The organism is Streptomyces sp. NPDC043867, from assembly GCF_056435845.1.
On record NZ_JBWKDS010000046.1, the window covers coordinates 1 to 57671 of the forward strand.

Here is a 57671-nt window from a genome sequence, read left to right on the forward strand (position 1 = left end):
CGACCAGTGGGGGGGGGAGGAACAGAGGTGGCGATTGGTGGGCACGCGGAGGAACAAATGGAGTGGTCGAACAAAGGGGGGGGGGCGTTGTTTCACGGGAAACAGCCCCCCGATCCGTGTCTGCCCGCGCCCCGGTGTCCGGTCGGCGGGGCGGGTCCTTCGTGACCGTCAGAGCTGCGTGACGTCCAGGTCGCCCGCCGCGTACTTCCTGCGGAGCACCTTCTTGTCGAACTTGCCGACGCTCGTCTTGGGCACCGACTCGATGATCGTCCAGCGCTCAGGCAGCTGCCACTTGGCGATCTTGCCCTCGTCGGCGAGGAAGGCGCGCAGGCTGGAGAAGTCGGCGGTGGCGCCCTCCTTCAGCACGACGGTGGCGAGCGGGCGTTCGCCCCACTTCTCGTCCGGTACGGCGACCACGGCGGCCTCGGTGACGTCCGGGTGGGACATGAGTGCGTTCTCCAGGTCGACCGAGGAGATCCACTCGCCGCCCGACTTGATGACGTCCTTGGCCCGGTCCGTGAGGGTCAGGAAGCCGTCGGAGCTGATCGTGCCGACGTCACCGGTCTTGAGCCAGCCGTCCTCGCTGAACTTGTCGGCGGGACGCAGCGCCTCGGCGCCCTGGCCGCCGTAGTACGCGCCAGCGATCCACGGACCGCGCACCTCCAGCTCGCCCGCGGACTCCCCGTCCCAGGGGAGCCGCTCGCCGCCGGGTCCGGTCAGCCGCGCCTCGACACCGGCCGGGAAACGGCCCTGCGTGAGGCGGTAGGCGAACTCCTCCTCGGTGCCCACTACATGGGCCGGCGGTCGCGCCACCGTGCCGAGCGGGGAGGTCTCCGTCATGCCCCAGGCGTGACAGACCCGCATCCCCAGCTCGTCGAACGCCTGCATGAGCGAGGGCGGGCAGGCCGAGCCGCCGATGGTGACCTGGGTGAGGGAGCTGACGTCCCGGGGCTTGGCGTGCAGTTCGGCGAGGAGTCCCTGCCAGATGGTGGGGACGGCCGCCGCGTGGGTCGGCCGCTCGCTCTCGATCATCTCGGCGAGGGGGGCCGGCTGGAGGAAGCGGTCCGGCATCAGCATGTTGACGCCCGTCATGAACGTGGCGTGCGGCAGGCCCCAGGCGTTGACGTGGAACTGCGGGACCACCACGAGGGAGGTGTCCTCGTCGGTGAGCCCCATGGACTGGGCCATGCAGACCTGCATCGAGTGCAGGTAGATCGAGCGGTGCGAGTAGACGACGCCCTTCGGGTCTCCGGTGGTCCCGGAGGTGTAACACATGGCAGCGGCCGTGCGCTCGTCCAGCTCGGGCCAGTCGAAGGCGGTCGGCTTGCCCGCGATCAGGTCCTCGTACTCGTGCACCTGGGCCGCCGCACCCGACAGCAGCGCGCGGTCGCCGGGGCCCGAGACCACGATGTGCTCGACCGTGGGCAGCTGGGGCAGGAGCGGGGCGAGCAGCGGCAGCAGCGAGCCGTTGACGAGGATCACGCGGTCGGCGGCGTGGTTGACGATGAAGACCAGCTGCTCCGCGGGAAGGCGGAGGTTGAGCGTGTGCAGCACCGCGCCCATGGACGGGATCGCGAAGTACGCCTCGACGTGCTCCGCGTTGTTCCACATCAGGGTCGCCACGCGCTCGTCGCCGGTCACCCCCAGGTCCTCGCGGAGGGCGTGCGCGAGCTGTGCGGTCCGGTCGCCGATCTCCGCGTAGGAGCGGCGCTGCGGGGCGCCCTCACCGGTCCAGGTGGTCACCTGCGACGTTCCGTGGACGCGTGCCCCATGGGTCACGATCCTCGAGATCAGCAGCGGTACGTCCTGCATCGTGCTCAGCACGGCGTCCTCCCGGGGCGGCATTGCCTACGCGGTGGTAATAAGGCTGGCCCGATTCTGCGCACATACCGCTCGGTATGTCACTAGTTCCGGGTGATCGATCAGGCCTCAGTTCTCCGCGGCCCGTCTCCGGCACCCCCCGGCGGCCAGGACATCGGCCGGGGACGGGGGGCTGCCCCGGCCCGAACCCCTACCGCACCGGGCTCAGCTCGGGGTCCTCCCGCAGCTTGCCCAGCGCACGCGACACGGCCGACTTGACCGTGCCGACGGAGACGCCGAGCACCTCCGCCGTCTGCACCTCGCTCAGGTCCTCGTAGTACCGCAGGACGACCATCGCCCGCTGCCGGGCGGGCAGCTTCGTGATCGCCCGCCACATCGCGTCGTGCAGCGCCTGCTGCTCGGCGGGGTCCCCGGCGGGCAGGCCCGCCGGCTCCGGCAGCTCGTCGCACGCGAACTCGTCCACCTTGCGCTTGCGCCACTGCGACGTCCGCGTGTTCAGCAGCGCACGGCGGACGTAGCCGTCGAGCGCCCGGTGGTCCTCGATCCGCTCCCAGGCCACATACGTCTTGGTCAGCGCCGTCTGCAGCAGGTCCTCGGCGTCGCACGGGTTCGCGGTGAGCGACCGGGCGGTGCGCAGCAGCACCGGCTGACGGGCCTTCACGTACGACGAGAACGACGGGTAGGGAAGGGTCTGCCTCGCCGACGTGACGGCTTTCGAAGCGCTGGTGCAGACGGGTGTGGTCATGGCTCCACGCTAGGAGCGACCCCCGGTTCGGCGGATCGGCCGCAGGTCCCGAAGGCATGTCCGCCTCAGGTTGTAGAGGTGGGGACAGCTCCACCTCCTGGAGGTGGACGAGCGGCGCACGTCCCCTGAGGGTTCACCCCTGAGGTGCCTCCCTCGGCAGCACCGCGAGCAGCCCGGGAGGCCCCGCCGCGAGGACGGGGCCCTCGGGGCGCGGTGTCAGCCGATGCGGGCGACCGGCGCGTCCATCGCGTTGCGGTCGATGAGCAGGGTGCGGCCCCCGTGACGTTCCTGCACGTTCCCCGCGTACTGGTGGATCCGTCCCTTCGGCCAGGCGCCCCGGGCCAGCACCGGCTCCTTGGCCAGTTGCGGCTTCACCCGCCAGCGCGCGAACCACATCACCGACGGAAGGTCCTTCACCCCGGCCCGGCGCGCCGTCTCCATGTGCTGCACGCCCGTCGCGGCACTGCTGTAGAACCCCGGCAGATAGCCCCGCTTGCGCACTTCACGGTTCCAGCCGCGCACGAAGCGCAGCGTGGACTTGGCGCACTTCTTGTTCAGGTGGTTGTACGCCTCCACGTCCAGGTAGAGCGGGCTGCCCTGCCGGATGCCGAGCGCGTCCGCCCGGCGCACCGCGTCGGCGCCCTCGGTCTTCCCCTGCTCCCAGGGGCGGCTCCCGACGGTCACGTGCCGCTTGGAGCTGCCGAACACGCACGGCGACTGCGATCCCACGTACAGCGGGAGCACCTTCCAGCCCTGCTTCTTCACCGCCTTCAGCCAGCCGCGCGTGAGCAGCGGCTGGTTCGGGCAGGCACGGCCGCGGCCGCCGAAGTAGACACCCACCCCGCGGTAGCGGGAGGTCCGCCAGCGGCGCATCGTGTCCGTCGACTGGGTGTGGCAGGTGTCGAAGGCCCACCCCTTGAACCGGGGGGCCGCGGCCGACCGCTGCGGTTGCGTCCCGCCCTGCCGCCGCTCCGGCTCACGCCGGTCCTCTTGCTCCTGACGCGGCTCCGGCACCGGCTCCCGCGCCGGTTCCTGGCCTCGGCTCTCGCCCTCGCCCCGGCCCTCGCGGCCGTCCTGGTCTGCCCAGCCGGCCTGGTCCTGCCAGTCGTCCCGGTCCCGCCACTCGTCGCGGTCCTGCCGGCCCGCCTGGTCCTCCCTTGAGCCCTTGTCCTGCCCTGAGCCCTTGTCCTGCCCTGAGCCCGGGTCCTCGTCGCGGCCCGGCTCCCGTCCCTCGCCCGGCCCGAAGCCGTCGTCCCGGGAGGTGGTCTCCTCAGCTCCCGGCGCGACGGCCGGGAGCTCCGCGTCGGCAGGAACCGGAACGTCGGCCGGGACCGACTCCCCGGGTCCGGAGCCGGAGGGGTGCGTTCCGGGGCCGGGCGACGACGAGTGGACGTCGGCCTGCTCCGCCCCCGGGCCGGAGAGGCTGGAGCCCTGGCGGGATGGTTCCGGTCCGGGACCGGCCGGCTCCGCGGCGAAGGCGGGGGCTCCGGCCAGCAGGAGCAGCGCCAGGCTCAGGGCGACGGCGGCCCTCGGACCGCGCTGATGACCGCTGTGACTCGGATGACGTCCGTGACGATGCATACGGTGAGTGAACCGACCCACCCCCGCCCACAGGCGTCAACCACACGCCCCGTTCATCCGTCCGACCGCAGAATCAACCCCGATGTGGGAACTCCGGTGCCCGCGGTGACGAGGACGCGGCCGGCGCCGGGCACCTGGTTCACCGCCGTGCCCCGCAGCTGGCGTACCGCCTCCGCGATGCCGTTCATCCCGTGCAGGTACGCCTCGCCGAGCTGTCCGCCGTGGGTGTTGAGCGGCAGCCGCTCCTCGGCCACCAGGTCCGCGGCCTCCCCCGGTCCGCAGAAACCGAACTCCTCCAACTGCATGAGCACGAACGGCGTGAAGTGGTCGTACAGGATCCCGACGTCGATGTCGGCCGGTCTCATCCCGGAGGTCCGCCACAGCTGGCGCGCCACCACTCCCATCTCCGGCAGCCCCGTCAGATCGTCCCGGTAGAAGCTGGTCATCTGCTCCTGCGCACGCCCCGCGCCCTGCGCCGCCGCGGTGATCACCGCCGGGCGGCGCGGCAGATCGCGGGCCCTCTCCACGGACGTCACCACCAGTGCCTGGCCGCCGTCCGTCTCCTGGCAGCAGTCCAGCAGCCGCAACGGCTCCACGATCCAGCGGGACGCGGCGTGCTCGGCGAGGGTGACCGGCCGGCCGTGGAAGTACGCCGCCGGGTTCGTCGCCGCGTACCGCCGGCCGAGCACGGCCACCCGGCCGAACACCTCCGGGGACAGCCCGTGGGCGTGCAGGTACCGCTGGGCCGCCATCGCCACCCAGGAGGCGGGCGTGAGCAGCCCGAACGGCAGCGTCCAGCCGAGCGCCACGCCTTCCGCGGAGGGCTCCCGGTGCTGCACCCCGGAACCGAACCGGCGTCCCGACCGTTCGTTGAACGCCCGGTAGCAGACGACCACTTCGGCCACCCCGGCCGCCACCGCGAGCGCGGCCTGCTGGACGGTCGCGCAGGCCGCGCCGCCCCCGTAGTGGACGCGGGAGAAGAAGGACAGCTCACCCATCCCGGCCGCCTGGGCGACGGTGATCTCCGGACTGGTGTCCATGCTGAAGGTGACGAGACCGTCCACGTCGGCCGGTGTCAGTCCCGCGTCGTCCAGCGCCGCCCGCACGGCCTCCACGGCCAGCCGCAGCTCGCTGCGCCCCGAGTCCTTCGAGAACTCGGTGGCCCCGATCCCGACGATCGCCGCCCGGCCGCCGAGCCGGTCCCTGGTCCGTACGCTCATGGCGCACCGCCCGCCGTCCGGCCGGCGCCCGCGCCGGGAGCGGGGTCCGGGACCGTCACCGTGACCGTGCCGGTCACGTGGCTGCCGAGACTGTTGGCGCCGACGACCCGCACGGTGACCGCGTCGCCGTCCACGGCCTCGATCGTGCCGGTCAGCACCATCGTGTCCCCGGGGTGGTTGGGCGCGCCGAGCCGGATGGCGACCTTGCGGAGCACCGCGCCAGGACCGAAGTGGTCGGTGACGTACCTGCCGACCAGCCCGTTGGTGGTCAGGATGTTCATGAAGACGTCCGGCGAACCCTTCGCCCGGGCCGCCTCGGCGTCGTGGTGCACGTCCTGGTAGTCACGGGAGGCGATGGCCCCGGCGACGATCAGCGTGCGGGTGACCGCGATCTCCAGCGGCGGCACCTGCTCACCGGCCCTCATGCCTGCCCCTCCCCACGCGCGATCAGCTCCCCCGGTTCCAGCGCTTCGGGGTGGACGTCGGCGCCGAAGACCGCCGCTTCGGGGTGGGCGTCGGCGCCGAAGACCGCTCCGGGGTGGGCTTCGGCGCCGGGGGCCGCCGCTCCGGGGTGGACGTCGGCGCCGAAGACCGCCGCTCCGGGGTGGACGTCGGCGCCGAAGACCGGCAGCACCAGCTCCTCGTCGTACCGCTCGAACCGCAGCCGTACGGGCATCCCGATCCGCACCTTGTCGTACGGCACCCCCACGACGTTGCTGACCATGCGCACCCCCTCGGCGAGTTCGATCAGGGCGACCGCGTACGGGGGGTCGAAGGCGGGGAAGGGCGGGTGGTGCATGACGACGTACGAATAGACGGTCCCGGCGCCGCTCGCCTCCACCGGGTCCCACTCCGGGGAGCCGCACGCGTTGCATCCCGGCAGCCAGGGGAAACGCGGGGTCCCGCAGCCCGCACACCGCTGGATGAGCAGCCGGCGGCGTCCGACGCCCTCCCAGAAGCCGGCGTTGTCCCGGTTGATCACCGGTCGAGGCCGCCGCGCGTCGGGCCTTCGCGGCGCGGGCGCGTACTTGAGGATGCGGAAGCGGTGCGTCCCCGCGAGCTCGCCGCACGTCCGGACGTCCATGCGCGTCGTGACGAAGTGGCCCGCGCCCAGTCTGGTGTTCTTGCGCTCCGAGACGGACTCGATCACGGCGTCGAAGGTGATCTCGTCCCCCGGCCGCAGCGGGCGCAGATACTCCTGCTCGCAGTCGGTGGCGACGACCGACGTGCACCCGGCGTCGTCGAGCAGTCCCAGCAGTTCGTCGTACGCTCCGGCGCGTCCCGCGTGTCCGGACAGGCCGCCCATCGTCCACACCTGGAGCATCGTCGGCGGCGCCACGGCCTCCGGCCCCGCGTAGGCCGGGTGCTCGTCGCCCGTCGCCTCGCACCAGTGCCGGATCATCGGCCCGTTCACGGGGTCCTTGCCCACGCCCCCGACGGCGGCCGCCCGCCCCTCGTACGCCTTGAGGCGCGCCGTGAACGCGTCACTCACCGCCGCCCCCCGCGCGTCCCGAGCCGCGTCGTCGCCACGGTCTCCCACTGCACCTCGCTCACCCCGCCCCCGCACACCCCAGGCGCACCGGCCCGGTACGCCTCGGCGCCGATGCGGCGGGGCGGCGCCTCCTGCCCATAGGTGTCTTCGGCGGTCGGCGGGCTCTCGGGCATCAGGTCGCGGACGTACGTACGGGGGTCGGCGCGCAGGCGTCGCCGGCGCTCCGTGGGGGCGAGGTGCACGGCGGCGGCCCTCCAGGATCTCCTACGGACGAAGGTTTCTGACTGTCCGTCAGGTCACTCGGACTGTCAAGGCCGCCCGCGTTCCCGGCCCGCCCCTTCCCGGCCCTCCCGACTCCGCACCCCCGGAACGCGTCTGCGCGGCGGCACCGCAGCGCCGCCGCGCAGACGTCACGACCTCCCCGCATCGGCCCTCCACTCACCACCAGAGGCTGGTGAAATTGACGGCGACGGTCTCCTTCGACTGATCGACGGCCGTGAAACACAGGCCCGCGCCACCTCCGGCCGAAGCCCTCTTCCCTTTTTCGAACGTCTGTACGAACATGGATCCATGGCCACCATCGACCGGCAGGTCACCACCCTGGCCCTGGCGCACGCCCTGTCCGCAGCCGAGCGCGGGCTGGCGGTCATTCCGCTGTCCCGGACCAAGCTCCCGGCCCTGCGCTCCCCCCACCGTGCCGCCCCCGACTCCGCGATGCCCGGCTGCCACGGCGAGTGCGGCCGTCTCGGACACGGGGTGTACGACGCCTCCACCGACCCCCGCCGCATCCGCGAACTCTTCGCCGCCGCCCCCTGGGCCAGCGGTTACGGCATCGCCTGCGGACTGCCTCCCCACCACCTCATCGGCGTGGACCTCGACACCAAATCCGGTACGGACTCCACGGCGGCCCTGCGCGAACTGGCCCTGCGCCACCTGTTCACGATCCCCGAGACGGTGGTCGTCCTGACCCCCAGCGGCGGCCGCCACCTCTGGCTGCGCGGCCCGGCCGAGGCGGTCGTCCCCAACTCGGCCGGCCGGCTCGCCCCCGGTATCGACATCAGAGGGGCCGGCGGCTACCTCGTCGGCCCCGGCTCACGTACCGAACACGGCGTGTACGGCACGGCCCCGGGCACCGCCCACCTGGCGCCCGCGCCCTGCCCGCCCGCCCTGCTGCGTCTGCTCACACCCCCGCCCCGCACCCGCCGGGCCGCACCGGGAGCGGCGGCCGGGGCCGCGGAGCAGCACGGCCAGGGTCTCGTCCAGTTCGTCCTGACCGCCCACGCGGGCCAGCGCAACACCCGCCTCTTCTGGGCCGCCTGCCGCGCCTACGAGAACGGATTCGGCACCGACCTCGCGGACGCCCTCACCGACGCGGCGGTCCGCACGGGCCTCACGTACCGCGAGGCCCGGTCGACGATCGCCTCGGCGGCGCGCATGACGGGTCGCCGGGGGGCGTAGGGCCGCCCGGATCCGGGCGGCTCCCGCTGCTGCCGAGGTGGCACCCGTGCCCTTCGCCGCGCCCGTTCGGCCGTGAACTGACGGGCAATCACGGTTACCGACGGACAGCGCGCATGCGAACGGCCCCCGACCGGTTCTCCAGGTCAGGGGCCGTTCACCTGCGGTGGGTGTGGGATTTGAACCCACGGTGACATCGCTGCCACGACGGTTTTCAAGAGCGTCAAGCGTGCGGTAGGAACGCCCTGGTCAAGAGCTGTTCAGGCCCTCACGAGAGGCTGCCTGGCCCACGCATGGCCCACGGCACTGGCATTCACTCCCCTCCGCAGCCACTACCGCAAGATGACAACGCGTTGGGGTTTCAGACTGCCGGTCGCCCACCGGGTGACTCCGCGCGGGGTGAAGACGCCAGCGAGTCAGCGATCGTCGGAGGACGGAGATCGATCTGCTGCCCCTGGCCAAACCAGTAGCCGATGATGGCTCCTGCGATCCCAGTGACTGGGGTGACATAGAGGCTGAAGTCCTTAGCAGCCACACCAGCAAGCATGGCGACCCAAGGTGAGGCGATGATGGCAAATACCACTGCGACCAGCGCCCAACCGCGAACACTTTCTGCGCGCCTAATGAGCCCAGAATGCTGGAAAGAAAGATCTGCTCGGTGCTTCCGATCAGCCAGTTCCACCTCCCAGTGCCTATCAATCTCTCTGAGTCGAACTTCTGCATCAAACTCTTCGGGAGTCTCTGGACGCTTCCCGAGATGAAACGACGACTGACTATTTTCCGCCGCGAGCTGCCGTTTCTCCTCCAGCAGGGAAGCTACCTGACGACTCAGGTCCCCGACCTCGTCGTCTTTATGCGCGAACAGCCGGAGATAGCCGTCTAACTTTTTGACCGCGAGACGATACTCCGTGATCCAGTCCTGCTCGGATTCTGGCATCCTCCCCATTAGCCACTCGTAAGTGGCTCCATCTGCACTGAATCCTTCTGAATTCACCTCAGGCATGCACTCCCCCTTTAAATCAAGCACTACAACCGCTAACGATCAAGCTTCCGCCCGATATTTCACCTGGAGCTTTCAGTCAAATATGCGCTTGCGGTCATCTCTTGCGAGGATTCATCTGATCAGGTGTCGCCACGCAGCGGAACCCTGTGTCGTCGTCGTGCATCGTGTCGTCGGCGTCATTGGGGACCGCCGGCACACCTCTGAACAAGGGACTCGTGAAGGCACTGCCACGGAGTTCGTACCGCCCTGGCGTGGTCGGCGTCGCGAGCCATTCCCACACGTTGCCCACCATGTCGTATACCCCGTAGGGCGAAACGCCGCTGTGATACCGGGAGACAGACGTCGTGCGCTCCACGCCGGTCTCCCGGACATTGCACTTTGCGGCAGTCTTCTGATCGCCCCACGGGAAGGTGCGGCCAGATGTGCCACGTGCCGCTTTCTCCCACTGCTCGGCTGTCGGCAGCGACTTCCCCGCCCACGTCGCGTACGCGCTCGCGTCTCGCCAAGTCACGTGCACCACGGGGTGGTCGTACAGCTCACGCGGACATCGGCCGCTCTCCCAGTGCTCAGGTACCGGGTGCCGAGTAGCCGCGCAAAACCGCGCATAGTCCGCGTTGGTCGTCGGGAAGGTATCGATGTGGAATTCATCCACCCACACCGGTTCGTCATCCTCTCCCGATAGGAAGATTCCTTCCGGGACATGCGCCATGAGTTTCCCGTCTCCGGGGTGCTTCACATATTCGCCGCTGCTCGTCTGGTCTTCGTCAGGTTCGATGACCGCTTGGGTGGGGATGTCATCCGCCGCGAGAATGCCGACAAAGCGCCCTTGAGCATCCTGGTCCGCCTTGGCAAGCAGGGTGTCCAAGGCCGCTTGATTCACCATGCGTAAAGTGGCTTTCTCACCGTCTCCTTCCCACCGGGAAACGATGCGATCGGACACCCCGAGCTTTTCGGAGAACTCCATCAGGCTCATGCGTACGGCCTCACGCAGGGCCTTGACTTCACGTCCAGTCCATTTCGTAACGAGTGGCATGGGCTACCTCTGTCGTGAGTCGCCGCCCCGGAAAGGGCGACGGCACGCGTCTACAGGCTGTCGCCGGGAATCCCGGCGTAGCCGTCACGCAGTGCGTCTAGCACGGGGTGGTCCTGCGGGAACTGCACGTCGTCGAGTGCGCTCACAGAGCGCACCCCGATCGTCGTGTTCGTGGCGAATGCGGCAGCCATATTCGGGACGTCGGCAAGCCGCACCGGGGCAGTGACTTGCTTGGGAGCGTCAAGGCTCTGAAGCAATAGCATTGTCGTACCGGGCAGGACAGGGGCGTCTGGCCAAATAACTGTCCCGTCCTGATCAACGAAACCGAGATTCCACGTGCCGCCCTCGGAGACACGACCATCCGGTTCGACGAATACCGCATCGTCGAATCCGGCGAGCTGCGCGTCACGCCGAATCCTGAGCTGCGAGTGAAGGCCGATGTGCTTCACCTCCGCACTGTCGCGGGTGAAGGCGAAGGACTTGGCGGTGAGTGGCGGCGGGGACAGGGCACCCGCCGGCCTCAAGTTCACCAGAACGTGAGGGTCCTTGGCGTCGCTGGGGCGTCCCATGTTGATCGCGGGATCAAAGATCGTGACGCGCAGACCAGCGACACCGGTGATGCCCATGGCTGCCTTACGGATGTAGCTCAGCGTCTGCTCGCGGTCCAACTCGACACCGAAGACGATGCGGCAGTCGCGCACCAATCGATCCAGGTGAAGCGACAGGCCCCGGATGGTGCCGTCCTCCATGCGCATGGACGTGAAGTGCCCATAGTTGGTGAGGGCGAGGCTCTGCAGTTCATCGAGGGTGACGGGTTTCCCGTTCAGTTCAGCCATGCGGCCAGTCTGGCAGCCCCTGACGACCCGCCAACACCCCGTTAAGGAGCCAAAGTTCGGATTAGTTCGGTGCAGGGGCGGCGGGAGTACGTACTCACGGAGGGCCCGCCGGGACACGCTAAGAGCATGACGACGAACGCACCGCGACGGACGCTAGGCGCCGGGCTCCCCCTTGGTGGAGCTCACGGCCGCCTCAAGCTGCTTGACACGCTCGGCAAGGCCGGCGAGTTCGGTCGAGACGCGCGCGACCTCGGCTTGCAGCTCGGTCATGCGCTGCGCGGCCTCGCGGGGCCCCTGCTCGCCGGGGGCGGGGTCGCGGACGTAGGTGCCGCTCCCCGCGACACCTTCAACCAACCCCTCTTCCTGGAGTTGCGTGTAAGCGTTCTGCACGGTCATCAGGGCTACACCAAGCTTCTTGGCGTAGGCCCGCGCGCCAGGCAGGCGGTCCCCGGGACCGAACGTCCCGGCAGCGATCTCTTCTCTGATCCTGGCTGCGATTTCGCGGGCGTTGGGCTTCCTCTTCGGCTGTGAGTCCACCCCGAAAGCGTACTTGACCTAGGTCGTTTGCACTCAGGGCGCGAGAGCGCTTGACACCCAAAAGTGACCTAGGTAGCTTTCTCATCAACGGCAAGCGACCTAGGTCGTTTAGCTCAAGGTCATTTGACCTGCACGAATGCACAGGGCGGGGACGCTGCAATCCCGCTAAAGGCCAGGTGGAACAGGGCTACGGCCCGTACTGGCGAGGTGGCCCGGTGACCGCGAGCAACGGCCGGAGAGTGGGGACGCGATCCCCCTTGCAGTGCTTCACCCCTGTTGACCTCGCCGAAAGGACTCCTGATGTACCGACGAAAACCCTGAGCGCCGCCCGTTACGGACCGGTCGGCGGCGCCTGGACAGCATGCACGGTCCACCACGGCTCGCAGCACGTCACGCTGCGGCTGGCTGCCTCTCCCGCCCGTCCGTTCCGCGCTATGCGTGAGGACGTACGGACGGGAGCGCGGGGAGCCGGAACCGACTCCAACGGCGTGCGGCTCCCGGGGTGCATCCCGGGAGCCGCGTTCGGGCCGTTCCTCTCTGGAAGGAACCACGACCCATGAACCACATCGTCACACTTCAGGACGCTGTTACCGCGTTCGCTCCGTGGATGGAACCGACGAATGCGGAGCTGGACGCGATCGAGCAGGAGATGCCCGTCATCCTGGCGGACGTCGACCTGTTGGACGCGCACATCGTCACCCTTGACCGCGCCCCGTCCGAGCTGGACGAGCGGCGTATCCGCCGGGCCCGGCGCCGGGCGCTCGCCGCCCGCGTCGCGCTGGTCAACCGCGCGGCCGGTACGAGCCTGCGCGGGGGTGCCGCGTGAGCAAGCTGACCGCGCAGATGTCGGGTGACGGCGGACAGTGGCGCCTGTACGTCGTCCTGTACGGCGAGAGCGAGTGGCCCACCGTCCGGTTCGAGTCCGGTCCGGTGCCCACCGGGGCGGACCGCCGGGACGCCCTGGCCTACCTCGGCTACGAGGTTGCGACCGGTGCCGAGTGGGCGTGGATCGAGGACAGCCAGAAGCCTTTCGACGACAGCACCCCGGTCGTCCTGATCGCGGCCGTGGACGTGCGCGAGCTGGAAGGGGCCACCGAGTGAAGGCGAAGACGGTTCTTCCGGCTGTCGCGATGACGGCCGTGTCGATGGTGCTGACCCTCGCGGTGGTGATGATGTGGCTGGGCTCGGCGGTGCCGTGGCCGGTCGCTCTGGTCGTCGGGCTCGGTATCGACGGCGGATGGCTGGCCACCCTCGCCTACGAACGCCGCCTCGCTGCGCAGGGCGATCACAACCGCGCCGTGACGGCGGTGGGCTGGTCCTTCGGCCTGCTCGCTGCCGGCGTCCTGGTCGCCCACGCGCTGACCGCTGAGCACTCCGCCGGCGCGTGGCTGGCCGTGGCGTGGCTGCCCATCGCGGCCAAGGCCCTGTGGCTCGTGCACAGCCTGTGGGAGCGCACCGCCCTCACCCCGCTCGCGCTGGACGCCATTCGGGGCATTCAGCAAGAGGCGCGCGACGAAGCGGCCGTGGCCCGTGCCCGGCTGCGGGCCGAAGCGGCCACAGAGGAGACCCGGCTGACGGCCGTGACGGAAGCCGGGGCACGCGTCGCACGCGTCCAGGCACAGACCGCGCAGACCCTCGCGGGGGCGTGGTCGACGCTGGAGACCGCACGCAAGGGCGAGGAGACCGGCAGGGCGCTGACCAGCGTGACGAGCACCGTCACGCCCGGCGTCACACCCCGCTGGGAACTCCCCGTATGGGGTCCGACCGAGCAGGTTCCGGCGCTGGAGACGGGGGCGCCCGCGCTGTCGGATGACGCGCTGGACACGCTCGTTCACGACATCCGGCACAGCCAGACGCCGCCCCTGTCGTACCGCGACATGGCCGCCCGATTCCGGGCCGCCGGCCACTCCGCCTCTGAGGTTCGGTTGCGGGCCGCGTGGAAGCGCGTCGCCTGATGGCCACGCTGCCGGTCTACCGGTGGCGCATGGCCCCGGACGGCTACGCCACCCGTCGCCAACTCCGTGCCCGTGGCCTGCGGCCCGGCGGTCAGGAGGTGGCCGCGCAGCTCGAACGGCCGCGCCGCCGCTGGGGCCCGCTGGTCGCCTACCTCTACCGCATCGACCTCGCCAAGCCGGTCCGGCCGATGACGCCGGGCCGGTGGGCGGCGCTCGCCAAGGCCAACGCCGCCCGCCGCACCTGCCCCGACTGCGGTCGTGACGTCGGCTACGTCATCCCCCCGACGCTCGGCATGTGCGTGCCGTGCGCCTACCCCGAGCAGTACGCCGCCTGAAATCCCGGCGGGGCCCGTCCGCCCACCTCCTACAGCGACGGACCGGGTCCCGCCTTCCCTCTGCGAGAGAAGGAAGTCTCAGTGAAGCATCCCGACGACGACCACGAACTGTTCAACCGCCTGGAAGCCGAAATGGCAGCCGACCACGGCGCCGATGTGGTCGACCTGGCCAAGGCCCGCGCCGCCCGCGAACCGGCCCCCACCACCGTCCCGGAGCCTGAGCCGGCGGACCCGGACACGCCGGTCGTGGTCGACCAGCCCGCCCCCGCGGCTACCGGTCCCGGCTACCTCGGTCGGCTCGCCGGCGCCCGCCGCCGCGCGGTCCTGCCGGTCTGGCTGAAGTCCGTGGCTGAGCTGCGCACCGCGTCCGCGTGGGTGGCCCGCCACTACGCCCACGCCGCCGGGTATCACGCGCTGCGTGCCCCGATCTACGCCGCCCGCCTCGCCCTTCAGGCACCGGCCGGCGCCGCGAAGTTCGTCGGGGGCACGATGCGTTGGGTGGCCGACCGCGAGGGCGAACCGGTCCGCCTCGCCGCCGTGCGGCGTGAGGACGCTGCCGAGTACCTGAAGCTGTCGCGGCAGCGTGACGGACGGGTTCGGCTGCGGACCCTGGTCGCCGTGCTGGGGATGTTCGTCGGCCTCGGTCTGGCGCTCGCGCTGTATGTGCTGGCTCCCGACTGGCTGCAAGCCGTGTCCGTGGGCGCGGTCGTCCTCGCTCTGGGGGCCGCCGGCCGTAAGGCGGACGCCCCGGTCGTGCACCGGGCGGTGGAACTGCCCAAGGCGACCAAGCTGACCAGTGACATCGTGCTGCGGGCGCTGGGTGCGCTAGGGATTCCCGCGATCAATCAGGCGCAGGGCAAGGGACGGGACGGGTTCGAGTTCACCGCCCCGATCACCCGCGACGGGCCCGGCTGGCGTGCGGAGGGGAACCTGCCCTACGGCGTCACGGTCACGGACATCATCGAGCGTCGCGAGCGGCTCGCCTCCGGTCTGCGCCGCCCGCTCGGGTGTGTGTGGCCCGAGGCGGTGCCGGATGAGCACACCGGGCATCTGGTGCTGTGGGTCGGGGATCAGGACATGTCCCGGGCGTCTCAGCCGGCGTGGCCGCTGCTGAAGTCCGGGCAGGTGGATCTGTTCAAGCCGGTCGCCTACGGCACCGACCAGCGCGGCCGGTGGACCGAAGTGACGCTCATGTACATCGCGGGCGTCATCGGCGCGATCCCGCGCATGGGTAAGACCTTCCTGCTGCGTCTGCTGCTGCTGATCGCGGCTCTCGATCCGCGTGCTGAGCTGCACACTTACGACATGAAGGGAACCGGCGACCTTGACCCGGTGGGCAACGCGGTCGGCTACCGGCACGCCGCCGGCGACGACGACGAACCCGTGCAGTACGCGCTGGACGACTTCCGGGCCCTGCGCGAGGAACTGCGCCGCCGCACGAAGGTGATCCGCTCCCTGCCCCGGGACATCTGCCCCGAGTCCAAGGTGACGTCCGCGCTCGCGGACAAGCGGTCGTTGGGGCTGCACCCGATCGTGGTCGGGGTGGATGAGTGTCAGGTCCTCTTCGAGCACCCCGAGCACGGCAAGGAGTTCGAGGAGATCATCACCGACCTGGTCAAGCGCGGTCCCGCCACCGGCATCGTGGTGCTGCTGGCCACGCAGCGCCCGGACGCCAAGTCGCTGCCCACCGGCATCAGCGCGAACGCCTCCGCGCGGTGGTGCCTGAAGGTGATGGGCCAGTTGGAGAACGACATGGTGCTGGGCACGTCCGCCTACAAGCGCGGGGTACGGGCGACCATGTTCGCCTGGGGAGACAAGGGCATCCACTACTTCGTGGGTGAAGGCTCCGACGCCCGTATCGTCCGCTCCGTCTACGTCGACGCCAGCGGCGCCGAAACCATCGCCGCCCGCGCCCGCCGCGTCCGCGAGAAGGCCGGGCTGCTCGCCGGCCACGCCCTCGGAGAGGCACCCGAGCCGACCACCGCCGCCTACGACCTGCTCGCGGACATCCTCGCCGTGGTCCCCGCCAAGGAGGCCAAGGCGTGGTCGGAAACCATCGTGACCCGGCTCGCGGACCTGCGCCCCGAGGTCTACGACGGGTGGGACCCCGACGCGCTCGCCGCCGCCCTCAAGCCGCACGGCGTGTCCACCATCCAGGTCGGGCGCCGGGTGAACGGCAAGGTCGTCAACCGGCGCGGTGTCGACCGCTCCCACATCACCGCCGCAATTGCGGAGCGTGACGGAAAGCGGGACGCGGGCTGACGCTCCGGGGCCGCTAACGATAGCGGCACCCCCCGCTAACGTTAGCGGCCCCGCTAGCACCCCAAAACGCCTCTGATCAGGCCGCTAGCGGATAGCGGCCCACCTGCGCAAACCCTAAAAGCCCGCCAGGAAGGGCCCGACGTGACCCCCGCCCTGCTCGCTATCGCCTGCCTACTCATTGTCACTCTCGGTTACGCCGGGGTGTGTGTGGCGTCGCCGTTCGGTGACTGCCGTCGCTGCCGTGGCATGGGCCACGCGCTCAAGACGGACCGCAAGGGACGCATGAAGCGCGGCAAGGACTGCCGCCGCTGCCACGCCACCGGAAAGCGCATCCGTACCGGCCGCTGGCTCTACAACCGCTGGGCGCGCATCTACCGCGCCGGCACCGACACCCCGGAAGGGTCCCGATGATCCTCGACATCTCCGCCGTGCTGCTGTTCGGCGCCGCCTCCGTCTTCGCGGTCAAGACCAAGTCCGCCGGCGGCGGCGCCGCGCTCGTGCTGTTCCTGTTCGGGTTCTTCGCCGCCGGCACCGGCGCCTACGAGCCCATCCACAACCTCGTACAGGCATCCGCCGACGCCCTGTCCGCCCTCGGCAACTGAAGGAGACCCGACCGTGAACGAACCCACCACCCACCGGACCGCGCCCCTCGTGGTCCACCACCCCACCCCGATCAGCCCCGCCGCCATGCACGCGGCGCCGGTCGTCCCCGTCCAGCCGGGCCACATCCCGGCCGTGGCGAGCGTCGTCCTGCCGGATGGCCGTGTCGTCACCGGCTACGCCGTGGCACCGGCTCAGCCGGAACCGGTCGCCGCCAAGCCGGCCGTGTCCCGCACTGCGGTGAACGTCGCCCTCGGGGGCGTCGGGTTCCTTGCGGTGTGCGGCGGGCTGCTGCTGCTCACCTCGTTCATCGCCGCCCTGACCGCGTTCATCGGACAGCTCATCATCCTCGCCGCCGTGATCTTCGGCGGATGGATCGCTATCCAGGTGTTCAGCGCGAGCGGCCACCAGGGCGGGACCACGGTCAACATCCGTAAGGCCGTGATCAAGCGCAACCACTTCCACAGCTAGCTACGCCAAGGGCGGCCCCCGTCTCGGCAAAGTCCGGGGCCGCCCTTGTCCAACCGTCCTCAACAGACCTGTTGGAGGTCTCCCAGCATGACGCAACCGACCCCTATCCGGCGAGCACCGGACACCTTCCGGCCGATCCGGGTCCTGGACGCCTACTCGTGCATCGGCGGCGCCACCAAAGGCATCAAGCGCGCCATCCTCGGCGTGCATGTGACCGGCGTGGACATCCAGGCACAGCCGGACTACTGCGGCGACGCCTTCCACCAGGGCGACGCGATCGAGTTCATCCGCGCGCACGGCCACGAATTCGACTTCATCCACGCCTCCCCGCCCTGCCAGGGCGAGGGCGCCCCCACCAAGGGCACCAACCGCGCCCGGAACGCGGCCATCGGCCGGACCTATCCCCGGCTGATCGCGCCGACTCGGGCCGCGCTGGAGGCGACGGAGCGGCCGTACGTGATGGAGAACGTGGCCGGCTCCGAGGTCCGCAAAGACCTGCGCCTGTGCGGCGAGATGTTCGGCCTGGACGTGATCATGCACCGCTACTTTGAGTTGGGCGGCTGGTCGGCCCCGCAGCCCACGCACCCCCGCCACCGGGGCTACGTGCGCGGCTGGCGCCACGGCGTCTACCGCGAGGGTCCCTACGTCGCCGCGTACGGCCAGGGCGGCGGTAAGGCCACCGTGCAGGAGATCCGCGACGCCAAGGGCATCGACTGGTCGACCGATCATCTCCGTCTGCGGGAGGCGCTCCCGCCCGCCTACACCGAGTGGATCGCACGCGCCTGGCTCGCCGCCCTCGCCCCCGCGCTGGGGGTGGCGGCATGAGCGAGACGCTGTACCCGCAGCACCTCGCGCTGAGTCTGGCAGCGTCCGGCGTGCCGGTGCTGCCCCTGCGCCGGGGAAAGGTGCCGTTCGGCAACTGCCCCGCGTGCGCGGACAACGCGTGCGGCGGCCGGCCGAACATGAAGACCCCGGGGCCCTGCGACTGCCCCGGCGTCTGCCACGCGTGGGCCGCCGCCACCACCGACCCAGCGGTCATCGTCTCGCCCCCGTGGCGGGCGGCGTGGAGGCAGGCGGTGTGCGTCGGCTACCACCCCGGCGGCGCCGGGCTGACCGTGGTCGACCTGGACAACGCCAAAGCCATCGCATGGGCCCGCGGTTCCTTGCCCGCCACGCGCACGGTGCCGACGACGCGCGGTGAGCACTGGATCTACCGGGGCGCCATGACCTCACGCAACGCGGTGCGCCCCGGTGTCGACATCAAGTCGTCCATGTCCTACGCCCGCTACCTCGAACCCGGCACCGGCCACATGGCCGACCTGCCGGACGCCGTACGCGCCCTCGCGGTGAAGAGGCCCCCTGCGGTCCGGCCGGCGCCGCACGCCGGCGCCGTGCCCTCAGGGTCCGGGGAGTGCCCTCACCGCACGCCCGCCTACCTGGAACGCGGCATTGCGATGGCCGTGCAGCGCATCACCACCGCCCGAAGTGCGGTGCACGCGACCGTGTACCGGACGTTCCTCGCGGTGCTGTCCACGCACGGCCGGTGTGCCTGCCTCACCGACACCCACGTCACCCGGCTGTTCGCCGCCGCGCAGACCAAGGGCGAGTCCCTGCGGCACTGCACGGACGCGTGGACCAACGCCCGCACCACGTTGGGACTGTGACCCATGTCCGACGACGACAAGACCCCCGCCCGCGACGTCATCGCGGACTACGCGCAAGAGCACTTCCGGTACTTCCGCACCGCTGACGGGACCGTGTACGCGCAGAAGAACGGCCACCCCGTGGCCCGCCCGATCCGCTCCCAGGGCACCTCGGGCAGCCACCGGCAGGAACTCATGGTCGGTCTCTTCCGCGACGGATACGGCGTCTTCAACGGCACCGCCTTAAAGGAGGCACTCGACTTGATCGAGGCACTCGCGCTGAGCCAGGACGTACAGCCCGTGCACATCCGCGTCGCGCCGGGGTTCGACGGGGCGACGTGGCTGGACCTGGGCCGCGACGACGGACAGTCGGTCCGTATCCACCCAACCGGATGGGACATCCGCACCCCCGACCCGGCAGAAGTGTGCTGGCGCCGCACGCAGCTCACGGGCGAGTTGCCCATGCCGGTCAAGGACACCGACGGCAAGGGCATCGATCTCCTGCTCAGGCTGTGCAACTTCGCCAACGCTGAGACCGAATGCCTGGCCATCGCGTGGCTGATCGGCTGTCTCGGTCCGTCCGTGCCCGTCCCCGCCCCGTTCCTCACCGGCCCCCAGGGGGCGGGCAAGTCGACAGGCGGGCGGATGCTCGTGCGGATCATCGAGGGCATGACCGGGGACCTGCGCCGGGCCCCGAAGGACGAAGAGAACCTGATCGCGGCCGTGGCCGCCGGATGGGTCACCGCCCTGGACAACCTCTCCCACCTCGCCCCCGACCTGTCCGACGCGATGTGCTGCATCGTCACCGGAGCCGAGACCGTCAAACGCGCCCTGTACACAGACGGGGACGTCGTCCGGGCCCGCTACCGCCGCCCCCTGCTGCTGACCGGCATCGACGTGGGCGTGATCCGACCCGACCTCGCCGAACGGCTCCTTCCGCTGCGCCTGGAACGCCCCACGGTCCGGCGCACCGAAGCGGAACTGTGGGCGGAGTACGAACAAGCCCTGCCCATCATCCTCGGGTCCCTGCTCGACCTCACGGTCAAGGTCCGTGCGGCAGAAGCGGACATCCCGACCGACCTTCGGATGGCCGACTTCGCGCACCTGTGCGCGCAGCTCGACACGGCCACCGGGTTCGGGGCACTCGCCGCCTACCGGGCCAGCCTGGACGACCTCAACGACGACGTCATCGAAGGCGACCTGCTGGCACAGACCGTCCTGAAGCACGCCGCCGGCATCGCTCCGGGGGCGGAAGAGCGGATGACGTCTGCTGAGTGGCTGCACGCCCTCACGGGCCTCTACAGCGGCGAGGACAGCCGCCCCCTTCCAAAAGGCTGGCCAACCACCGGCAAGGTGCTCTCAGACCGCCTCAAGCGCCTTCAGCCCACCCTCGCCGCCCGAGGCGTCCTCATCGACTGGGGACGCACCAAGGCGGCCCGGTACATCGAAATGGCCCGGCCCCCGGCCCCGCCGCCCGCACACGAACAGGAACCGGCGTTCTGACCGCCGGCACCCTCCCGGTCGCCACAAGCAAGAGGAGCACCCCGGCGCGGCGTGCTCCTCTTGCTTTTCGGCGGCGGCGCCGCCCTGAGATAGTCGCGCCGCGAAGCGGCTCCTTCTTCACGCCCTGAGCCGCGCACTACAACAGACACCACGCCCTCTCTTGTCCGAAGTAAAGAGACGCTGCGTCACCTGCGTCACCCACGGATGGCAAACGCCCCGTGACCTGCCAAGAGACCGGTGACGCAGACGGGCGGCGGGTGCGTCATCCCGCGTCACCCGCGTCACCCGGTGACGGAAGCCTGCGTCACCGGTGACGCACCCCGAAACTCCCTGCGTCACTCAAACCAGCAGGTCAGCGCCCTGAATGACGCAGATGACGCGGTGACGCAGAAATCCCCACCTCGGACAGACGCAGGCAACCACGCCATCACCGGGGAGTTCGTCCCCTCCCCGCCGAACCTGAGAAGGAGTCTTCGCCTTGGCTGCCCCCAAGATGCTCAAGCTCCCCGAAGTCCTCGAAGAGATCGAGATGAGCCGCGCCGCCTTCTACCGCATGCGCGCCCGTGGCAAGGCACCCAAGCTCATCAAGCTGCCCAACGGACAACTCCGCTGCCGCCGAAGTGACCTTGACGCGTGGTGGGAGCGCTGCGAGCAGCACGCCGCTTGAACCTGACCGTTTCACCGGGGCCCGCGCTAAGCGCGGGCCCCTTGTTCTGCTTGGAGACACATGCTGACGTACGACGTCGACATTTGGTCCATTCGCAAGCGCGCCGGGCGCCCCAAGCCGTGGGAACTGCGTTGGCGAGTGGGCGAGCGGCCACACTCTCGCAGTTTCAAGCTCAAGCCCCAAGCTGACGGGCGGCGAGCGGAATTGATGGCTGCGCTGCGCGACCGCCAGCAATTCGACGAAGAAACGGGGCTGCCCGCAAGCGAATTGGCGTCGCGAACCTCCCCTTCCTGGTACGAGCACGTCACCGGTTACGTCCTTATGAAGTGGCCGCGAGCCGCTGCCAAGCACCGCGCGAGTATCGCGGAGTCGCTCGCCGTTGTAACCCCGGCACTCGTGATCAACAAGAGGGGAGCACCGCACCCTACGGTTCTGCGCGCCGCCCTGTACCAGTGGGCTTTTCGGGCGGTCCGCTCCCCTGATGGGACATGGGTGCAGCGCCACACGGTGGAGAAGCCACCGGAGAGCATCCACGCGGCATTGGAATGGATTGCGGCGCACTCCATCAAGGTCAAAGACTTGGAGGACCCTGCGCTACTGCGGCCAGCTCTGGAAGCTTTGTCGCTCCGTCTGGACGGAGGCAAAGCCGCTGAGAACACGGCCAGGCGCAAGCGCATGGTGCTGAGCAACGTGCTTCGCTACACGGTTGAGGAAAAGGGACTACTCACCGCGAACCCTCTTCCACGTGTGGATTGGACACCCCCTGAGAACGATGACGAGATCGATTTTCGTTACGTGCCGGACCCTGCTCTTGCTCGGTCCCTGCTCGGGGCTGTTCGAGACTCCGGGGCGCGTGGTGAGCACCTGCACGCGTTTTTCGGGTGCCTCTACTACGCAGCCATGCGGCCCGGTGAAATCGTCGCGCTCAAGGAATCGGACTGCACCTTGCCCCCCAACTCACCCGAGACCGTGAACGAGTGGGGAGAGTTGCTGCTGGGGGAGAGTCGCCCGGAAGTGGGCGGCGGATGGACAGATGACGGAACGTCGTACGAGACGCGCGGGCTCAAGCGACGAAAGCGCGGTGCGACGCGGCCCGTGCCCATCCCGCCCGTCCTCGTGCATCTGCTCCGGGAGCACATCAGGCGCTACGGCACGGCCGATGACGGCCGGCTGTTCCGGGCTGCCAGGGGCGGGCGCGTCCCGTCAACGGAGTACTGCGACATCTGGGAGAGAGCGCGGAAGGCGGTGCTGTCCTCTCGGGAGGTCGAATCAGACCTTGCGGCCGTGCCGTACTCCCTCCGTCACGCAGGCGTGTCCCTGTGGATCAAGTCGGGGGTGGACCCGGCGGAGGTCGCCGCTCGCGCCGGCCACAGCATCGCTGTGCTGTATCGCTTCTACGCGAAGATCCTCAAGGGCGGTCAGCAGCACTCCAACGACCTGATCTCTCGTGCCTTGGAGGAGGGGGACGCCCCCTGATCCTGGCCCACAGATGGCCCATACGCACTGGTCAGCACTGGGATACGGGCGAGAAAGGGTGAGACAGGCTGCACGCAGAAGGGGTGCCCCGTGACTCGGGGCACCCCTTCTGACCAGCACGTACGCTGACCTGCGCGGTGGGTGTGGGATTTGAACCCACGGTGACATCGCTGCCACGACGGTTTTCAAGACCGTTCCCTTAGGCCGCTCGGGCAACCCACCCCGCGCGGGCGGCGATCACCGGCCGCGCGGGGACAAGACTAACCGGTCGGGCGGCGCCCCCGCGGCTCGGATCAGCTGTCGCCCTGGCGTTCGCCGAGGGTGACGTCCGCCGTGCGGGTCTTGCCGTCGCGGGTGTACGTGAGCTTGACGGTGTCACCCGGCTTGTGGGTCCAGATCTCGCCGATGAGGGTGGGGCCGCTGTCGATCACCAGGTCGTCGAGCTTGGTGATGACGTCGCCGGGCTTGAGGCCCGCCTTGTCCGCGGGACCGCCCGCCTCGACCGCCTCGGAGTTGCTCGCGCCCTTCTCGGAGATCTTCGCGCCGCCCGTGCCCTCCTCCAGGGTGACCGACGCGCCGATCTTGGCGTACACCGGCTTGCCGGTCCTGATCAGCTGCTGGGCGACGAACTTGGCCTGGTTGACCGGGATCGCGAAGCCCAGGCCGATCGAGCCGGACTGGCTGGTGCCGCCGAGGCCGCCGCCGCCCGTGGACTGGATCGCCGAGTTGATGCCGATGACCGCGCCCTTGGCGTCCAGGAGCGGGCCGCCGGAGTTGCCGGGGTTGATGGAGGCGTCGGTCTGCAGGGCGCTCATGTAGGAGGCCTTGCTGCCGGAGCTGCCGTCGCTGGAGGCCACCGGGCGGTTCTTGGCGCTGATGATGCCCGTGGTCACCGTGTTCGACAGGCCGAAGGGCGCGCCGATCGCGATCGTCGAGTCGCCGACGGCCACCTTGTCGGAGTTGCCGAGGGCCAGCGGCTTCAGGTCCGAGGGCGCGTTCTTCAGCTTGATGACCGCGACGTCGTACCCCTGCGCGTGCCCGACCACCTCGGCGTTGTACTTCTTGCCGTTCGGGAAGGTGGCGCTGAGCTTGCCGCCGTCGACGGCCTCGGCCACCACGTGGTTGTTGGTCAGGATGTGGCCCTGCTTGTCGAAGACGAAGCCGGTGCCCGTGCCGCCCTCGCCGCTGCTGCTCTCGGCCTCGATGGTGACCGTGCTCGGCAGCGCCGCGTTGGCCACGCCCGCGACCGTGCCGGCGTCCCGCTTGAAGTCGCCGCCGCCGTCGGCCGCGGACACGGTCGTCGAGTCGGTGGCGCCGTCGTCGTCCTTGGCGAGGGTGTAGCCGAGCCCGCCGCCGACGCCGCCGGCGACCAGCGCGGCGGCCAGGACCGCGGCGACCAGGCCGCCCCGTCCGGACTTCGGCCTGGGCGCGGGCTGCTGATAGGAGGAACCCCAGCCGCCCGGTCCCGAACCACCGCCGTCGGCGTACGACGGTGTGGCGGGCGGGGGCGGCCAGCCGGCCTCGGCGGCGGACGGGGTACCGGGCGCGCCCTGCCCCGGCCCGTGCTGCCCGGCGCCCCCCTGCCCGTGTTCACCGAAGCCCGCGGCCTGCCCGTGGGCACCCTGCCCGTGCTCACCGAAACCCTGCGTCCGACCGGGGGCACCGAAGCTCTGGGTCTGCCCGTCGTGCCCGGCCGCGGACGCGGCGAACGCACCCGCGCCCGGCCCGGCACCCGCGGACTCGTACGGCGCGTTCGACGCGGCGGGCGCCGGGTGCCGCACCGGCGCACCGGGGTCCCCGTGGGGCACGGGCGGCAGCGGTGCGGTCGGCGCGCCTCCCCCGGGCGCAGCGCCCTGCGCGGAAGCAGCGGGAGTGTCCACCGGCACGGGAGGCGCAGACGGGGCCGGGGGTACCGCAGTGCCCTCGTTCTCGGTGCTCACAGCTCTTCTCCTCGGTCCACGGCTGTTGTTCTCGGTCGCACTCGGTCACGCTCGCTCACACGTGCCGGCGAACCGGCGCGATTCAGCTGTGCATGTGCTTTTGTATGCCGTCAGCTTTTCTCACCGGCCGTCAGAGCACCATAAGCGGTGGCTGTGGGTCCGAGACCATCCTTTATATCGGACCCTTAAGACAAAACGAATGTATTCCTGACGTCTCCGCCTGCACGCCTACCCTCTCGCGGTGGCACCATGACGCGGTGACCCACGCACGACAGCACCCGATCCAGGTCGTCGCCCACCGGGGCGCCTCCGAAGAGGCGCCGGAGCACACGCTGGCCGCGTACAAGAAGGCGATCGAGGACGGCGCCGACGCCCTCGAATGTGATGTACGGCTGACCGCGGACGGCCACCTCGTCTGCGTCCACGACCGCCGTGTCAACCGTACGTCCAACGGACGCGGCGCGGTCTCCGCGCTGGAGCTGGCCGACCTCGCCGCCCTGGACTTCGGCTCCTGGAAGAACGGCGACGAGGCCCCGGACTGGGAGCACGGCCCCGGAGACCCGGAGGCCACCTCCGTCCTCACCCTGGAGCGGCTGCTCGAACTCGTCGCCGACGCGGGCCGCCGGGTGGAGCTCGCCATCGAGACGAAACATCCCACCCGCTGGGCCGGTCAGGTCGAGGAGCGGCTGCTGCTCCTGCTGAAGCGTTTCGGCCTGGACGCCCCGGAGTCCCCCGCCGAATCGCCCGTACGCGTCATGAGTTTCTCCGCGCGCTCGCTCCAGCGCGTCCGGGCCGCGTCCCCGAATGTGCCGACGGTCTATCTGCTGCAGTTCGTCTCGCCCCGGCTGCGCGACGGCAGGCTGCCCGCCGGTGTCCGGATCGCGGGCCCTTCCCTGCGGATCGTGCGCGGCAACCCCGGGTACGTCGAGCGCCTGAAGAAGGCCGGGCACCAGGTGCACGTGTGGACCGTGAACACGCCGGAGGACGTCGATCTCTGCGCCGACCTGGGCGTGGACGCCATCATCACCAACCGGCCGCGTGCGGTCCTGGACCGGCTGGGCCGCTGACGCAGCGGCCGGGACCCCGAGAACACGCCATCGAGAACCAGCCACGCCGTCACAGGGAGTGCACCGGCGCGTTCGTTCCGTATTCGATCGTTACGAGTGCGTCAGCGGACGTGTGTTGGCCGGTTTTGGGTCCAGTCCAAAAGGGCATCCACACCGTGGCGTGGGGCAAAGGAGGTCTCGGGGGTGGCGTTGGTGGTGGCACAGGAAGTGCCCACGTCGTCGAGCATGGCCGTTCCCCATGGCCCTGCGGGCGTGGGGGAAGCAAGACACCGGATGCGGGACCAGCTGCGGTCCGGTGGCGTCGCGGATTCGGTCATCGACGACGCCGTTCTGATCCTTTCCGAACTGCTGAGCAACGCGTGCCGGCACGGCAGACCGCTGGGTGACGCGCTGACGGGCGACGGCGACGTGCGCGCCGCCTGGCGCGTCGACTCGGCGGGGCGGCTCACGGTCGAGGTGACGGACGGCGGCGGTCCGACCCGCCCGGTCCCGGCCACCCCCTCGGTCACCGCACGCGGCGGCCGCGGGCTGAACATCATCACGGCGCTCGCCAAGGACTGGGGCGTACGGGACGACGTACGGGGAGAGGTCACGGTGTGGGTCGTCGTCCAGGACGACGTCATAGGAGCGCACCGGCGCGACGACTTCGCTACGCGCGTGGCGTCACCGGCCGTGTCCTGCGTCCCAGAGCTGGACTTCGCGGACGCGTTCGACGAACGGGACTGAGCGCCGGGGAGCCCGCGGCCCGGTCACGGGTCACGAGGGCGCGGGGGAGCCGGGACGCGGGCGGTCCCGGGCAACGGATCCGTGACGGGCGGGTGCGTTGTCCACAGGGTCCCGTCCCCCGTCGCAGGAACGGCTAGGCTCGCGCCCGTACCAGACGAGCCGTAACCGGGAGACACCCACAATGGCCAAGAAGCGACCCCAGACGAAGGCCAGGCAGCCGCAGCTGAAGGACGGGGCCCGCGCCGCAGGCGCCGGGGGAGACGTCCCGGTGGTCGGCGCGCGCGAGCCCTGCCCCTGCGGCAGCGGCCGGCGCTACAAGGCCTGTCACGGCCGGGCGGCCGCGCACGCGGCGACCGAGCTGGTGCAGCGCCCCTTCGAGGGGCTGCCCGGCGAGGGCGACTGGGTCGCGCTGCGCGAGCTGGTGCCCGCGGCGACCGTCGAGCTGACGCTCAAGGAGGGCCTGCCCGAGGGCGTCCCGTCGGTCACGCTCGCCACCGTCCTGCCGATGGCCTGGCCCGCGCTGCGCCGCGACGACGGCTCGGTCCTCCTCGGCCTGCAGAACGACACGGCGTCCGGGGACATCAGCCGCGACCTCGCCGACACCCTCCGGCGGGCGCTGACGGCGCAGCCCGGCACGCCGGTCGAGGGCCGCCGCGCCCCCGCCGACGGTCCGCGGCTGCAGGACGTGCTCGACCCCGAAGGCGCCTTCGAGCCAGTTGTGCACGCGGGCTTCGAGTTCTGGGTCCCGGACGCGGAGAACGCGACGCCGGAGGTGACCGCCTCCCTCGAGCGGGCCAACGCGGCCGCCATCCCGACCGTCAAGCTCTCCGGGGTCGATGCCGCGTACTGGTGCGAGACGCCGGACAAGAACCACCTGCGCTGGGTCATGCCGTATCCCGAGGAGCAGCTTCTGGACGCGCTGGCGCGACTGCACGCGGCGGGCGGTTCCAGCCTCGGCGAGGGCACGCGCCTGGTGGGCTCCTTCCGTGCGCACGGCCTGACGGTGCCGGTCTGGGACCTGCCGAGCGGGGTCACGGCCGACGACATCGAGAAGCCCGCGGCCGAGTTCGCCGAGCGGCTCGCACCGGCCCTGGCGGCGGACGCGCCGCTGACCGCGGACGAGCGCCGGGCGCGCGGCGGCCTCACGAACCGACAGGTCACGCTCAGCTGACGCACAGCCGGGGACTGACCGGCCGGTCAGCTGGTCAGGACCGCCGGGAGGGGTGACTCCTGTCACAACTCCCGGTCCCGGCAGGGAAATCGGTGTCTGAATAGCCGAGTTCGAATTTGCGAACTGCCGATCTCTTGTTACCGTTCCCGTAGCCCGGTTGCTGGTGCATCCCCCGTCGCCAGCAACCGGGTCTTTTCATGAGCGCGTACGGGTCCGCCCCACGGCACCGCACCGGCCTCGACGCCAACAGCCCTACGGCTGCGTCGAGTTGCTCCCGGAGCGCAGCAGCAGCGGTCCGCGCCCGGCACTCCTCGCGAACTCCGTGACCGCCGTGTACGCCGCCGCCTCGCCCGCCGTGCGCCCCCTGGGTGTCTCACACACTCCCGGCTCGTCCCCCGCGTCCACCGCGCAGTGCATCCGCACGGTGCGGCCACCGGGCGCGAGGAGCGTCAGCGCGGCGCTCAGCTCGTCGCCGGTCGCATTGCGGTAGTAGGTGCGCGCCCAGGTCTCCCGCGCCTGCGTCAGGACACAGGTCTGCGCCTCGATGCCGCCGGGGGAGGAGAGCTCCGGTCCGCAGCGGGCCGCGGTGGCGAGGCCCACACCGAGCCGCAGGGGCGAACGCGTGGGCTCGGGGGCCGCCGCCCGGCCGTCGTCGGGGCCGGGGGCGGGGACGCCCGCGGGACCGCCGTCACCGGCGGGTCCCGCGGATGCCACGGCGAGCGGAAGGGCGATCACGGCCGCGACGGCGCCGAGGAGCGCGAAGAGGCGGACTCTTCGGGGGTCCGCGGGCCGTCCGCCGGAGTGACGCAGCATACGAGGGAACATAACGGCCGGGAGGGGGCGCCCGGTCCGCCGCGCGCCCGACACCCCTACAAGTCGGGTGCGCTCACACCCGTACGAGTGAGGGCCTCCACCACCGCGTCCACGACGGCCTCCACACCGGGGACCCAGGGCGCGGCCGAGCCCGGCAGCGGAGCCCGCTCCCAGCGGACCTCGCCCTGCCCGGTTTCGGAGGGGGGCAGCGCGATGTACCCGCCGTCCCCGTGGAAGCGGAGGGAGCCGGGGACGTGGTCCTTGGCGTACAGCAGCTCACCGAGCTGCTCCAGGGAGTACGGCGCGACGAGGATCGCCCAGCGCGAGGGGGAGGCGACGACCGGGCCGAGGCGCATGCCCGTGCGGTCGAGTGCCACGAGGGCGCGGGCCGCCGCCAGGGCGGGCAGGCTCACCGCGCAGGGAGCCGTGCCTCCGGTGGCCAGCACGATGGGTGCCGACGGCCGGTTGCCCCACCACCAGCGCACCATGCGCTCGTCGGTGGTGGCCGCGAGGAGGCCGGGGTCGAAGGGGTGGGCACCTGGCACCGTGCATTCCGGGTCGGGACATCCGCAGCCGGCCCGCCCCCGCGGGTCCGGCGCCACACCCGGGAGCACAGGCCACTGCCATCCGGTCGCGAAGGTCAGGGCCGCGCTGAGCATCTCAGGGCTCCGGTTGTTCCGCCTGGACAGGAGCCCGCGTCGCCTTCCGAGGATCTCGCGCATGAGCGCTCGTTCCTTTCCGTTGCACGCCTGGCAACACCGTGGATCACATCACACCATGTGTCGATCACTTCACTGTGCGTACCTGCTGGCGCATCACACCCCTGCACGAGGCAAGGGAAACCCCCGTGGGCCGATCATTGGCTGCATCCGCGTCCATACTGCGTCTGGCAAGAGCATGGGCATGGCGTGGGGTGGCGGCGCCTGGCGTTTTGCCGTCACGCGTGTATCGAGCCGCCTCCGCCACGGGAGGATGGGGCACGGTCGTCGGTGGTTAAGACGCCCGGGTCCGCTGCCAGGTTCCGGGTGGATCTCCTCCACCCCTGACCTTCACCGAGTACGTACCCATCACGACCGCTGTGACGCTCCGTCGAGCAAGGCCAGTCGACCTCAATAACCCGTTACCCGAAGCAGTTTTGAGCCAACTTCTTTTTTCCGCAAGTGTCTCACGGACACCAGGAATCCCGGCTGGACAATGCTGGACATCCCCTCACGAGTGCGTGTACATGTGGAGACACTGCCAGCGGCGCAGAATGACATGGGGGTTTGCGATGCTATCGAGCAATACGCACCGGTCGGAAAGCCGACTGCCATGACCGCCCCTCACCTCCCGAAAGTGGCCGGAATCGATTCCACGGTTCCCGCGCCCGCACACACTGTCGCGCCCGCGCCCGCAGCCACGGACGCCCCCTCGGCCCCCTCCCCCACCGGCCCCGGAACCGTCCTCCAGGACCGCCTCGCGGGCTGGGTCTCCGATCTCACGACACTCCACGAACTCACCGAGCGGCTCTCGCGCACGGCGTCCCTGGACGACGCTCTCCAGGAACTGCTGCACGCCGGGGCCGCCCTCGTCGGCGCCCGCCGCGGCCTGGTCGTGCTGGAGCCGCGCGACGGGCTCGGTCCGGACACGACGGTCGGGCTGGGCCTGGCCCGCGCGGACCTCGGGCACATCGAGACGGTCCCGCGCAGCTCCATGTCGTACGGCAGGATCCTGGACGGACTGCCCGGCGGCGAGGGCGAGATCGCCCAGCCGGACCTGTTCTCCGAGGACGGCCTCGACCCCCGCCACCGCGAGGTGGCCGCCCGGCTCGGCTATGCCGCGAGCTACGCGCTGCCCCTGTCCACCGACGCCGGCGGCCGGCTGGGCGCCGCTGTGTGGCTCTACGACGAACCCGCGGAACCCGTCGAGCGGCAGCGCCACCTCATCGGCCTGTACGCCCGCCACGCGACCGAGCACCTGGCCCGGCTGGTGGAACTGGAGCGCACGCGCGCGTGCATGGCGACGATCTCCGAGGAGCTGCTCCCGACGCGGCTGCCCCGGGTCGCCGGTGTCCAGCTCGCCGCCCGCCGCCGCACCGGGCCGCGCGGCGGCGGCGACTGGTACGACGCGCTGCCGCTGCCGGACGCCGCGCTCGGGCTCGCCGTCGGGTCGGTCACCGGTTCGGGGCCCAGCGCGGTCGCCGCGATGGGCCGGCTGAGAGCCTCGCTCAGGGCGTACGCCGTGATGGAGGGCGAGGATCCCGTCGCCGTCCTGTCCGACCTCGAACTGCTGCTGCGGCTCACCGAGCCCGCCCGCTCCGCCACCGCCCTCTTCGCCTACTGCGAGCCCGCGCTGCGCAGGATCACGCTGGCCGGAGCGGGGCACAGCCCGCCGCTGGTCGTCGGCGAGCGGCGCACGGAGTTCGTGGAGACCTCCCTGTCGGCGCCGCTGGGGATGCTCGCCTGCTGGGAGGCGCCGAGCGTCGAGCTGTGCGCCCGGCCCGGCGAAACGGTGCTTCTCTACACCGACGGCCTGCTGCACCGCACCGGCGACCCCATGGACCGCGCCTTCGCCCGGCTGCACGCGGCCGCCGCCGGGGTGCCGCGGGCACTGCGCGCCGATCCGGGCGCGGTCGCCGACCACGTCCTGCGGACCGTGCTGCCGGACGGCCTCGACGAGGCCGACAGCGAGGAGGACGTCGTCCTGCTGGCCGCCCGGTTCGAGTGAGCTCCGGGGACCCGTCCGGGAGCGCTGCCGAGCACCGGTTCGCGTGACCCTCCGGTAACGGGTCCTTCGGCCCTGGGCCCCCTTCCGTACGACCGTACGATGGGGGACGGTCCAGAGTCGTAACGAGGAGGCAGACCGTGTCGGAGGCGCTCACACCGGAGACCCCGGAAGCCGTGCTTGACGATGCCGCTGACGGAGCGGGCGAAGAAGAACCGATCAAGCAGCGGAAGAACGGCCTGTACCCGGGCGTGTCCGACGAGCTCGCCGAGAACATGCAGTCCGGCTGGGCCGACACGGAGCTGCGGGATCTCGAGCCGATCGCCCAGGCCGCGTACACGGCCGCGCGCCGCGCCGCGCTGTCCGCGCGTTTCCCGGGAGAGCGCCTGGTCGTCCCCGCGGGCAACCTGAAGACCCGCTCGAACGACACGGAGTACGCCTTCCGCGCCTCGGTCGAATACGCGTACCTCACCGGCAACCTCACCGAGGACGGCGTCCTCGTGCTGGAGCCCACCACGGACGGGCACCGGGCGACGATCTACCTGCTGCCCCGCTCCGACCGCGAGAACGGCGAGTTCTGGCTGTCCGGGCAGGGCGAGCTGTGGGTCGGCCGCCGCCACTCGCTGGCCGAGGCCGAGCAGCTGTACGGCATCCCGGCCTCGGACGTGCGCGAGCTGGCCGGCCGGCTGCGGGAGGCCACCGGCCCCGTCCGGGTCGTGCGCGGCTACGACGCGGGCATCGAGGCCGCCCTCACCGACAAGGTCACCGCCGAGCGGGACGAGGAGCTGCGGGTCTTCCTCTCCGAGGCGCGGCTGGTCAAGGACGAGTTCGAGGCCGGCGAGCTGCAGAAGGCCGTCGACTCGACCGTGCGCGGCTTCGAGGACGTCGTCCGGGTCCTGGACAAGGCCGAGGCCACCAGCGAGCGGTACATCGAGGGCACCTTCTTCCTGCGTGCGCGGGTCGAGGGCAACGACATCGGCTACGGCTCCATCTGCGCCGCCGGTCCGCACGCGTGCACGCTGCACTGGGTGCGCAACGACGGCCCGGTGCGCTCCGGCGACCTGCTGCTGCTGGACGCGGGCGTCGAGACGCACACGCTGTACACCGCCGACGTGACGCGCACGCTGCCGGTCAACGGCCGCTACAGCGAGATCCAGAGGAAGATCTACGACGCGGTGTACGAGGCCCAGGAGGCCGGTATCGCGGCCGTCCGGCCGGGTGCCAAGTACCGCGACTTCCACGACGCCGCGCAGCGCGTGCTGACGGAGAAGCTCGTCGAGTGGGGGCTCGTCGAGGGCCCGGTCGAGCGCGTCCTGGAGCTCGGCCTGCAGCGCCGCTGGACCCTGCACGGCACCGGTCACATGCTCGGCATGGACGTGCACGACTGCGCGGCGGCGCGCACCGAGACGTACGTGGACGGCACGCTGGAGCCGGGCATGTGCCTGACCGTCGAGCCGGGCCTGTACTTCCAGGCGGACGACCTGACGGTGCCGGAGGAGTACCGCGGCATCGGCGTGCGCATCGAGGACGACCTCCTGGTCACCGAGGACGGCAACCGGAACCTGTCGGCCGCGCTGCCGCGCCGCTCGGACGAGGTCGAGGCCTGGATGGCGGCCCTGACGAGCTGAGCCGGTCCGCGTCGAGGGCTGGTACGAGGGCGGCCGGGTACCGAGGGGGTGCCCGGCCGTTCGTGTGTCCACATGTGTCCAGGGGGGCGGTTTTTCCATGGGGGATTTCTGGTCCGGCGTCGGAGTGGACCTGCATCTGGATCCCGACTCGGCGCGGGGACGCCGGGCGGGACTCGAACGGGCGCTGCGGGACGCCGTGCGCGACGGACGGCTCGCCCCCGGCACCCGGCTTCCCGCGACCCGGCGGCTCGCCGCCGAACTGGGGATGTCCCGGGGCACGGCGAAGGCCGCCTACGACCAGTTGGTCGCCGAGGGCTATCTGCGGGCCCGGCAGGGTTCGGGCACCGAGGTGGCGGCGCTGCCCGCCGGCCGCGTGCCGGCCGCCGCGGGGGCCGCGGGCGCGCGGGCACCGCGTCTGGATCTGCGGCCGGGCAGCCCGGACGTCGGCACGTTCCCGGCGGCGGCCTGGCTGCGGGCGCTGCGGCGCGCGATCGCGACGGCACCCTCGACGGCGTACGACTACGGGGATCCGCGCGGCCGGGCCGAACTGCGCACGGCGCTCTCCGAGTACCTCGGCCGGGCCCGGGGTGTCATCGCGCCGCCCGAGCGGATCGTGATCACCTCGGGGTACGTGCAGGGGCTCGCGCTCCTCACCCGGGTCCTGGACGGCGGTGTGGTCGCCATGGAGGACCCGGGGCTGCCGTTCCACCGGGACGTGGTGCTGCGGGGCGGCGGCCGGGTGGTGCCGCTGGCGGTCGACGAACTCGGTGTCCGCGCTGACGAGTTGGGTGACGAGGACGCCGTGGTCGTCACGCCCGCCCACCAGTACCCGACCGGTGTGACCCTGCATCCCGAGCGGCGGCGGGCGCTCGTCGACTGGGCACGCGCGCGTGGCCGTCTGATCGTCGAGGACGACTACGACGGGGAGTTCCGCTACGACCGGCAGCCGGTCGGCGCGCTCCAGGGGATGGCGCCCGGCCACGTGGTGTATCTCGGCACGGCGTCCAAGACGCTCGGCCCCGCGCTGCGGCTGGGCTGGATGGTGCTGCCGCCGGACCTGGTCGACGCGGTGGCCGACGTCAAGCTGCACAGCGACCATCACACCGAGTCCATCGGCCAGTTGGCGCTCGCCGAGCTGGTGACCGGCCACGCGTACGACCGTCATGTGCGTGCCTGCCGGCTGCGCTACCGGCGGCGCAGGGACCAGCTCGTCTCGCTGCTCGGGGCGCGCTGGAGACCGCGCGGGATCGCGGCCGGGCTGCACGCCCTGGTGGAGGTCCCGGACGAGGCGGAGGTGCTGGAGCGGGCGGCGCTCCAGGGGCTCGCGGTCGGCCGTCTCGGGGACCACTGGCACACGGTGGCCGACGGCCGGCCGCAGGGCCTGGTCGTCGGGTACGGGACTCCCCGGGAGCGGGTGTACCCCGAGGCGCTGAAGGTGCTGGGGAGGGTGCTCGGGGAGGTGCGGCGGGGGCGTACGTCCACGGGGTGAACCGGGGCTGCCGGCCTGGTGGATTGGGCCAGTGAACGGGCCGGGAAATGGGCCTGTCGAACGGTCCGGCCCGCCCCTAGCGTCGAGGGCATGACGAACTCCGCGGCACACCCCGCGCACCCGGCACCCGGCCCCGCGACGGACGGTCGCCTCGTCCCGCCCGCGGGCCCCCGGCGGGTGCTGGCCGTCGCGCAGCTGAGCAACTCCGTGGGGGACGGCGCCTATTACGTGACCTCGGCCCTGTATTTCACGCAGGTCGTCGGGCTGCCGGCCGGGCGGGTGGGCCTGGGGCTCACCGTCGCGTGGGGCATCGGTTCGCTGGTCGGCGTCCCGCTGGGCCGGCTCGCCGACCGGTGGGGCGCTCGGGGCACGGCGGTGCTGCTCGCCGCCGTGACGGCTGCGGCGGTGGCCTCCTTCCTCCTCGTCCGGGGGTTCCTGCCCTTCCTGCTCGCGGCGTGCGTGTACACCTCCGCGCAGTCGGGGCTCGCCGCGGCACGGCAGGCGCTGCTGGCCGGGCTGGTGCCCGCCGGGGAGCGGACCGGACTGCTCGCCCACCTCCAGTCGACGCTCAACGCCGGTCTCGCGGTGGGCGCCGGGCTCGGCGGGCTCGCGCTGCACGCCGGGACCCGGGCCGCGTATCTCGGGGTCTTCGCGCTGGACGCGGTGAGTTTCCTGCTGTGCGCGGCGCTGCTGCTGCGGTTGCCGTCCGTCGCGCCCGCCGGGGTCGGGCACGTGCGCGGACCCGGCGTTCTGCGCGACCGCCCCTACGCGGTCGTCACGCTGCTCAACACCGTGCTCCTGCTGCGGATGCCGCTGCTCAGCCTCGGCATCCCGCTGTGGATCACCGAGCGGACCGACGCGCCCGCCTGGCTGGTCTCCGCGCTGTTCGTGCTGAACACGGCCGCGGTGATGGTCTTCCAGGTGCGGACGGCCCGCGGGGTGCGGGGCGTCGCGTCCGCCACGCGCGCGATACGGCGGTCCGGGTTCGTGATGCTGGCGTCGTGCGCGGTGTTCGCCCTCTCCGCCGGGGCGGCGCCGTGGCTCGCGTCGGGGATCCTGGTGGCGGGCGCACTCCTCCAGGTGGCCGCCGAGATGCAGCAGTCCGCGGGCTCCTGGCAGCTGGCCTTCGACCTCGCCCCGGCCGGCCGCACCGGCGAGTACCAGGGCTTCTTCGGCACCGGCGTGACCGTGGCCCGCACCCTCGGCCCACTGGTCCTGACGGCGCTGCTCGTGGGATGGGGAACACCGGGCTGGCTGCTCCTCGGCGGGGTGACGCTGGCGGCGTCGTACGGGATGGGCCCCGCGGCCCGGTGGGCGGAGCGCCGGCACGCGATGTCACCGGCCGGCGGCGGGACGCCGTCGGTGCCGGGCGCGGAGGCGAAGTGCGGGTCGCGGGGGTGACGCGCGGGTCGCGGGGCTGAGGCGGGGGCGACGCGTCAGGGACCCGCCGCCGGTGAACTGGTCGGCACTGGGCAGGAGTCGGCCAAGGTACGTACGCGGGATGCGGTCGCGGGGGTGAGGCGCGGGGCCGACGTGTCAGGGAGCCGCGGCCGGTGAACCGACCTGCGGCGGGCAGGAGTCGGCGAACAGCGCGCCCGCGAGGAGGCCGCCGCTGCCGCGCGGGCTCCAGCCCCGGGACCGGAGGTCCGTGTCGAAGGCGGACAGTGCGGCGCGTCCGGCCGCCGTCGCCGTACCGCCGGCCTCCAGTACCCCACGGGCGCCGGCCTGGACCTGACGGAGCCCCGGCGGTCCCGCGGTGTGGAGCACCTCGGTGTCCTGGAGGGTGGACATGACGGTGAGCAGGGCGTCGAGCCGGGCGCACGGTTCGGGCGCGCCGGCGGCGCGCGCGGCGGCCAGTGCCTCCAACGCCCGCCGTACGTGCGGGAATCCGGCGCGCGCCTCACCCCGTGCCCCGGCGGCGCCGTACGTCGCCGAGACGGTCGACCCGCGGGAGGGACGGCGCGGCGCCCGCCGGTCGGGGTGCGCCGCGATCCCCTTGGCGGTGGCGGCCAGTGCGGCACCGGTGGCGCGGGGATCCAGGGCCGCCGCGGCGACCAGGAACCCGAGGGTCCACAGGGCCCCGCGGTGTCCGCCGCCCGCCCGCGCCACCGTGTGCTCGGCGCACCGGCCGATGGCGCCCAGTTCCGTCCTGAGCCCGGGCGTGGGTCCGCCGGTGCGGCGGGCGGCTGCCGCCATGGCCGCGAGGCCGGGTTCCAGCGCCTTGGCGGACCAGCGCAGGGCGCAGAGGTCCTGCCGGGTGGTCCGGGCACCGAGGTCCCGCGGATCGGGCAGGCCGGGCTTGGGGCTCAGCTCGAGCTGCCGGATGAGCGCGGCCACCGCGGCCCGTGCCAGCGTCTCGTCCTCGCGGCTGCTCATCGGCGTGCCCTACGAGGCCGCCGGGGCCGACGGGGAGGCGCTCCCGCTCGGGGCACCGCTCGGCGGCGTACCGGTCGGGGCATCGCCGGGTGCACCGGTCGGCGGTGTGCCGCCGCCCGCACCGTCGTTCGACGCGTCGGGGTCGATGCCCAGCGTGATGGATCCCTTGTAGCCCTTGGCCGGGTCCTTCTTGTGGACCGGCTTCAGGGTGAGCAGGCCGCCGGCCGCGCCGTTGTCCTCGTAGACCATGTCGTCGGCGAGCTCGGTGTAGCTCCCGGTGTGCCGGGAGTACGGCTCCAGGGCATGGACGCCGGTGGTGATGTCGTCGTCGAAGAAGAGCTGGCCGGTGAAGTTCACCGTGCCGCCCTCGTAGGTGCCGTCCGCCTTCTGGCCGCCGGTGTGCACCTTGACGTGGATGTGGGTGGTGCGCGGGGTGTACCAGCCGGGGAAGACCGTCCGGAACTTCACGACCCCGCTGGCGTCGGCGACCTGGTATCCGCGCAGGTAGGTCCTGTCGTCGGCGGTGGACCCGTCCTCGCTCTCGGCGGGGGCGGAGCCGCCGGGGTTGGCGGTGGTGTAGCCCGAGTAGTAGCCCCAGGCGTCGCAGTGCCAGATCTCGACGGCCGCGCCGGCGACAGGGTTACAGGAGCCGGTGGTGTCCTGCACGGTGATGCGCAGCGTGAGCGGGACACCGTCCTTGCCCTCGGTGATGTCCTTCCGCACGAGGGCGCCGTCGAGGTAGTACGGCCCTGCGGTGACGCCGGCCGTCAGGACGCACTGCCCGCTGCCGGCGGAACCCTGCGAGGCGCTCGCGGCAGCCCCGGCGGTCTCCGCGGCCGAGGTTCCGTCGGCGAACGCGGCCTGGTATCCGGCCACGGCGAGCCCGCCGGCGGTGACCGTCCCTCCGCTCACCGCGAGCGCGCGGCGCCTGCTGATCGACTTGTCCTTGTGGGTTCCGGTCATCCACGAAGGCTAGGGCCGGCGCCCGTCAGGGACATGGGCAGAGGCTGTGCGCAGCCTGAGGATGCCGGGGAACGCCGGGATCGGCGCGAAAGCATCGGTCGGCATGTCCAACCGGGCCGTAGGCTCCTCACTTGGCCGAAGAGAGCCCTGGACAAAGCGGCCGAACCGGGTAATCTGAGGTAAAATTTGGGTCAAATTTTCTCGGCCTTGCGGTTGAGGGACTCCTGCCTTGTTCCGGGAGGTCGGCCGGGTGCCGCCCCGGTGGCTCGGCTTTTGGCCGATGAGGGACGTGGGGGCATATGACAGACGTGAGGGACGCGAGGGGTCCGATTGCTCCGCGCTGGCGTGGCTCGAGCAGCGAACGAGCCAAGTGCGCGCCGGTCTTGGCTACGCTGCTCGCGACCAGTGGCCGGTGGGGCACCTGTATGTCTGCTGCGTCGGCCGCGTCTGTGCCCCGGTCGGCGCCAGGGCACGACGGGCGGCGCCCTCCGACCAGTGGTTTTCTTGCTGAGCAGGCTCCGCCCTGCCTCCCGTCAGTGCGTACGCACAGAAGATGAGGTTCCGAATGAACGCCTCCCTCGACGCAGCGGCCCAAGAACCGGGGAAAGCGGCGGCCGCGATCGGTCCGGAGCGGGTGACGCTGGTGCGCCTCGCCGCGCAGCACGACCGCGCACTGTCGGCCGCACTGTCCCGGGTCGTGTCGAACGGGGGCGCACCGCAGGGACCGGGCAGGGTCGCGGTCGCGGCCTTCCAGTCGTCCGTCTGACGTCCGGGTCCGCCTCCCTGGTCCGCATCCACGCCTGAACCACAAGACCGAGGACCGACAGCACACTCATGGGCCGGCCGCCACAAGCCTTACGCCAGTTCGTCCTGAAGATGCACGCTCGCTGCGATCTCGCCTGCGACCACTGCTACGTCTTCGAGCACGCCGACCAGAGCTGGCGCGGTCGGCCCGTGGTGATCTCCGACAAGGTCCTGGAGATCAGCGCCGAACGCATCGCCGAGCACGCCGCGGCCCACGGTCTCGACACCGTCCACGTAGTCCTGCACGGCGGTGAGCCGCTCCTCGCCGGCCGGGCCCGGCTGCGCAGGGCGGCCGAGGAACTACGGGCGGCCCTCCGGGGCGTGTGCGCCCTGGACCTCCGCATCCACACCAACGGCGTAACGCTCGACGAGCAGTTCTGCGAACTCTTCGCGGAGTTCGGCATCAAGGTCGGCATCTCGCTCGACGGCGACCGGGCCGCCAACGACCTGCACCGCGTCTACCGCGACGGCCGCAGCAGTCACGACAAGGTCCTGCGTGCCGTCGCCCTGCTCGGCCGCCCGCGCTACCGCCACCTCTTCGCGGGCCTCCTCTGCACGATCGACGTGCGCAACGACCCGGCCGCCGTCTACGACGCCCTGGCCGCGCTCGACCCGCCCCGCGTCGACTTCCTCCTGCCGCACGCCACCTGGGACGAACCCCCGCTGCGCCCCTCCGGCGACCCGACCGCCACGCCGTACGCGGACTGGCTGCTGAGGGTGTACGACCGCTGGGACACCAACGGCCGCCCGATGGACGTACGGATCTTCGACTCGGTGCTGCGGACGCTGCGCGGCGAAAGCAGCCTGACCGAGTCGCTCGGGCTGGGGCCCGCGGACCTGGCCGTGATCGAGACCGACGGCACGTTCGAGCAGGCGGACTCGTTGAAGACGGCCTACGACGGAGCGCCCGTCACCGGGATGGACGTGATGGCCAACTCGCTCGACGAGGTCGCCGCGCATCCCGGAGTCGTGGCGCGCCAACAAGGGCTCGACGGGCTGTGCGGGACCTGCCGGGCGTGTCCGGTCGTGGAGTCCTGCGGCGGCGGGCTCTACGCCCACCGGTACCGCACCGGCAGCGGATTCATGAACCCCTCCGTCTACTGCGGCGACCTGCTGCGCCTCATCACCGGCATCCAGGACCGCGACACGACCGACCGGCAGCCGCTCGGCGAGGCGCAGCTGGCGGAACTGGCCGCCGGCTTCGGCGGCGCCGCGACCGTCGGTCTCCTGGCCCGGCACCAACTGGGTCTCAACCGCGAGCTGCTGGCGGCCGTGTGGCGCGAGAACCGGCTCGGTGACCGGGACGGCTGCCCGGCCGGCGCGGCCTGGGAGGCGCTGGCGGCCCTGGACACCGGGGCACCGGACGCGGTGGACGCGGTGCTGGCCCACCCGTACGTGCGCCCGTGGGCCGTCCGGTCCCTGCGGGGCGGACGCGACGCGGCCGACACGGCGGTGCGGGGCGTGGCCGAGATCGCCGCGGCCGCAGCCGTACGGGCGGGGAGTCCCGTCACCGTCACCGTCCCTGCTCCGCAGGGGGTGCTGCGGCTGCCGACGCTGGGCACCCTGGCCGTCGGCGATGCCGTCGAGGTACAGGTGACCGCTGACCCCGGCGGATTCACCGTCCGGGCCGCGGACGGACGTACGCACACGGTGGACCGGAACGGGCCCGCGGCTCCCGGCTGGCGGGCGCGGCGCGAGTTCGCCCTGGACGGCTGGACGGTCGCCCTGGAGGACACCGACCCCTGGCGGGACTGCCACGGACACGCGGCGCGTCCTCGGCTCGGCGACGCCGAGGCGCAGGCGTGGCACGCCGACCTCGCCGCCGCCTGGGCGTGGATCCGCCGGGAACTTCCCGCGTACGCGCCGGGAGTCGCCGCCGGACTGCGGGTGATCACTCCCCTGCTGCCCTCCGCGGAGGGCGCGGACATCAGCTCGGCGGCCCGGGACGCCTTCGGCGCCGTCGCCATCGCGAGGCCCGCCGAACCGGAACTGCTGGCCCAGCTGATCGTGCACGAGTTCCAGCACGTGAAGCTCGGTGCCGTGCTGGACCTGACGGACCTTCACGATCCTTCCTGTGAGCGGTTGTTCTACGCGCCGTGGCGGCCGGATCCCCGCCCGCTGGAGGGCCTGCTGCAGGGGACGTACGCGCACATCGCCGTGATCGACTTCTGGCGGGCGCGGTGGCGAGGCACCACGGGGGAGCGGGCGCTCGAGGCCGAGGCCCGGTTCTCCCGCTGGCGCGACCAGACGGCCGAGGCGGTCGAGACCCTCGGCTCGTCCGGCGCGCTCACCCCGCTCGGGGAGCGGTTCGTCGCGGGCATGCGGGAGACCGTGCGGGCGCGGCTGGCCGACGAGATCCGGGACGACGCCCTGGAGTCGGCCCGCCGGGCGGCGGCGGCGCACCGGGCCCGGTGGCGGGCGGGCTGACGCACAACCGCCCGGGGCGGGCCGAGCGGGCGCGAACCGGCCAGCCCGGCCGCCGAGTTGACGGAAACTCGACGGATGCCCGCGTGTGGCGCCCGCCCGGCCGGGGAAACGCCGGACTCCGGCGCGAGACGGCCTTGTTCGTCCTGTTCCGCGCGGGACACCGCGCTTCCTACACTGGGGGCCGGCCGCAGCACACCGGGGGGCATTCGTGCGAGGGGACGCGGGTAGCGCCAGAGGCGGGAATCCGTACTTCTTCCTGAGCTATGCCCATACGCCGAAGCACGATTCCGGCGACGCCGACCCCAACGCCTGGGTGAAGAAGCTGTACGACGGACTGTGCGCGCACATCATGCAGATGACCTCGCTGCCGCCGGGCGCCAAGGCAGGCTTCCTGGACCAGGGCATGACGGTGGGGACGAAGTGGACGGACGAGCTGGCGCAGAACCTGGCCCGCTGCCAGGTGTTCGTGCCGCTGTACTCGCGCCGCTACTTCCTCAGTGAGCAGTGCGGCCGGGAGTGGTGGGCGTTCTCCCAGCGGGAGGTGAACCAGCGGGCCCGGCACCGGAGCACCACCCCGGAGAACGCGATCATCCCCGCGTTATGGGTGCCGGTGGAACCGGCCCAACTGCCTCAGGCGGCACGGGATCTGCAGTTCAACCACGCGGCCTTCGGCGAGGACTACGCGGACGAGGGTTTCTACGGCCTGACCAAACTCAACTATCTGAAGGACGAGTACGAGCGGGCCGTCTACCAACTGGCCAAGCACATCGTGAAGGTGGCCGAGGCGGCCGAACTGGCCGAGGGGCTCGTCTACAAGGACTACGAGTCGCTGCCCAGCGCGTTCGGCTCCGCCGGCCACCCCCCGACGTTCGACATATCCGTGCTCGCGTGCTCCCAGTCGGACCTGCCGCCCGGCCGCGCACCGGACTGCTACGGGGAGACCCCCGGGGACTGGAATCCGTACCACCCGGTGTCGACCCGGCCGCTCAGCGAGCACGCCGCGGACCTCGTCCGCACCATGGACTACCGGGTGCACGTGGGGGAGTTCGAGAACGAGGCGGACCGGCTGCTCGGCTCGTGGCCGCCCGACTCGCCCGGCCTGCTGCTGCTCGACCGGTGGGCGCTGGACTCCCCCCACCGCAAGGCGCTGATGGAGCGGCTGTGCCGCGAACGGCGCCCCTGGATCAGCGTGATGATCCCGCAGCACAAGGACGACCCGATCCCCGCCGAGTGGGAGGCGAGGTTGCACCAGCTCACCAACGAGGCGCTCGCCTCACGCCTGGTCGAGGGCGCGGGGCACCGGTCGCTGAACGGCGGCATCCGCACACTGGACGCCTTCGGGACCGAGCTCCAGATGGCCGTCAGGCAGGCCGTCTCCTTCTTCGAGGCGCACGCCCGCACCTATCCACCGCTGGGGGAGTCGGCCCCGCCCCCGCGGCTGACCGGGCCGGAGGACCTCGGCCGTGGCGCCCCGCCCTGAGTCCCCCGGCACGGCCGGGACCGAGCGCGGGAAGAGCAGGGCCGACAAGGCGGAGGGTTTCGAATGACCGAGAACCGCAAGGGCACCGTGATCACCTTCTACTCGTACAAGGGCGGCACGGGGCGGACGATGGCGCTCGCGAACGTGGCCTGGATCCTCGCCGCCAACGGCCACCGGGTGCTCACCGTCGACTGGGACCTCGAAGCGCCCGGACTGCACCGCTTCTTCCACCCCTTCCTCAACTCCTCCCTGCTTCGGGCCACCCCCGGCCTGATCAACCTCATCGACGACTACCGCCGGGAGGCCCTGCGCGACCTGCCGGAACGCGCGCCGGACTGGCACCGCGCCTACGCCCGGGTCCGGCCGCACGCGATCTCCCTCGACTGGCCGTTCCCCAAGCCCGGCAGCCTGGACTTCCTGTCCGCCGGCATGCGCCACCGGGACTACCCGATCGTCGGCAACATGGACTGGGACCGCTTCTACGCCAGTTACGGCGGCGGTCAGTTCTTCGACGCGATGCGCGCCGACATGCAGCGCTACTACGACTACACCCTGATCGACAGCCGCACCGGCCTGTCCGACCTCGCCGACATCTGCACCGTCCAGATGCCCAGCACGCTCGTGGTCTGCTACACCCTCAGCGACCAGAGCATCGAGGGCGCCGCCGCCGTCGCCCAGGGCATCGCGGACCGGTACGGCGACAAGAACATCCGCATCCTGCCCGTCGCGATGCGCATCGACGACGGCGAGAAGGACAAGGTCGACGCCGGCCGCGCCCTCGCCCGGGAGCGCTTCGCCGGACTGCCGAGCGGCATGGACTCCGAGCAGCTGGCCGAGTACTGGGGCTCGGTGGAGGTGCCCTACCGCCCCTACTACGCGTACGAGGAGATCCTCGCCGCCTTCGGGGACCCCCCGAAGGTCGCCAGCTCCATGCTGACCGCCTGCGAACGGCTCGCCTCCGTCGTCACCGAGGGGCGGGTGACCTCGCTGCCTCCGATCAGCGAGGTGAAGCGCACCCGGTACGTGGCCGCGTACACCCGGCGGCGGCCCGTTCCGCCGTCGAAGCTGGTCCTCTACTACGTCTCCGAGGACCGGATGTGGGTGGACTGGCTGGAGGCGGTGGCGCGCGGCGCCGGTTTCGAGGTGCTGCCCAAGGACGTGCGGACGATGTCCGTCACGGAGATCGGCGCGGAGGCCGTGCCGAGCGGCGGGCACCGGGTGGTCGCCGTGGTCTCGCAGGCCTTCAACGGTTCCCAGCGGGCCAGAGCCGCGTGGGAGGCCGCCGTCCACTCGGGCGCCGGCTCCGAGGAACGGCACCAGGCGGTCTCGGTGCGGGTCGGCGACGTGCAGCTCAGCATGCCCTACGCCGGCCGGGGCGCGATCGACCTGGCCCGGCTGGACGAGGGCACGGCCGCCGCGGCGCTGCTGACCGGCCTGGACCGCCCGGACGCCGTCGGGGTCTCCCGGGGCGGCGGTGTGCGGTTCCCCAACACCGGCACGCGGGTGTCCAACATCCAGCCCCGCTATCCCTGGTTCACCGGGCGCGCCTCCATCCTGGACCGGCTGCGCGAGCAGCTCGGCAGCGGCATCTCCGGACCGCGGCTGCCCCAGGTGCTGCACGGCCTCGGCGGCGTCGGCAAGACCCAGCTGGCCCGCGAGTACGCCCACCGGTTCAAGGCGGACTACGACCTCGTGTGGTGGGTCGACGCCGAGCAGCCGGACCTGGTCCTGCCCAAGCTGGCGGCGCTCGCCCGGATGCTCGACCTGCCCGGCGTCGGTGACGACGTCGCCGAGGCGGCCGAGGCGGCCCTGCAGGCCCTGCGCGACGGAGTGCCGTACTCGCGCTGGCTGCTGATATTCGACAACGTGGAGGACCTGGACAAGGTGCTGGAGGTCTTCCCGGACCAGACGGCGCCCATCCCGGACAACGTCTACGGGCACCTGCTCGTCACCTGCCGCGCCAAGCCCACCTCGACCCGGGTCCAGCCCGTGGAGGTCGAGGTCTTCACCCGGAACGAGAGCATCGAGCACCTGTGCCGCCGGGTGCCGGGACTCAGCGAGGAGGACGCGGGACGCGTCGCGGACGCCGTCGGCGACCTGCCGCTGGCCATCGAGGTGGCGGCGGCCTGGCTGGAGGCGACGGCCACCCCCGTCGAGGAGTACATCGAGCAGCTGCGCGAGCAGAGCACCAAGGTGCTGTCGGTCAAGGCCGCCGTCGAGGCCGTCGAGTACCCCTCGTCCGTGGGCGCCACCTGGAACATCTCCATCAACCGGCTGCGCGAGGAATCCCCCGCCGCCGCCCGCCTGCTCGAACTGTGCAGCTTCTTCGCGGCCGAGCCCATCTCGATGAGCCTGGTGGGCAGCGACGCGATGATCAAGGCGCTGCTGCCCTTCGACAAGGACCTGCGGGCCCGCTACATGCTGGGCAAGGTCACTCAGGCGCTGAACCGGTTCGCGCTGGCCAAGGTCGACTCGACGGACAACTCCATCCAGGTGCACCGGCTGGTGCAGGCCGCGGTGCGCGACAGTCTGGGCGAGCAGGAGTTCGACGACACGATCCACGAGGTGCACCGGATCCTCGCCTCCGCCCGCCCGCCCGAGGGCGCCGTGGACAACCCCGCGCAGTGGCCCGGCTTCGAGGCGATCTGGCCCCATCTGGTGCCCTCCAACGTCCGCGAGTGCGCGGAGGAGGAACCGCGGCAGCTGATGGTCGACCGCATCCGCTACCTGTGGAAGCGCGGCGAACTGCACGCGGCCCGTACGCTCGGCACCCAGCTCAACGAGTTCTGGACCACCGAGTTCCCGGACGCCGACGACGAGCAGATCCTCAACCTCCGTTTCGAGCTGGCCAACGTGCTGCGCTCGCAGGGCGAGTACCAGGCCGCGCGGACCATGGACGAGGACACCCTGGCCCGCCAGCGGGAGCTGCTCCCCGAGGGCCACCCCAGCATTCTCATCACGTCCGGAAGCGTGGCCGCCGACCTGCGGGCGCTGGGCCGCTTCAAGGAGGCGCTCGATCTGGACCTGCGGATCTACCGCGGGTTCCGCGAGATATTCGGCGAGGACCACCCGCGCTCCCTGAGCTCCGCCAACAACCTCGCCATCGACTACCGCCTGACCGGCGACAGCGAGGCCGCCCGCCGGCTCGACGACGACACGGTCCGCCGCCGTACCGCGCTGCTCGGCCCGCTGCACCCCTACACCCTGACCACCAAGGGCCACCATGCCCGCGACCTGCGCGAACTCGGCGACTACGCGGGCTCGGTACAGATCCTGCGCGAGGTGCGCGAGGGGTTCGAGCAGGTCCTCAACCCGGACGTGCCCGAGGTGCTGCGGGTCGACAAGAGCCTCGCGGTGTCCCTGCGCAAGGCGGGCCACCAGGCCGAGGCCCTGAGCCTCACCGAACAGACCTGGGAGACGTACACGCGCTACCGCGAACGCTACGGAAGCACCATTCCCGAGGCGCTGGCCTGTGGTCTGAACCTCGCCGCCGACTACTTCGGCGCCGACCCCGGCAGCGGCGCCCAGCGGGCCGTCCAGCTGGTCACCGAGGTGCTGCAGGGCTACGAGAGCTCCTTCGGCGCCGAGCACCCGTTCACCATGCAGTGCATCAACAACCTGTCCATCTACGAGCGCGCCCTCGGCAACGTGGAACAGGCCGCCGAACTGGCCGAGCGGGCCCGTTCCACCCTGACGAGGGCCCTGGGCGACGAGCACCCCTCCGCCCTGTGCGCCGGGCTGAACCTCGCCAACGCCTTCGGCGAACTGGGCCGTTACGAGGAGGCCGAGCACTGGGAACGGCTCGCCGTGAACGGTCTGCGCAAGCGGTTCGGTCCTGGCCACCCGGACGTCCTGGCGAGCACGGCCAACCTCGCCGTCACCGTGCGCGCCCTCGGGCGGCGTTCGGAGGCCGCGCAGCTCCAGGAGAAGGCGGAGACCGGCCTGGCGCAGCTGCTGGGAGACCCGCACCCGCTCGTCGAGTCGGTCCGCACCTGGCGCCGGATCAACCGGGATCTGGAACCGCAGCAGGTGTGACGGACGGTCCCGGGCGGTCGTCCGGGACCGTCCGGACGGCCCAGCTCAGGATGCGCGTCATCACCCGCAGCGCCCCGAAGTGCGCGGCGCCCGGCTCGACCTCGACCCGGGCGCCGGGGATGTGCCGGGCCAGCCAGCGCGTGTGCTGGGCCGGCGCGAAGATGTCGTCCTCCCCGTGCCACAGCAGGACCGGGGAGGCGATCCGCGTCAGGTCGAAGCCCCAGTTCGTGCTGAACGCCATCACGTCGTCGATCCAGCCGTCCGCCGAGTCCCGCAGGCCCTCGGCGAAGTTGCGCTCCAGCATGTCCTGGATGCCGGCGTCCGCGACGATCCAGCGGTCGGACTCGGGGAGCTTGCTGCGCATCTCGGCGATGGAGGCCGCGGGGTCGGCGACGATCGACAGGGACCGGCGGCCCAGCGTCGTGGTGACCCGGCCCCGGCTGATCGCGGCGTTGACGTACTCGCGCACGTTCGACTCCGTCATGCCCTCGAACCAGTCGAGGTCGGGGGCGTCCCGCGGGGCGAGGCTGACCAGGGCCCCGGTCCGTGTGGTGCGGTCCGGCAGCAGCGAGGCACAGGCCAGTGCGTGGGGTGCGCCGCCGGAGCGGCCGACCACAGCGAAGCGGTCGATCCCGAGGGCGTCGGCGATGTCCGCCACGTCGGCCGCGACGGCGCTGACCGTGCGGCCCGGTTTGCGGTCCGAGTCGCCGTACCCCGGACGGTCGAAGGTGATCAGACGGATTCCCATCCGGTAGAGCACGGAGGGACGCGGCGCGGGGCCCAGCCGGCTGCCGGGCGTGCCGTGCAGCAGGAACACCGGCCTGCCATCGGGGTCACCGCGCTGTTCCACCGACAGCCGCCTGCCGTCCCCGGCACGCACCATGCGCAGCACTGGCACTCCCCCTGTCGCTCTCGGCCGGCGGGTCCCGCCCCGGCTCGCCCCCGCGCCGCGCGTCCGGTCGGCAGGACGCGCGGCCGTGCGGTGTGCCTCCAAAACCCCGGGACTCCTGGGCGCCCGGGGCCCGGACCGCGGGCCGGAAGCGGGCGGCACACACGCGTGCGGGGCATCGGCAGGGGCGGCCGGCGGTTCGGGGAGGGCCGTTGCCGGTTCCTCACCGGTGGCCGGACGCATGCGCCGACTCCCGCATCAGGCCAGTATGCAGACGGACCCGTGCCTCGCCCAGACCGCGTTCGGCCGCTGTTTTCAAGGCAGTTGGGCCTCGCTCCGGGACCCTGCCGGCCCTGCGACGGGCCGCCCTGAGGCCGGCTCCGCTTTCCGGGGGCGCACCGCTTCGGACACCGGATCCGCGCTAGACCGCCAGCAGCGGAGTGCCCTCACGCCACTTGAGGATCTTGTCGAAGCTGACCACCGCGCCGCCCAGGCCCGGCTTGTTGCCGATGTGGACGTGGTCGGCGAGCTCCTGGATGAGACACAGCCCGCGGCCGTTCTCGGCGTCGCTGCGGGCGGCGCGCACCAGGGGTCGCGGCGCGTGCGCCGGACCCGCCGGAAATCCGGGTCCCGAGTCGGCCACCTCGATGCGGCACTTCTCGCCGTCGAGGTAGGCCGTGACCCGGTACGCCTCCGAGGGGCCGTCGGGTGCGGTGCCCCCGCCGTGCTCGACGGCGTTGGCACAGGCCTCGCTGAGCGCGAGGGAGAGGTCGTACGAGACGTCCGGATCGACCCCCGCCGTTTCCATCGTGCCGAGCAGCAGGCGCCGGGCGAGCGGAACGCTCGCGGCTTCGCGCCGCAAGTGGAGTGACCACCAGATGCTCATGCTGAAGCCTCCAGGCCGCGGCTCGACATACCGTTACCTATTGCCGCCAGGGCCGGTGTGCAATCGCCCACACCGCATGAACCCGCCCATACGGCGGATGCGGGCACGCCCAGATCGGTGTATGTGGGGACACCGGAAAAGCGCATGTGCGCCGGCGACTCCCCCCGAAGCGGGTCCTTTGCCGCAGCACGTCATCTTGTGGACCTGCCGTGAAACGCGCCTCGGGCCAGTGCGATGATGAGCCCGCCATGAGTGCCCCCCACCAGCGCACGGCGCGCTCCGGACGTGATGTCCGGCTCCTGCGGGCCGCGGTGTTCGCCGCGGTCTGTGTCGCGCTGGCCGCGGCCGGTCATGGCATCGCCTCCTGCACCGCGGTGCCCCTGTGGACCGTGGGCACCGCCTTCCTCGCCGTGTTCGCCGTCGCCGCCCCACTGGCCGGGCGCGAACGGGCACTGCCGGGCATCGCCACGGTGCTAGCGGTCGGCCAGACCGCGCTGCACACGCTCTTCGGGCTCGGGCAGCAGGGCACCTCGATGACCCCGGCGCCGGGCGGCACCGGGATGTCCGCTTCCATGGGCGCGTCCATGTCGTCGGGCATGCCGGGCCACGCCCTGTCCGACGCCACGCTCGTCGAGCGGGCGGCGCGGGTGGTGTGCGGTGCGTCCGCGGCGGCGATCAGCCCCGCGCAGGCCCAGCGGATCCTCACCGACGCCCGGCTCGCCCCGGACACGGCGCACTCCGTCACGACACCGTCCGTGCACCACTCCGCTGACGCCGTGTCGGCCGCGGCCGGACCGTCGATGTCCATGCTGCCGTCCCTGCCCATGCTGCTCGTCCACGTGCTCGCCGCGGTCGCCACGGGCTGGCTGCTGCGCCGCGGCGACCTGGCGGTCCTGCGGCTCATCCGGCTCTCCGCGCACGGCGTCGCGGAAACGGCCCTCGTCCGGTCGCTGCGCGCGGCACTCGCCCTGGTCCGCGCCCTGCGGACGGGGCTCCCCGGCACCGGACGCACGGCACCCCGGGCGCCGCGCACCGCGCCGCCCGAACCACCCACCCCCCGTACCACCGCACTCCAGCACTCGGTGATCAGGCGCGGACCGCCCCGGGCCGCCGTGCTCGTTCTCGCCGCCTGACACGGCGCACCGCTCCCCTCGGAGAACCACTCCGTCCGGAGGGCTGCCGCCGTGCGGCACGCGCGCGTGCCCGCCCACGGGCGGGACCACCCGGAGGTCCGCCTCCGGGACCGCCCCCGGGAGTGCCTTTTCGGTTCTCCGCAACGGGTCCGGTCCCGGGCACCTCTTCGTACGCGCGCCCTCTACCTCACCGGACCATCACGCACAGTGGAGTGTTCTCTGCCATGAAGGTTTCCCGTATCGCCGCCTCCGGCGCCCTCGCCGCGTCGGCCGTCGTCGTCCTGTCCGCCCCGGCCTTCGCGCACGTCAGCGTGCAGCCGGAGGGCGTGGCCGCCAAGGGCGGTTACGCGACGATCGACTTCAAGGTCCCCAACGAGCGCGACAACGCCTCGACCACCAAGCTCGAGGTGAACTTCCCGGCCGACCACCCGCTCGCCTCGGTGATGCCCCAGCCCCTCGACGGCTGGGACGTGAAGGTCACCACGTCCAAGCTGGACAAGCCGATGGAGCTGCACGGCGAGAAGATCGACGAGGCCGTCTCGAAGGTCACCTGGACGGCCACCGGCAAGGGTGTCCGGCCCGGCTTCTTCCAGAAGTTCCCGCTGTCCGTCGGCCAGCTCCCGGAGGACGCCGACGAGCTCGTCTTCAAGGCGATCCAGACGTACTCCAACAAGGAGGTCGTGCGCTGGATCGAGCCGCAGGAGGACGGCGGGGAGGAGCCGGAGAACCCGGCGCCGGTGCTCGCGCTGTCCGCCGCGTCCGACGACGGCCACCACGGCACGCCGAGTGCCGAGAAGGCCTCCGACGGCGAGAAGGCGGAGCACGGAAAGACCGAGGCCGCCGCGTCCTCCGACAGCAGCGACACCACCGCCCGCGTCCTCGGCGTCGTGGGCATCGTCGTCGGCGCGGCGGGCGTGGCGTTCGGCGTTCTGGCCGGCCGTCGGCGCACCCACGCCTGAGGCCCACCCTCGTTCGGTGCGTGCCGGGGAGCCGTACGCCGTCGCCGTCCGCGGCGGCGTACGACCCCGGTGCGCGCCGGCGCACTCACATCTGGGACATTTCTCTATGCGCAAGAAGACGTATGCCGCGGCCGCCCTGGCCGCCGCGGCCGCTCTGACCCTCTCCGCCTGCGGCGGTGACGACGGCGGCAAGCCGGTGGCCGAGGTGTCCGCCGAGGCCGGTTCCGCCAAGGCCGCGACGGTCCTCGACAAGCCGTTCGAGAAGCCGGACCTCGTCCTGACGGACACGCACGGCGAGAAGTACGACCTGCGCGCCGAGACCAAGGGCAGGCCGACGCTGGTCTACTTCGGCTACACCCACTGCCCCGACGTCTGCCCGCTGACGATGAACAACCTCGCCGTCGCCAAGAAGCAGCTGCCGAAGGCCGACCAGGACAGGCTCCGCATCGTGTTCGTGACCACGGACCCGGAGCGGGACACCCCGGCCGCGCTCGGCAAGTGGCTCAAGGGGATCGACCCCGCCGCCGTCGGTCTGACCGGCGACTTCGACACGATCCAGGCCGGCGCCCGCACCCTCGGCATCTCCGTCGAGCCGTCGAAGAAGGACAAGGACGGCAAGGTCGTCTCGGTGCACGGCACCCAGGTCATCGCGTTCTCGCCGAAGACCGACGGCGGTTACGTCCTCTACGGCGAGGACGCCACCGTGGACGACTACACCCGGGACCTCCCGAAGCTCATCAAGGGGGAGAACCCGTGAGACGCCTCGCGGGATCCGTCACGGCCCTGGCGGCGGCGCTGACACTCGCGGGCTGCGGCGGCTCCGGTGATCCCGCCTCCTCCGGGCCCGAACTGAGGGTCACCGGCGCCTACATGCCCGTCCCCGCCATGACGGACATGGCGGCCGGATTCTTCACCGTCACCAACTCCGGCGGCGCCGACACCCTGACCTCGGTCACCAGCGACCTCTCCGACGACGTCACCCTGCACGCCACCGAGGGCGGCGCGATGGAGGAGCGGACGTCCTTCCCGGTGCCCGCGCACGGCGAGCTCGACTTCGCCAGCGGCGGCAACCACGTCATGTTCGAAAAGCTCGCCCGCAAGCCCGCGCAGGGCGAGAAGGTGGCGGTCGAACTGCACTTCGCCAAGTCCGGCACGGTGAAGGTGTCCATGCCGGTCGAGCCCGCGACGTACAACCCGAAGACCGGACACTGAGGGAGGGATCCACCTTGACGCAGGCCATCGCTCCCCGTGCCGGCCGCCACGCGGCCGGGCGGCTGCGGACGCTGTTGCTGCTGCTCCTCGCCGTCGGCGGCGCGCTGCTGGCGGGCGCCGGGCCGGTCTCCGCGCACGCCGCGCTGACCGGCAGCGACCCGAGGCAGGGGGCGGTGGTCGGGCAGGCACCCACCCAGGTCACGCTCACCTTCTCCGAGAAGGTCGCCATGTCCGGCGGCTCGGTGCGCGTCCTCGACCCCGAGGGCAAGCGCGTCGACACCGGCGACCCCGTCGACCTGGGCAGTGCCATGTACGCCGTCAAGCTGCACTCGGGCCTGCCCGACGGCACGTTCACCGTCACCTACCAGGTGGTGTCGGCGGACAGCCATCCCGTCTCGGGTGCCTTCACCTTCTCCATCGGCGCGCCCTCGCAGACCTCCGTCACCGTCTCCGACCGGTCGGCGGGCGGCGGGGTGGTCGGCGGGCTCTACGGACTCGCGCGCTATGTCTCGTACGCGGGCTTCATCGTGCTGGCCGGCGGCGCCGCCTTCGTGCTGGCCTGCTGGCAGCGGGGGGCGGGCGTGCGGCCGGTGCAGCGGCTCGTGGTCGGCGGGTGGCTCGCGCTCACCGCGGCCACCCTCGGGCTCCTGCTGCTGCGCGGCTCGTACACCGGCTCCGGGAAAGTCGCCGACATCTTCGACCTGAACCTGCTCGGGCAGGTGCTCCAGACCAAGACGGGTGCGGCGCTCGTCTCACGCCTGCTGCTGCTGGCGGCAGCGGCCCTGTTCATCGCGGTGCTCTTCGGGACGTACGCGACACGTGACGCGGCAGCGGAGACAGACGAGGCCGACGCGGTGACCGAAAAAGCCTCGGAGACCGGCGGTGAGGCCGCCGCGGGAAGCGCCGGGGGGCGGGAGACCGGCGGCCGGACGGGTGAGGAGCCCGCGGGCGGCGAGGGCGCCGACGAGGCAGACCGGGCCGACGCGGAAGCCGACACGGAAGCCCACGCGGATGCCGACGCCGCCGCCGCTGCCGCCGCCGCCGAGAAGCGGGACCTGACCTTCGGGCTCGGGATCGGCGGCGGTGTCGTCGCGGCGGGCCTGGCCGCGTCCTGGGCGATGGCCGAGCACGCCTCGACCGGCGTCCAGCCGGGCATCGCGATGCCCGTCGACGTCCTGCACCTGCTCGCCGCCGCCACCTGGCTGGGCGGCCTGGCGACGCTGCTCGTGGCGCTCCACCGGGCGCCCTCCGGCACCCCGATCGACGCGCCGGCCGTCCGCCGGTTCTCGCGCGTCGCGTTCGGCAGTGTCGTCGTGCTGACCGCGACCGGGCTCTACCAGTCGTGGCGCCAGGTCGGTTCCTGGTCGGCGCTCACCGGCACCGGGTACGGGCAACTGCTGCTCGTCAAGATCGGCCTGGTGGCCGTTCTCGTCGGCATCGCGTTCCTCTCCCGGCGCTGGACGGCTCGGCTGCCGGAGGCGTCCCCGGTGCTCGCGCCGGAGGCGGACTCAGCGGCCGAGAAGGAGCCCGTCACCCTTCCCGCCGCAGCCGCAGCCGCAACCGCAGCCGGAACCCGCGCCGGTGCCGCGGACTCCGTGCGCGCCGCCCAGCTGGCCCGGCAGCACGCCGCCGTGACCGCCGCGCGCGAGAAGCGCATCCGGGACGCCGACCCGCACCGCTCGGGGCTGCGCCGCTCGGTCCTCGCGGAGGCCGGTGTCGCCGTGGTGCTGCTCGCCGTCACCACGGTGCTGACCTCCACCGAACCGGGCCGTACGGAGGAGGGAGCCAGGGCGGCCACCGCGTACAGCGCGCAGCGCTCCGGGCCGCTGACCGTGACGGTCCCGTTCGACACCGGCGGCGAGGACGGCAGGGGCAGTGTGCGGCTGACCCTCGACCCGGCCCGCGTCGGCGGCAACGACATGCACCTGTTCGTGGAGCGCCCGAACGGCAAGGCCTTCGACGTGCCCGAGGTGAAGGTCGCCTTCACGCTCGGCGCGAAGGACGTCGGCCCGCTGCCCGTGGTCCCCGACCGGATCGCCACCGGACACTGGACGGCGACCGGAGTGCAGATCCCCATGGCGGGAGACTGGGAGATCGCGGTGACCGTCCGGACCTCCGACATCGACCAGACGACCGTCAAGAAGAACGCGAAGATCGGCTGAACCACCATGGCTGACCAGTCCCATCCCGAGGCACCTTCCCGCGAGGAGGGCACGGCGCACGGCTCCCGCCAGGGGTCCCTCTCGCGGCGCCGGCTGCTCGGCACGGCCGGCGCCACCGGTCTCGCGCTCGGTGCGGCCGGCGGCGCCGCCGGGTACGCGGCGGCGCCCACGGGCGTCGCGGCCACGCCCCTGACCTCGCTCGGCGCGGGCGCGGTGATGTTTCACGGGAAACATCAGCCCGGCATCACCACGCCCCTCCAGGCGCGCGGACACCTCGTCGCCTTCGACCTGGCCGCCGGGGCGGGCCGCAGGGAGGCCGCGGCGCTGCTGCGCCGCTGGTCGCAGACGGCACGGCGGCTGATGGCGGGCGAGGCCGCCGCGCACGACGACACGGACGTCGCCCGTGACGTCGGCCCCTCGTCCCTGACGGTCACCTTCGGTTTCGGGCACAGCTTCTTCGCGCGGACGGGCCTGGAGGAGCAGCGCCCGGTCGCGCTCGACCCGCTGCCCGACTTCTCCTCCGACCGGCTCGACAAGGCGCGCAGCAACGGCGATCTGTGGGTGCAGGTCGGCGCGAACGACGCCCTGGTCGCCTTCCACGCCCTGCGCGCCCTCCAGAAGGACGCGGGCGGTGCGGCCCGCGTGCGCTGGCAGATGAACGGCTTCAACCGCACCCCGGGCGCCACCGCCCAGGAAGGGCTGACCGCGCGCAACCTGATGGGCCAGATCGACGGCACCCGCAATCCGAAGCCGTCCGAGTCCGACTTCGACCGGCGTGTCTTCGTGCCTGCCGCCGGCGAACCGGCGTGGATGGCGAACGGCTCGTACGCCGTCGTACGCCGTATCCGCATGCTCCTCGACGACTGGGAGAAGCTGTCGGGCAAGGCGCAGGAGGGCGTCATCGGGCGCCGCAAGTCGGACGGGGCGCCGCTGACCGGCGGCACCGAGACGACGGAGCCGGACCTGGAGCGCACCGGCGCGGACGGCAAGCTGGTCATCCCCCTCGACGCGCACTCGCGGATCACCCGGCCCGATCAGAACGGCGGCGCGGCGATGCTGCGCAGGCCGTTCTCGTTCCACGACGGCTTCGACGCGGACGGGGTGCCCGACGCGGGTCTGCTCTTCATCTGCTGGCAGGCCGACCCGCTGCGCGGCTTCGTCCCCGTGCAGCGCAAGCTCGACCGGGGCGACGCCCTGTCGGCGTTCATCCGGCACGAGTCGAGCGGGCTGTTCGCGGTGCCCGGCGGGGCGGCGGAGGGGGAGTACGTGGGGCAGCGGCTGCTGGAGGCGTGAGGCGCCCCCGGCGCGACGCCGGTCAACCCCTTGAGCCGGGGTGCCGAGCGGCCCTTTCCGCAGGCGCGAGCCGGGCCGGGCCGGGCCCATTAGGGTGAGGTCATGCCAGCCAGTTACGCGTATCTCGGTCCCGAAGGCACCTTCACCGAAGTCGCCCTGCGCACGCTTCCGGAGGCCGCCACCCGGGAGCTCGTCCCGATGGTCTCGGTCCCAGCCGCACTCGACGCGGTCCGCAACGGCGAGGCGGAAGCCGCGTTCGTACCGATCGAGAACTCGGTGGAGGGCGGCATCACCACGACCCTCGACGAACTGGTCGCGGGCACGCCTCTGATGATCTACCGCGAGGTGCTCCTGTCGATCACCTTCGCGCTGCTGGTCAGGCCGGGCACGAAGCTGTCGGAGATCAAGACGGTGACGGCGCACCCCGCCGCACAGCCGCAGGTGCGCAACTGGATGAAGGCACACCTCCCGGACGTGCTCTGGGAGTCCGCCGCCTCGAACGCGGACGGCGCGCGCCTCGTGCAGGAGGGCCGGTACGACGCCGCTTTCGCGGGCGAGTTCGCCGCGGCCACGTACGGCCTCGAGGCACTGGAGACCGGCATCCACGACGCGGAGAACGCGCAGACGCGCTTCGTCCTGGTGGGCAGGCCCGCCCGCCCCGCGGCGCCGACCGGCGCGGACAAGACGTCGGTGGTCATCTGGCAGGGCGACGACCACCCCGGCGCCCTTCTGGAGCTGCTCCAGGAGTTCGCGGTGCGTGGCGTCAACCTGATGCTTCTGCAGTCCCGCCCCACCGGTGAGGGCATCGGCAACTACTGCTTCGCCATCGACGCCGAGGGCCATGTCTCCGACAGCCGGGTCGGCGAGGCGCTCATGGGCCTCAAGCGTGTCTGCCCGCAGGTGCGCTTCCTCGGCTCGTACCCGCGCGCGGAGGTAGACCCCCAGGACGTCCGCGCCCCCAGGGCCGGTACGTCCGACGGCGAGTTCGCCGCGGCGTCCGACTGGCTGGCGCGCTGCCAGGACGGCCGCTTCTAGGGTCCCGTCGGCCGCTTTCGGGGGACGACTGTGCCTGGTCCTACCAGCAGATTTGCTTCGTCCACAGAAGTTATCCACAGGGGGGCTTCTCGACCTGGGGACAAGTCGACAACGAAACACGACAGGGTCGACAAATCGGCCTACAGCCCACAAGAGTGTCCACAGCCCCGCAGGTCACCCTTCGTCCACCCGTTTCCATTGATCAATCCCTTAGGGCGAACCATTTCCACTCGAAAGTGGATGCCGAGACGGTTTCACCGGGGAATTCCGCGTCCGGCGCGAGCCCTGGAGAAAGATCGTTTCCGAAGTCCACAGAACTTCCACACAGCCTGTGGATAACTTTTCGCGCCCGGGATTCCTGTGGACAACGCGGGCCTCAAGTCCCCGATCCCGCACGGAAATCCGGTCAACTCCACCACGACCCACTGCCCTGTTTCGGGGAGTACGTCCGCCTTCATTGACGGCGCCGGGCGATCTCGAGGGCCGCCCCGGAGATCATTCGACGGCCTCGCGGATTTCATGCGTCATTTCGCTCATATCGCCGCATAACCGGCTGACGGGAATATGGAGTCGTGAGCCGTCACGGCACACCGGTAGCCTTGAGGGGTGATTGACCTTCGCCTGCTCCGTGAGGACCCCGACCGTGTGCGTGCGTCGCAGCGCGCCCGTGGAGAGGACGTCGCGCTCGTCGACGCCCTCCTCTCCGCCGACGAGCGGCGCAGGTCGTCCGGCGTCCGCTTCGACGAGCTGCGTTCCGAGCAGAAGGCGCTCGGCAAGCTGATCCCCAAGGCCTCGGGCGACGAGAAGGCCGAGCTGCTGCAGAAGGCCGGCCGGCTGGCCGCCGGCGTCAAGACCGCCGACGCCGAACAGCACGAGGCCGACGAGGAGACCAAGCGCCTCCTGCTCCAGCTCGGCAACCTCGTGCACCCCGACGTCCCGGTCGGCGGCGAGGAGGACTTCGTCGTCCTGGAGACGCACGGCACGATCCGCGACTTCGGCGCCGAGGGCTTCGAGCCCAAGGACCACCTGGAGCTCGGCGAGGCGCTCGGCGCCATCGACGTCGAGCGGGGCGCCAAGGTGTCCGGCTCGCGCTTCTACTACCTGACGGGTGTCGGCGCGCTGCTGGAGCTCGCCCTGGTCAACGCGGCGATCGCGCAGGCCACCGAGGCCGGCTTCGTCCCGATGCTGACTCCGGCGCTGGTCCGCCCGCGCGCCATGGAGGGCACCGGCTTCCTCGGCCAGGCCGCGGAGAACGTGTACCACCTGGAGAAGGACGACTACTACCTGGTCGGCACCTCCGAGGTCCCGCTCGCCGCGTACCACATGGACGAGATCATCGACGCCGACAAGCTGCCCCTGCGGTACGCCGGCTTCTCGCCGTGTTTCCGCCGCGAGGCCGGCACCTACGGCAAGGACACCCGCGGCATCTTCCGGGTGCACCAGTTCGACAAGGTCGAGATGTTCTCGTACGTCGCTCCCGAGGACGCCGAGAGCGAGCACCAGCGGCTCCTCGACTGGGAGAAGCAGTGGCTGACCGGCCTCGGGCTGCCCTTCCAGGTGATCGACGTCGCGTCCGGTGACCTCGGTGCCTCGGCCTCGCGCAAGTTCGACTGCGAGGCGTGGATCCCGACCCAGGGCAAGTACCGCGAGCTGACCTCGGCGTCCAACTGCGACGGCTTCCAGGCGCGCCGCCTGTCCGTGCGGATGCGCGACGGCAAGAAGGTCCAGCCCCTGGCCACGCTGAACGGCACGCTGTGCGCCGTACCGCGCACGATCGTGGCGATCCTGGAGAACCACCAGCTGGCCGACGGCTCCGTGCGGGTGCCCGAGGTGCTGCGTCCGTAC

At 71.7% G+C, this 57671-nt stretch carries 51 protein-coding genes and 1 tRNA gene (1 of these 52 running past the window's edge); 33 read left to right on the forward strand and 19 right to left on the reverse strand.

What is annotated here, in order from left to right:
* Positions 1-168: 168 nt before the first annotated feature.
* The 7 genes from AC069T_RS32540 to AC069T_RS32570 form a co-directional block, all read right to left on the reverse strand.
* Positions 169-1845, reverse strand: coding sequence for a long-chain fatty acid--CoA ligase (locus AC069T_RS32540; protein WP_478786161.1), 1677 nt, complete (start codon positions 1843-1845; stop codon positions 169-171).
* 166 nt (positions 1846-2011) lie between these two features.
* Positions 2012-2566 (reverse strand): SigE family RNA polymerase sigma factor, encoded by a 555-nt coding sequence (locus tag AC069T_RS32545; RefSeq protein WP_476752932.1) that lies wholly within the window; start codon positions 2564-2566, stop codon positions 2012-2014.
* A gap of 216 nt (positions 2567-2782) precedes the next feature.
* Entirely contained in the window at positions 2783-4147 is a 1365-nt protein-coding gene (locus AC069T_RS32550) for a DUF1906 domain-containing protein (protein ID WP_478786162.1), read from the reverse strand.
* Positions 4148-4200: 53 nt separating this feature from the next.
* Positions 4201-5367, reverse strand: a complete 1167-nt coding sequence (locus AC069T_RS32555; protein ID WP_478786163.1) for a lipid-transfer protein — start codon at positions 5365-5367, stop codon at positions 4201-4203.
* Entirely contained in the window at positions 5364-5792 is a 429-nt protein-coding gene (locus AC069T_RS32560; RefSeq protein ID WP_478786164.1) for a MaoC family dehydratase, read from the reverse strand. The genes AC069T_RS32555 and AC069T_RS32560 overlap by 4 nt, the downstream gene beginning before the upstream one ends.
* Positions 5789-6859, reverse strand: coding sequence for a bifunctional MaoC family dehydratase N-terminal/OB-fold nucleic acid binding domain-containing protein (locus AC069T_RS32565; RefSeq protein ID WP_478786165.1), 1071 nt, complete (start codon positions 6857-6859; stop codon positions 5789-5791). Before AC069T_RS32565 ends, AC069T_RS32560 begins: the two co-directional genes overlap by 4 nt.
* Positions 6856-7101, reverse strand: coding sequence for a hypothetical protein (locus AC069T_RS32570; protein WP_478786166.1), 246 nt, complete (start codon positions 7099-7101; stop codon positions 6856-6858). The genes AC069T_RS32565 and AC069T_RS32570 overlap by 4 nt, the downstream gene beginning before the upstream one ends.
* A 328-nt stretch (positions 7102-7429) precedes the next feature.
* Between AC069T_RS32570 and AC069T_RS32575 the strand changes: the two genes are divergently transcribed.
* Positions 7430-8317 (forward strand): bifunctional DNA primase/polymerase, encoded by an 888-nt coding sequence (locus tag AC069T_RS32575; RefSeq protein ID WP_478786167.1) that lies wholly within the window; start codon positions 7430-7432, stop codon positions 8315-8317.
* Positions 8318-8675: 358 nt separating this feature from the next.
* Here AC069T_RS32575 and AC069T_RS32580 read toward each other — a convergent pair whose 3' ends face one another.
* From AC069T_RS32580 to AC069T_RS32595, 4 genes are all read right to left on the reverse strand, one after another.
* Positions 8676-9317, reverse strand: a complete 642-nt coding sequence (locus AC069T_RS32580) for a hypothetical protein (RefSeq protein ID WP_478786168.1) — start codon at positions 9315-9317, stop codon at positions 8676-8678.
* Positions 9318-9411: 94 nt separating this feature from the next.
* Positions 9412-10290, reverse strand: coding sequence for an SUMF1/EgtB/PvdO family nonheme iron enzyme (locus AC069T_RS32585; RefSeq protein WP_478786169.1), 879 nt, complete (start codon positions 10288-10290; stop codon positions 9412-9414).
* Positions 10291-10400: 110 nt separating this feature from the next.
* Positions 10401-11186, reverse strand: a complete 786-nt coding sequence (locus AC069T_RS32590; protein WP_478786170.1) for an aminotransferase class IV family protein — start codon at positions 11184-11186, stop codon at positions 10401-10403.
* Positions 11187-11339: 153 nt separating this feature from the next.
* Entirely contained in the window at positions 11340-11723 is a 384-nt protein-coding gene (locus tag AC069T_RS32595; protein ID WP_478786171.1) for a GntR family transcriptional regulator, read from the reverse strand.
* Between the two features lie 556 nt (positions 11724-12279).
* On the opposite strand from AC069T_RS32595, the gene AC069T_RS32600 reads away from it, so the two are divergent.
* The 13 genes from AC069T_RS32600 to AC069T_RS32660 all read left to right on the forward strand — a co-directional run bounded on the left by AC069T_RS32600 (position 12280) and on the right by AC069T_RS32660 (position 22635).
* Entirely contained in the window at positions 12280-12549 is a 270-nt protein-coding gene (locus tag AC069T_RS32600) for a DUF6284 family protein (RefSeq protein WP_478786172.1), read from the forward strand.
* On the forward strand, positions 12546-12824 hold the full coding sequence (locus tag AC069T_RS32605; protein WP_478786173.1) for a DUF6303 family protein: 279 nt from the start codon (positions 12546-12548) through the stop codon (positions 12822-12824). The genes AC069T_RS32600 and AC069T_RS32605 overlap by 4 nt, the downstream gene beginning before the upstream one ends.
* Positions 12821-13678 carry a protein spdB gene (locus AC069T_RS32610; protein WP_478786174.1) on the forward strand — a complete coding sequence of 286 codons (858 nt, stop codon included), beginning with the start codon at positions 12821-12823 and terminating at the stop codon, positions 13676-13678. Before AC069T_RS32605 ends, AC069T_RS32610 begins: the two co-directional genes overlap by 4 nt.
* Entirely contained in the window at positions 13678-14013 is a 336-nt protein-coding gene (locus AC069T_RS32615) for an RRQRL motif-containing zinc-binding protein (RefSeq protein WP_478786175.1), read from the forward strand. The genes AC069T_RS32610 and AC069T_RS32615 overlap by 1 nt, the downstream gene beginning before the upstream one ends.
* Positions 14014-14094: 81 nt before the next feature.
* Positions 14095-16275 carry a serine/threonine-protein kinase gene (locus tag AC069T_RS32620; RefSeq protein ID WP_478786176.1) on the forward strand — a complete coding sequence of 727 codons (2181 nt, stop codon included), beginning with the start codon at positions 14095-14097 and terminating at the stop codon, positions 16273-16275.
* A gap of 141 nt (positions 16276-16416) precedes the next feature.
* Positions 16417-16686 (forward strand): hypothetical protein, encoded by a 270-nt coding sequence (locus tag AC069T_RS32625; protein ID WP_478786177.1) that lies wholly within the window; start codon positions 16417-16419, stop codon positions 16684-16686.
* Complete coding sequence (locus AC069T_RS32630; RefSeq protein ID WP_328398940.1) at positions 16683-16877, forward strand: hypothetical protein; 195 nt, start codon at positions 16683-16685, stop codon at positions 16875-16877. The genes AC069T_RS32625 and AC069T_RS32630 overlap by 4 nt, the downstream gene beginning before the upstream one ends.
* 13 nt (positions 16878-16890) lie before the next feature.
* Entirely contained in the window at positions 16891-17346 is a 456-nt protein-coding gene (locus tag AC069T_RS32635; protein WP_478786178.1) for a hypothetical protein, read from the forward strand.
* An 87-nt stretch (positions 17347-17433) separates the two neighbouring features.
* Entirely contained in the window at positions 17434-18171 is a 738-nt protein-coding gene (locus tag AC069T_RS32640) for a DNA methylase (protein ID WP_478786179.1), read from the forward strand.
* The gene (locus tag AC069T_RS32645) at positions 18168-19010 is read left to right on the forward strand and encodes a bifunctional DNA primase/polymerase (RefSeq protein ID WP_478786180.1); all 843 of its coding nucleotides are present in this window, start codon (positions 18168-18170) and stop codon (positions 19008-19010) included. Before AC069T_RS32640 ends, AC069T_RS32645 begins: the two co-directional genes overlap by 4 nt.
* Before the next feature lie 3 nt (positions 19011-19013).
* Positions 19014-20492, forward strand: coding sequence for an ATP-binding protein (locus AC069T_RS32650; protein ID WP_478786181.1), 1479 nt, complete (start codon positions 19014-19016; stop codon positions 20490-20492).
* Between the two features lie 478 nt (positions 20493-20970).
* Positions 20971-21159 (forward strand): helix-turn-helix transcriptional regulator, encoded by a 189-nt coding sequence (locus AC069T_RS32655; protein ID WP_328398937.1) that lies wholly within the window; start codon positions 20971-20973, stop codon positions 21157-21159.
* 60 nt (positions 21160-21219) lie between these two features.
* Positions 21220-22635: a tyrosine-type recombinase/integrase gene (locus AC069T_RS32660; RefSeq protein ID WP_478786182.1), complete on the forward strand. Its 1416-nt coding sequence runs from the start codon at positions 21220-21222 to the stop codon at positions 22633-22635.
* 135 nt (positions 22636-22770) lie between these two features.
* Here AC069T_RS32660 and AC069T_RS32665 read toward each other — a convergent pair.
* Together AC069T_RS32665 and AC069T_RS32670 are read right to left on the reverse strand one after the other, a co-directional pair.
* Positions 22771-22857, reverse strand: a tRNA-Ser gene (locus tag AC069T_RS32665).
* A gap of 71 nt (positions 22858-22928) precedes the next feature.
* Entirely contained in the window at positions 22929-24575 is a 1647-nt protein-coding gene (locus tag AC069T_RS32670) for a S1C family serine protease (protein WP_478786183.1), read from the reverse strand.
* Between the two features lie 257 nt (positions 24576-24832).
* On the opposite strand from AC069T_RS32670, the gene AC069T_RS32675 reads away from it, so the two are divergent.
* The 3 genes from AC069T_RS32675 to AC069T_RS32685 all read left to right on the forward strand — a co-directional run bounded on the left by AC069T_RS32675 (position 24833) and on the right by AC069T_RS32685 (position 27539).
* Positions 24833-25642, forward strand: coding sequence for a glycerophosphodiester phosphodiesterase (locus AC069T_RS32675; protein ID WP_478786184.1), 810 nt, complete (start codon positions 24833-24835; stop codon positions 25640-25642).
* A gap of 96 nt (positions 25643-25738) precedes the next feature.
* Positions 25739-26368 carry an ATP-binding protein gene (locus tag AC069T_RS32680; protein WP_478786185.1) on the forward strand — a complete coding sequence of 210 codons (630 nt, stop codon included), beginning with the start codon at positions 25739-25741 and terminating at the stop codon, positions 26366-26368.
* 181 nt (positions 26369-26549) lie between these two features.
* Positions 26550-27539 carry a DUF5926 family protein gene (locus AC069T_RS32685; protein WP_478786186.1) on the forward strand — a complete coding sequence of 330 codons (990 nt, stop codon included), beginning with the start codon at positions 26550-26552 and terminating at the stop codon, positions 27537-27539.
* A gap of 252 nt (positions 27540-27791) precedes the next feature.
* On the opposite strand, the gene AC069T_RS32690 is transcribed toward AC069T_RS32685, so the two are convergent.
* Positions 27792-28352, reverse strand: coding sequence for a hypothetical protein (locus tag AC069T_RS32690; RefSeq protein WP_478786187.1), 561 nt, complete (start codon positions 28350-28352; stop codon positions 27792-27794).
* Between the two features lie 56 nt (positions 28353-28408).
* Positions 28409-29074 (reverse strand): bifunctional DNA primase/polymerase, encoded by a 666-nt coding sequence (locus AC069T_RS32695; RefSeq protein ID WP_478786188.1) that lies wholly within the window; start codon positions 29072-29074, stop codon positions 28409-28411.
* A 472-nt stretch (positions 29075-29546) separates the two neighbouring features.
* Between AC069T_RS32695 and AC069T_RS32700 the strand changes: the two genes are divergently transcribed.
* The 4 genes from AC069T_RS32700 (at position 29547) to AC069T_RS32715 (ending at position 35573) form a co-directional block, all read left to right on the forward strand.
* Positions 29547-31058 (forward strand): SpoIIE family protein phosphatase, encoded by a 1512-nt coding sequence (locus AC069T_RS32700; RefSeq protein ID WP_478786189.1) that lies wholly within the window; start codon positions 29547-29549, stop codon positions 31056-31058.
* Between the two features lie 137 nt (positions 31059-31195).
* On the forward strand, positions 31196-32683 hold the full coding sequence (locus tag AC069T_RS32705; RefSeq protein ID WP_478786190.1) for an aminopeptidase P family protein: 1488 nt from the start codon (positions 31196-31198) through the stop codon (positions 32681-32683).
* 97 nt (positions 32684-32780) lie between these two features.
* Entirely contained in the window at positions 32781-34172 is a 1392-nt protein-coding gene (gene pdxR, locus AC069T_RS32710) for a MocR-like pyridoxine biosynthesis transcription factor PdxR (RefSeq protein WP_478786191.1), read from the forward strand.
* A gap of 90 nt (positions 34173-34262) precedes the next feature.
* Positions 34263-35573 carry an MFS transporter gene (locus AC069T_RS32715; RefSeq protein WP_478786192.1) on the forward strand — a complete coding sequence of 437 codons (1311 nt, stop codon included), beginning with the start codon at positions 34263-34265 and terminating at the stop codon, positions 35571-35573.
* A 135-nt stretch (positions 35574-35708) separates the two neighbouring features.
* Here the strand turns inward: AC069T_RS32715 and AC069T_RS32720 are convergent, their stop codons facing one another.
* Entirely contained in the window at positions 35709-36548 is an 840-nt protein-coding gene (locus AC069T_RS32720; RefSeq protein WP_478786193.1) for a triphosphoribosyl-dephospho-CoA synthase, read from the reverse strand.
* A gap of 9 nt (positions 36549-36557) precedes the next feature.
* Positions 36558-37511, reverse strand: a complete 954-nt coding sequence (locus tag AC069T_RS32725; protein ID WP_478786194.1) for an intradiol ring-cleavage dioxygenase — start codon at positions 37509-37511, stop codon at positions 36558-36560.
* A 553-nt stretch (positions 37512-38064) separates the two neighbouring features.
* Between AC069T_RS32725 and AC069T_RS32730 the strand changes: the two genes are divergently transcribed.
* From AC069T_RS32730 to fxsT, 4 genes are all read left to right on the forward strand, one after another.
* The gene (locus AC069T_RS32730) at positions 38065-38277 is read left to right on the forward strand and encodes an FxSxx-COOH cyclophane-containing RiPP peptide (protein ID WP_478786195.1); all 213 of its coding nucleotides are present in this window, start codon (positions 38065-38067) and stop codon (positions 38275-38277) included.
* Between the two features lie 68 nt (positions 38278-38345).
* Complete coding sequence (locus tag AC069T_RS32735) at positions 38346-40742, forward strand: FxsB family cyclophane-forming radical SAM/SPASM peptide maturase (RefSeq protein ID WP_478786196.1); 2397 nt, start codon at positions 38346-38348, stop codon at positions 40740-40742.
* A 208-nt stretch (positions 40743-40950) separates the two neighbouring features.
* The gene (locus AC069T_RS32740) at positions 40951-42222 is read left to right on the forward strand and encodes a TIR-like protein FxsC (protein ID WP_478786197.1); all 1272 of its coding nucleotides are present in this window, start codon (positions 40951-40953) and stop codon (positions 42220-42222) included.
* 63 nt (positions 42223-42285) lie between these two features.
* Complete coding sequence (fxsT, locus tag AC069T_RS32745; RefSeq protein ID WP_478786198.1) at positions 42286-46257, forward strand: FxSxx-COOH system tetratricopeptide repeat protein; 3972 nt, start codon at positions 42286-42288, stop codon at positions 46255-46257.
* On the opposite strand, the gene AC069T_RS32750 is transcribed toward fxsT, so the two are convergent.
* Positions 46226-47140: an alpha/beta fold hydrolase gene (locus AC069T_RS32750; protein ID WP_388785680.1), complete on the reverse strand. Its 915-nt coding sequence runs from the start codon at positions 47138-47140 to the stop codon at positions 46226-46228. The two genes, fxsT and AC069T_RS32750, sit on opposite strands and share 32 nt — an antisense overlap.
* Before the next feature lie 427 nt (positions 47141-47567).
* Positions 47568-48032 carry an ATP-binding protein gene (locus tag AC069T_RS32755; protein ID WP_478786199.1) on the reverse strand — a complete coding sequence of 155 codons (465 nt, stop codon included), beginning with the start codon at positions 48030-48032 and terminating at the stop codon, positions 47568-47570.
* A 248-nt stretch (positions 48033-48280) separates the two neighbouring features.
* On the opposite strand from AC069T_RS32755, the gene AC069T_RS32760 reads away from it, so the two are divergent.
* From AC069T_RS32760 to serS, 8 genes are all read left to right on the forward strand, one after another.
* Entirely contained in the window at positions 48281-49165 is an 885-nt protein-coding gene (locus AC069T_RS32760) for a hypothetical protein (protein WP_478786200.1), read from the forward strand.
* 224 nt (positions 49166-49389) lie between these two features.
* Positions 49390-50124 carry a YcnI family copper-binding membrane protein gene (locus tag AC069T_RS32765; protein ID WP_478786201.1) on the forward strand — a complete coding sequence of 245 codons (735 nt, stop codon included), beginning with the start codon at positions 49390-49392 and terminating at the stop codon, positions 50122-50124.
* Between the two features lie 106 nt (positions 50125-50230).
* Positions 50231-50881, forward strand: a complete 651-nt coding sequence (locus tag AC069T_RS32770; protein WP_478786202.1) for an SCO family protein — start codon at positions 50231-50233, stop codon at positions 50879-50881.
* Entirely contained in the window at positions 50878-51336 is a 459-nt protein-coding gene (locus AC069T_RS32775; protein WP_478786203.1) for a copper chaperone PCu(A)C, read from the forward strand. Before AC069T_RS32770 ends, AC069T_RS32775 begins: the two co-directional genes overlap by 4 nt.
* A gap of 14 nt (positions 51337-51350) precedes the next feature.
* Positions 51351-53498 (forward strand): copper resistance CopC/CopD family protein, encoded by a 2148-nt coding sequence (locus tag AC069T_RS32780; RefSeq protein WP_478786204.1) that lies wholly within the window; start codon positions 51351-51353, stop codon positions 53496-53498.
* A 6-nt stretch (positions 53499-53504) separates the two neighbouring features.
* Positions 53505-54791, forward strand: coding sequence for an iron uptake transporter deferrochelatase/peroxidase subunit (gene efeB / locus AC069T_RS32785; protein WP_478786205.1), 1287 nt, complete (start codon positions 53505-53507; stop codon positions 54789-54791).
* 102 nt (positions 54792-54893) lie between these two features.
* Complete coding sequence (gene pheA / locus AC069T_RS32790) at positions 54894-55826, forward strand: prephenate dehydratase (protein WP_478786206.1); 933 nt, start codon at positions 54894-54896, stop codon at positions 55824-55826.
* Between the two features lie 606 nt (positions 55827-56432).
* Positions 56433-57671 carry the 5' portion of a serine--tRNA ligase gene (gene serS / locus AC069T_RS32795; RefSeq protein ID WP_478786207.1) on the forward strand. It continues 39 nt past the right edge of the window, so the window shows 1239 of its 1278 coding nt (coding positions 1-1239); the start codon lies at positions 56433-56435; the stop codon falls past the right edge of the window.

Excerpts from the sequence above, each read along its gene's own strand:
- AC069T_RS32540 (WP_478786161.1), bottom strand. The coding sequence starts at position 1,845 with ATGCCGCCCCGGGAGGACGCCGTGCTGAGCACGATGCAGGACGTACCG.
- AC069T_RS32545 (WP_476752932.1), bottom strand. The coding sequence starts at position 2,566 with ATGACCACACCCGTCTGCACCAGCGCTTCGAAAGCCGTCACGTCGGCG.
- AC069T_RS32550 (WP_478786162.1), bottom strand. The coding sequence starts at position 4,147 with ATGCATCGTCACGGACGTCATCCGAGTCACAGCGGTCATCAGCGCGGT.
- AC069T_RS32555 (WP_478786163.1), bottom strand. The coding sequence starts at position 5,367 with ATGAGCGTACGGACCAGGGACCGGCTCGGCGGCCGGGCGGCGATCGTC.
- AC069T_RS32560 (WP_478786164.1), bottom strand. The coding sequence starts at position 5,792 with ATGAGGGCCGGTGAGCAGGTGCCGCCGCTGGAGATCGCGGTCACCCGC.
- AC069T_RS32575 (WP_478786167.1), top strand. The coding sequence starts at position 7,430 with ATGGCCACCATCGACCGGCAGGTCACCACCCTGGCCCTGGCGCACGCC.
- AC069T_RS32580 (WP_478786168.1), bottom strand. The coding sequence starts at position 9,317 with ATGCCTGAGGTGAATTCAGAAGGATTCAGTGCAGATGGAGCCACTTAC.
- AC069T_RS32585 (WP_478786169.1), bottom strand. The coding sequence starts at position 10,290 with ATGAGCCTGATGGAGTTCTCCGAAAAGCTCGGGGTGTCCGATCGCATC.
- AC069T_RS32590 (WP_478786170.1), bottom strand. The coding sequence starts at position 11,186 with ATGGCTGAACTGAACGGGAAACCCGTCACCCTCGATGAACTGCAGAGC.
- AC069T_RS32600 (WP_478786172.1), top strand. The coding sequence starts at position 12,280 with ATGAACCACATCGTCACACTTCAGGACGCTGTTACCGCGTTCGCTCCG.
- AC069T_RS32615 (WP_478786175.1), top strand. The coding sequence starts at position 13,678 with ATGGCCACGCTGCCGGTCTACCGGTGGCGCATGGCCCCGGACGGCTAC.
- AC069T_RS32630 (WP_328398940.1), top strand. The coding sequence starts at position 16,683 with ATGATCCTCGACATCTCCGCCGTGCTGCTGTTCGGCGCCGCCTCCGTC.
- AC069T_RS32640 (WP_478786179.1), top strand. The coding sequence starts at position 17,434 with ATGACGCAACCGACCCCTATCCGGCGAGCACCGGACACCTTCCGGCCG.
- AC069T_RS32645 (WP_478786180.1), top strand. The coding sequence starts at position 18,168 with ATGAGCGAGACGCTGTACCCGCAGCACCTCGCGCTGAGTCTGGCAGCG.
- AC069T_RS32650 (WP_478786181.1), top strand. The coding sequence starts at position 19,014 with ATGTCCGACGACGACAAGACCCCCGCCCGCGACGTCATCGCGGACTAC.
- AC069T_RS32660 (WP_478786182.1), top strand. The coding sequence starts at position 21,220 with ATGCTGACGTACGACGTCGACATTTGGTCCATTCGCAAGCGCGCCGGG.
- AC069T_RS32685 (WP_478786186.1), top strand. The coding sequence starts at position 26,550 with ATGGCCAAGAAGCGACCCCAGACGAAGGCCAGGCAGCCGCAGCTGAAG.
- AC069T_RS32690 (WP_478786187.1), bottom strand. The coding sequence starts at position 28,352 with ATGCTGCGTCACTCCGGCGGACGGCCCGCGGACCCCCGAAGAGTCCGC.
- AC069T_RS32695 (WP_478786188.1), bottom strand. The coding sequence starts at position 29,074 with ATGCGCGAGATCCTCGGAAGGCGACGCGGGCTCCTGTCCAGGCGGAAC.
- AC069T_RS32700 (WP_478786189.1), top strand. The coding sequence starts at position 29,547 with ATGCTGGACATCCCCTCACGAGTGCGTGTACATGTGGAGACACTGCCA.
- pdxR (WP_478786191.1), top strand. The coding sequence starts at position 32,781 with ATGGGGGATTTCTGGTCCGGCGTCGGAGTGGACCTGCATCTGGATCCC.
- AC069T_RS32715 (WP_478786192.1), top strand. The coding sequence starts at position 34,263 with ATGACGAACTCCGCGGCACACCCCGCGCACCCGGCACCCGGCCCCGCG.
- AC069T_RS32720 (WP_478786193.1), bottom strand. The coding sequence starts at position 36,548 with ATGAGCAGCCGCGAGGACGAGACGCTGGCACGGGCCGCGGTGGCCGCG.
- AC069T_RS32725 (WP_478786194.1), bottom strand. The coding sequence starts at position 37,511 with ATGACCGGAACCCACAAGGACAAGTCGATCAGCAGGCGCCGCGCGCTC.
- AC069T_RS32730 (WP_478786195.1), top strand. The coding sequence starts at position 38,065 with ATGAGGTTCCGAATGAACGCCTCCCTCGACGCAGCGGCCCAAGAACCG.
- AC069T_RS32735 (WP_478786196.1), top strand. The coding sequence starts at position 38,346 with ATGGGCCGGCCGCCACAAGCCTTACGCCAGTTCGTCCTGAAGATGCAC.
- fxsT (WP_478786198.1), top strand. The coding sequence starts at position 42,286 with ATGACCGAGAACCGCAAGGGCACCGTGATCACCTTCTACTCGTACAAG.
- AC069T_RS32750 (WP_388785680.1), bottom strand. The coding sequence starts at position 47,140 with ATGGTGCGTGCCGGGGACGGCAGGCGGCTGTCGGTGGAACAGCGCGGT.
- AC069T_RS32755 (WP_478786199.1), bottom strand. The coding sequence starts at position 48,032 with ATGAGCATCTGGTGGTCACTCCACTTGCGGCGCGAAGCCGCGAGCGTT.
- AC069T_RS32760 (WP_478786200.1), top strand. The coding sequence starts at position 48,281 with ATGAGTGCCCCCCACCAGCGCACGGCGCGCTCCGGACGTGATGTCCGG.
- AC069T_RS32765 (WP_478786201.1), top strand. The coding sequence starts at position 49,390 with ATGAAGGTTTCCCGTATCGCCGCCTCCGGCGCCCTCGCCGCGTCGGCC.
- AC069T_RS32770 (WP_478786202.1), top strand. The coding sequence starts at position 50,231 with ATGCGCAAGAAGACGTATGCCGCGGCCGCCCTGGCCGCCGCGGCCGCT.
- efeB (WP_478786205.1), top strand. The coding sequence starts at position 53,505 with ATGGCTGACCAGTCCCATCCCGAGGCACCTTCCCGCGAGGAGGGCACG.
- pheA (WP_478786206.1), top strand. The coding sequence starts at position 54,894 with ATGCCAGCCAGTTACGCGTATCTCGGTCCCGAAGGCACCTTCACCGAA.